54 protein-coding genes, 1 tRNA gene, 1 other RNA gene and 1 pseudogene (2 of these 57 running past the window's edge) are annotated in these 55,598 nt (G+C 64.5%); 17 read left to right on the forward strand and 40 right to left on the reverse strand.

What is annotated here, in order from left to right:
* Nucleotides 1-55, forward strand: the 3' end of a protein-coding gene (locus AC4CS3_RS07290) for a carbohydrate ABC transporter permease (RefSeq protein WP_490782841.1). The gene continues 839 nt to the left of window position 1, outside the view; the window shows 55 of its 894 coding nt (coding positions 840-894); its start codon lies off the left edge, out of view; it ends in the stop codon at nt 53-55.
* A 103-nt stretch (nt 56-158) separates the two neighbouring features.
* Here AC4CS3_RS07290 and AC4CS3_RS07295 read toward each other — a convergent pair whose 3' ends face one another.
* Entirely contained in the window at nt 159-1,016 is an 858-nt protein-coding gene (locus AC4CS3_RS07295; protein WP_490782842.1) for a DUF1206 domain-containing protein, read from the reverse strand.
* Between the two features lie 81 nt (nt 1,017-1,097).
* On the opposite strand from AC4CS3_RS07295, the gene AC4CS3_RS07300 reads away from it, so the two are divergent.
* Complete coding sequence (locus AC4CS3_RS07300; protein ID WP_236814542.1) at nt 1,098-1,391, forward strand: DUF503 domain-containing protein; 294 nt, start codon at nt 1,098-1,100, stop codon at nt 1,389-1,391.
* 232 nt (nt 1,392-1,623) lie between these two features.
* Here the strand turns inward: AC4CS3_RS07300 and purL are convergent, their stop codons facing one another.
* Genes purL through purS form a run of 3 tightly spaced genes read right to left on the reverse strand, consistent with a single transcriptional unit; the run spans nt 1,624 to nt 4,947 of the window.
* Nucleotides 1,624-3,942, reverse strand: coding sequence for a phosphoribosylformylglycinamidine synthase subunit PurL (gene purL, locus AC4CS3_RS07305; protein WP_490782843.1), 2,319 nt, complete (start codon nt 3,940-3,942; stop codon nt 1,624-1,626).
* A complete protein-coding gene (purQ, locus tag AC4CS3_RS07310; protein ID WP_490782844.1) occupies nt 3,939-4,694 on the reverse strand; it encodes a phosphoribosylformylglycinamidine synthase subunit PurQ in 756 nt (251 codons plus the stop codon). Before purQ ends, purL begins: the two co-directional genes overlap by 4 nt.
* 1 nt (nt 4,695) lies before the next feature.
* Nucleotides 4,696-4,947, reverse strand: coding sequence for a phosphoribosylformylglycinamidine synthase subunit PurS (purS, locus tag AC4CS3_RS07315; protein ID WP_028265707.1), 252 nt, complete (start codon nt 4,945-4,947; stop codon nt 4,696-4,698).
* 343 nt (nt 4,948-5,290) lie between these two features.
* Here purS and AC4CS3_RS07320 point away from each other — a divergent pair, with 343 nt between their 5' ends.
* The 3 genes from AC4CS3_RS07320 (at nt 5,291) to AC4CS3_RS07330 (ending at nt 9,358) form a co-directional block, all read left to right on the forward strand.
* Nucleotides 5,291-5,476, forward strand: a complete 186-nt coding sequence (locus AC4CS3_RS07320; RefSeq protein WP_437772242.1) for a hypothetical protein — start codon at nt 5,291-5,293, stop codon at nt 5,474-5,476.
* A gap of 136 nt (nt 5,477-5,612) precedes the next feature.
* Nucleotides 5,613-5,903 carry a DUF1540 domain-containing protein gene (locus tag AC4CS3_RS07325; protein ID WP_345449533.1) on the forward strand — a complete coding sequence of 97 codons (291 nt, stop codon included), beginning with the start codon at nt 5,613-5,615 and terminating at the stop codon, nt 5,901-5,903.
* 371 nt (nt 5,904-6,274) lie between these two features.
* A complete protein-coding gene (locus AC4CS3_RS07330) occupies nt 6,275-9,358 on the forward strand; it encodes a S8 family serine peptidase (protein WP_490782845.1) in 3,084 nt (1,027 codons plus the stop codon).
* 270 nt (nt 9,359-9,628) lie between these two features.
* Here the strand turns inward: AC4CS3_RS07330 and AC4CS3_RS07335 are convergent, their stop codons facing one another.
* Genes AC4CS3_RS07335 through AC4CS3_RS07350 form a run of 4 tightly spaced genes read right to left on the reverse strand, consistent with a single transcriptional unit; the run spans nt 9,629 to nt 12,024 of the window.
* On the reverse strand, nt 9,629-10,000 hold the full coding sequence (locus tag AC4CS3_RS07335; RefSeq protein WP_490782846.1) for a serine protease inhibitor: 372 nt from the start codon (nt 9,998-10,000) through the stop codon (nt 9,629-9,631).
* Nucleotides 9,997-11,040 (reverse strand): 3-methyladenine DNA glycosylase, encoded by a 1,044-nt coding sequence (locus tag AC4CS3_RS07340; protein WP_490782847.1) that lies wholly within the window; start codon nt 11,038-11,040, stop codon nt 9,997-9,999. The genes AC4CS3_RS07335 and AC4CS3_RS07340 overlap by 4 nt, the downstream gene beginning before the upstream one ends.
* Complete coding sequence (locus AC4CS3_RS07345; RefSeq protein ID WP_490782848.1) at nt 10,937-11,506, reverse strand: SSI family serine proteinase inhibitor; 570 nt, start codon at nt 11,504-11,506, stop codon at nt 10,937-10,939. The genes AC4CS3_RS07340 and AC4CS3_RS07345 overlap by 104 nt, the downstream gene beginning before the upstream one ends.
* Nucleotides 11,507-11,532: 26 nt before the next feature.
* Nucleotides 11,533-12,024 carry a MarR family winged helix-turn-helix transcriptional regulator gene (locus AC4CS3_RS07350; RefSeq protein ID WP_490782849.1) on the reverse strand — a complete coding sequence of 164 codons (492 nt, stop codon included), beginning with the start codon at nt 12,022-12,024 and terminating at the stop codon, nt 11,533-11,535.
* Nucleotides 12,025-12,148: 124 nt separating this feature from the next.
* Here AC4CS3_RS07350 and AC4CS3_RS07355 point away from each other — a divergent pair, with 124 nt between their 5' ends.
* Nucleotides 12,149-12,358 carry a hypothetical protein gene (locus AC4CS3_RS07355; protein ID WP_441412821.1) on the forward strand — a complete coding sequence of 70 codons (210 nt, stop codon included), beginning with the start codon at nt 12,149-12,151 and terminating at the stop codon, nt 12,356-12,358.
* A 162-nt stretch (nt 12,359-12,520) separates the two neighbouring features.
* Nucleotides 12,521-12,700 carry a hypothetical protein gene (locus tag AC4CS3_RS07360; RefSeq protein ID WP_437772248.1) on the forward strand — a complete coding sequence of 60 codons (180 nt, stop codon included), beginning with the start codon at nt 12,521-12,523 and terminating at the stop codon, nt 12,698-12,700.
* Nucleotides 12,701-12,859: 159 nt separating this feature from the next.
* On the opposite strand, the gene AC4CS3_RS07365 is transcribed toward AC4CS3_RS07360, so the two are convergent.
* A complete protein-coding gene (locus AC4CS3_RS07365) occupies nt 12,860-14,206 on the reverse strand; it encodes an aspartate kinase (RefSeq protein WP_441412819.1) in 1,347 nt (448 codons plus the stop codon).
* 251 nt (nt 14,207-14,457) lie between these two features.
* Here AC4CS3_RS07365 and AC4CS3_RS07370 point away from each other — a divergent pair, with 251 nt between their 5' ends.
* Nucleotides 14,458-15,414 (forward strand): ABC transporter ATP-binding protein, encoded by a 957-nt coding sequence (locus tag AC4CS3_RS07370; protein ID WP_490782850.1) that lies wholly within the window; start codon nt 14,458-14,460, stop codon nt 15,412-15,414.
* Nucleotides 15,411-16,592 carry an ABC transporter permease gene (locus AC4CS3_RS07375; protein WP_490782851.1) on the forward strand — a complete coding sequence of 394 codons (1,182 nt, stop codon included), beginning with the start codon at nt 15,411-15,413 and terminating at the stop codon, nt 16,590-16,592. The genes AC4CS3_RS07370 and AC4CS3_RS07375 overlap by 4 nt, the downstream gene beginning before the upstream one ends.
* A 60-nt stretch (nt 16,593-16,652) precedes the next feature.
* On the opposite strand, the gene recR is transcribed toward AC4CS3_RS07375, so the two are convergent.
* The 4 genes from recR to AC4CS3_RS07395 all read right to left on the reverse strand — a co-directional run bounded on the left by recR (nt 16,653) and on the right by AC4CS3_RS07395 (nt 21,194).
* Nucleotides 16,653-17,252: a recombination mediator RecR gene (gene recR, locus AC4CS3_RS07380; RefSeq protein ID WP_028265726.1), complete on the reverse strand. Its 600-nt coding sequence runs from the start codon at nt 17,250-17,252 to the stop codon at nt 16,653-16,655.
* Between the two features lie 162 nt (nt 17,253-17,414).
* Complete coding sequence (locus tag AC4CS3_RS07385; protein ID WP_490782852.1) at nt 17,415-20,555, reverse strand: DNA polymerase III subunit gamma and tau; 3,141 nt, start codon at nt 20,553-20,555, stop codon at nt 17,415-17,417.
* 33 nt (nt 20,556-20,588) lie between these two features.
* Nucleotides 20,589-20,685, reverse strand: an RNA gene (gene ffs, locus AC4CS3_RS07390) — signal recognition particle sRNA small type.
* A 185-nt stretch (nt 20,686-20,870) separates the two neighbouring features.
* Entirely contained in the window at nt 20,871-21,194 is a 324-nt protein-coding gene (locus AC4CS3_RS07395; RefSeq protein ID WP_490782853.1) for a hypothetical protein, read from the reverse strand.
* Between the two features lie 310 nt (nt 21,195-21,504).
* On the opposite strand from AC4CS3_RS07395, the gene AC4CS3_RS07400 reads away from it, so the two are divergent.
* Nucleotides 21,505-21,589 (forward strand) — tRNA-Ser (locus AC4CS3_RS07400).
* 116 nt (nt 21,590-21,705) lie between these two features.
* Here the strand turns inward: AC4CS3_RS07400 and AC4CS3_RS07405 are convergent.
* Complete coding sequence (locus tag AC4CS3_RS07405) at nt 21,706-22,605, reverse strand: LysR substrate-binding domain-containing protein (protein WP_490782854.1); 900 nt, start codon at nt 22,603-22,605, stop codon at nt 21,706-21,708.
* Between the two features lie 125 nt (nt 22,606-22,730).
* Here AC4CS3_RS07405 and AC4CS3_RS07410 point away from each other — a divergent pair, with 125 nt between their 5' ends.
* Nucleotides 22,731-26,222, forward strand: a complete 3,492-nt coding sequence (locus AC4CS3_RS07410) for a proline dehydrogenase family protein (protein WP_490782855.1) — start codon at nt 22,731-22,733, stop codon at nt 26,220-26,222.
* A gap of 60 nt (nt 26,223-26,282) precedes the next feature.
* Here AC4CS3_RS07410 and AC4CS3_RS07415 read toward each other — a convergent pair whose 3' ends face one another.
* Together AC4CS3_RS07415 and AC4CS3_RS07420 are read right to left on the reverse strand one after the other, a co-directional pair.
* The gene (locus AC4CS3_RS07415) at nt 26,283-27,194 is read right to left on the reverse strand and encodes an oxygenase MpaB family protein (RefSeq protein ID WP_490782856.1); all 912 of its coding nucleotides are present in this window, start codon (nt 27,192-27,194) and stop codon (nt 26,283-26,285) included.
* A gap of 108 nt (nt 27,195-27,302) precedes the next feature.
* Nucleotides 27,303-28,769, reverse strand: coding sequence for an MFS transporter (locus AC4CS3_RS07420; protein WP_490782857.1), 1,467 nt, complete (start codon nt 28,767-28,769; stop codon nt 27,303-27,305).
* A 97-nt stretch (nt 28,770-28,866) separates the two neighbouring features.
* Here AC4CS3_RS07420 and AC4CS3_RS07425 point away from each other — a divergent pair, with 97 nt between their 5' ends.
* Nucleotides 28,867-29,247, forward strand: a complete 381-nt coding sequence (locus AC4CS3_RS07425) for a MarR family winged helix-turn-helix transcriptional regulator (protein WP_234752616.1) — start codon at nt 28,867-28,869, stop codon at nt 29,245-29,247.
* A 311-nt stretch (nt 29,248-29,558) separates the two neighbouring features.
* A pseudogene (locus AC4CS3_RS07430) lies at nt 29,559-30,059 on the forward strand (M23 family metallopeptidase); the annotation flags it as partial.
* A gap of 122 nt (nt 30,060-30,181) precedes the next feature.
* On the opposite strand, the gene AC4CS3_RS07435 reads toward AC4CS3_RS07430, so the two are convergent.
* Nucleotides 30,182-30,490: a hypothetical protein gene (locus AC4CS3_RS07435; RefSeq protein ID WP_490783057.1), complete on the reverse strand. Its 309-nt coding sequence runs from the start codon at nt 30,488-30,490 to the stop codon at nt 30,182-30,184.
* 36 nt (nt 30,491-30,526) lie between these two features.
* A complete protein-coding gene (locus AC4CS3_RS07440; protein WP_490783058.1) occupies nt 30,527-30,835 on the reverse strand; it encodes a hypothetical protein in 309 nt (102 codons plus the stop codon).
* Nucleotides 30,836-30,960: 125 nt separating this feature from the next.
* Here AC4CS3_RS07440 and AC4CS3_RS07445 point away from each other — a divergent pair, with 125 nt between their 5' ends.
* Nucleotides 30,961-31,446, forward strand: coding sequence for a glutathione peroxidase (locus AC4CS3_RS07445; protein WP_490782858.1), 486 nt, complete (start codon nt 30,961-30,963; stop codon nt 31,444-31,446).
* On the opposite strand, the gene AC4CS3_RS07450 is transcribed toward AC4CS3_RS07445, so the two are convergent.
* The 3 genes from AC4CS3_RS07450 to AC4CS3_RS07460 are packed head-to-tail and all read right to left on the reverse strand — an operon-like array spanning nt 31,443 to nt 35,302.
* The gene (locus AC4CS3_RS07450) at nt 31,443-33,119 is read right to left on the reverse strand and encodes an amidohydrolase (protein WP_490782859.1); all 1,677 of its coding nucleotides are present in this window, start codon (nt 33,117-33,119) and stop codon (nt 31,443-31,445) included. The two genes, AC4CS3_RS07445 and AC4CS3_RS07450, sit on opposite strands and share 4 nt — an antisense overlap.
* Nucleotides 33,120-33,168: 49 nt before the next feature.
* Nucleotides 33,169-33,807: a TetR/AcrR family transcriptional regulator gene (locus AC4CS3_RS07455; RefSeq protein WP_490782860.1), complete on the reverse strand. Its 639-nt coding sequence runs from the start codon at nt 33,805-33,807 to the stop codon at nt 33,169-33,171.
* 22 nt (nt 33,808-33,829) lie between these two features.
* Complete coding sequence (locus AC4CS3_RS07460) at nt 33,830-35,302, reverse strand: APC family permease (protein ID WP_490782861.1); 1,473 nt, start codon at nt 35,300-35,302, stop codon at nt 33,830-33,832.
* 191 nt (nt 35,303-35,493) lie between these two features.
* Between AC4CS3_RS07460 and AC4CS3_RS07465 the strand changes: the two genes are divergently transcribed.
* Nucleotides 35,494-36,435, forward strand: a complete 942-nt coding sequence (locus AC4CS3_RS07465; RefSeq protein WP_490782862.1) for a phosphodiesterase — start codon at nt 35,494-35,496, stop codon at nt 36,433-36,435.
* Between the two features lie 4 nt (nt 36,436-36,439).
* On the opposite strand, the gene AC4CS3_RS07470 is transcribed toward AC4CS3_RS07465, so the two are convergent.
* Together AC4CS3_RS07470 and AC4CS3_RS07475 are read right to left on the reverse strand one after the other, a co-directional pair.
* The gene (locus tag AC4CS3_RS07470) at nt 36,440-38,023 is read right to left on the reverse strand and encodes a stealth family protein (RefSeq protein WP_490782863.1); all 1,584 of its coding nucleotides are present in this window, start codon (nt 38,021-38,023) and stop codon (nt 36,440-36,442) included.
* Between the two features lie 52 nt (nt 38,024-38,075).
* On the reverse strand, nt 38,076-38,984 hold the full coding sequence (locus AC4CS3_RS07475) for a Cof-type HAD-IIB family hydrolase (protein ID WP_490782864.1): 909 nt from the start codon (nt 38,982-38,984) through the stop codon (nt 38,076-38,078).
* A gap of 170 nt (nt 38,985-39,154) precedes the next feature.
* Here AC4CS3_RS07475 and AC4CS3_RS07480 point away from each other — a divergent pair, with 170 nt between their 5' ends.
* Together AC4CS3_RS07480 and AC4CS3_RS07485 are read left to right on the forward strand one after the other, a co-directional pair.
* On the forward strand, nt 39,155-39,454 hold the full coding sequence (locus AC4CS3_RS07480; RefSeq protein ID WP_059388531.1) for a type II toxin-antitoxin system VapB family antitoxin: 300 nt from the start codon (nt 39,155-39,157) through the stop codon (nt 39,452-39,454).
* Nucleotides 39,447-40,181, forward strand: a complete 735-nt coding sequence (locus tag AC4CS3_RS07485) for a LytR C-terminal domain-containing protein (RefSeq protein ID WP_490782865.1) — start codon at nt 39,447-39,449, stop codon at nt 40,179-40,181. The genes AC4CS3_RS07480 and AC4CS3_RS07485 overlap by 8 nt, the downstream gene beginning before the upstream one ends.
* 51 nt (nt 40,182-40,232) lie before the next feature.
* Here the strand turns inward: AC4CS3_RS07485 and AC4CS3_RS07490 are convergent, their stop codons facing one another.
* From AC4CS3_RS07490 to AC4CS3_RS07570, 17 genes are all read right to left on the reverse strand, one after another.
* Nucleotides 40,233-40,874, reverse strand: coding sequence for a TetR/AcrR family transcriptional regulator (locus tag AC4CS3_RS07490; protein WP_490782866.1), 642 nt, complete (start codon nt 40,872-40,874; stop codon nt 40,233-40,235).
* A 114-nt stretch (nt 40,875-40,988) separates the two neighbouring features.
* A complete protein-coding gene (locus AC4CS3_RS07495) occupies nt 40,989-41,687 on the reverse strand; it encodes a DsbA family oxidoreductase (RefSeq protein WP_490783048.1) in 699 nt (232 codons plus the stop codon).
* 189 nt (nt 41,688-41,876) lie between these two features.
* Nucleotides 41,877-42,407 carry a GNAT family N-acetyltransferase gene (locus tag AC4CS3_RS07500; protein WP_490782867.1) on the reverse strand — a complete coding sequence of 177 codons (531 nt, stop codon included), beginning with the start codon at nt 42,405-42,407 and terminating at the stop codon, nt 41,877-41,879.
* Between the two features lie 122 nt (nt 42,408-42,529).
* Nucleotides 42,530-43,864, reverse strand: a complete 1,335-nt coding sequence (locus tag AC4CS3_RS07505; protein WP_490782868.1) for an MFS transporter — start codon at nt 43,862-43,864, stop codon at nt 42,530-42,532.
* Nucleotides 43,865-43,987: 123 nt separating this feature from the next.
* Complete coding sequence (locus AC4CS3_RS07510) at nt 43,988-44,461, reverse strand: heme-degrading domain-containing protein (protein WP_490782869.1); 474 nt, start codon at nt 44,459-44,461, stop codon at nt 43,988-43,990.
* Between the two features lie 8 nt (nt 44,462-44,469).
* Nucleotides 44,470-44,823, reverse strand: a complete 354-nt coding sequence (locus AC4CS3_RS07515) for a Dabb family protein (protein WP_490782870.1) — start codon at nt 44,821-44,823, stop codon at nt 44,470-44,472.
* A gap of 1 nt (nt 44,824) precedes the next feature.
* Nucleotides 44,825-45,691 (reverse strand): TolB family protein, encoded by an 867-nt coding sequence (locus AC4CS3_RS07520; protein WP_490782871.1) that lies wholly within the window; start codon nt 45,689-45,691, stop codon nt 44,825-44,827.
* Nucleotides 45,688-46,557 carry a 3-keto-disaccharide hydrolase gene (locus tag AC4CS3_RS07525; protein WP_490782872.1) on the reverse strand — a complete coding sequence of 290 codons (870 nt, stop codon included), beginning with the start codon at nt 46,555-46,557 and terminating at the stop codon, nt 45,688-45,690. The genes AC4CS3_RS07520 and AC4CS3_RS07525 overlap by 4 nt, the downstream gene beginning before the upstream one ends.
* A gap of 12 nt (nt 46,558-46,569) precedes the next feature.
* The gene (locus tag AC4CS3_RS07530; RefSeq protein WP_490782873.1) at nt 46,570-47,568 is read right to left on the reverse strand and encodes a sugar phosphate isomerase/epimerase family protein; all 999 of its coding nucleotides are present in this window, start codon (nt 47,566-47,568) and stop codon (nt 46,570-46,572) included.
* Between the two features lie 48 nt (nt 47,569-47,616).
* The gene (locus AC4CS3_RS07535) at nt 47,617-48,801 is read right to left on the reverse strand and encodes a Gfo/Idh/MocA family protein (protein ID WP_490782874.1); all 1,185 of its coding nucleotides are present in this window, start codon (nt 48,799-48,801) and stop codon (nt 47,617-47,619) included.
* Between the two features lie 9 nt (nt 48,802-48,810).
* Nucleotides 48,811-49,947, reverse strand: coding sequence for a Gfo/Idh/MocA family protein (locus AC4CS3_RS07540; protein WP_490782875.1), 1,137 nt, complete (start codon nt 49,945-49,947; stop codon nt 48,811-48,813).
* Nucleotides 49,944-50,705 carry a sugar phosphate isomerase/epimerase family protein gene (locus AC4CS3_RS07545; RefSeq protein WP_490782876.1) on the reverse strand — a complete coding sequence of 254 codons (762 nt, stop codon included), beginning with the start codon at nt 50,703-50,705 and terminating at the stop codon, nt 49,944-49,946. The genes AC4CS3_RS07540 and AC4CS3_RS07545 overlap by 4 nt, the downstream gene beginning before the upstream one ends.
* 48 nt (nt 50,706-50,753) lie before the next feature.
* Nucleotides 50,754-51,647, reverse strand: coding sequence for a carbohydrate ABC transporter permease (locus AC4CS3_RS07550; protein WP_345451599.1), 894 nt, complete (start codon nt 51,645-51,647; stop codon nt 50,754-50,756).
* Entirely contained in the window at nt 51,647-52,609 is a 963-nt protein-coding gene (locus AC4CS3_RS07555; RefSeq protein ID WP_490782877.1) for a carbohydrate ABC transporter permease, read from the reverse strand. The genes AC4CS3_RS07550 and AC4CS3_RS07555 overlap by 1 nt, the downstream gene beginning before the upstream one ends.
* Nucleotides 52,610-52,619: 10 nt before the next feature.
* Nucleotides 52,620-53,936: an ABC transporter substrate-binding protein gene (locus AC4CS3_RS07560; protein ID WP_490782878.1), complete on the reverse strand. Its 1,317-nt coding sequence runs from the start codon at nt 53,934-53,936 to the stop codon at nt 52,620-52,622.
* 133 nt (nt 53,937-54,069) lie between these two features.
* Nucleotides 54,070-54,879, reverse strand: a complete 810-nt coding sequence (locus tag AC4CS3_RS07565) for a hypothetical protein (RefSeq protein ID WP_490782879.1) — start codon at nt 54,877-54,879, stop codon at nt 54,070-54,072.
* Nucleotides 54,876-55,598: the 3' portion of a Gfo/Idh/MocA family protein gene (locus AC4CS3_RS07570; protein WP_490782880.1), read on the reverse strand. It continues 384 nt past the right edge of the window; the window shows 723 of its 1,107 coding nt (coding positions 385-1,107); its start codon lies off the right edge, out of view — the gene reads right to left on this strand; the stop codon is at nt 54,876-54,878. The genes AC4CS3_RS07565 and AC4CS3_RS07570 overlap by 4 nt, the downstream gene beginning before the upstream one ends.

Raw genomic sequence — 55,598 nt, forward strand, 5'->3', positions numbered from 1 at the left:
CGTCATCTTCCAGCGCCAGCTTCAGGGTTCGGTGTCGCAAGGCACTTCCAAGTAGCAGGGCCAAGCTAAAAAAGCGCCCGACGGCGGTTCCCACCATTGGTGAGGGCCGCCGTCGGGCGTTTCTGCCGACTGCTCCGTGCCAACCGGCGCGGCCCGCGTCAGAGCCGCTGGTAACGGGAACGGAACAAGGAAAAGATACCGTAGGCCATGAGTCCGAGGCTGACGAACCCCAGCACCCATCCGCCAAAGGGTTGTTTCAGGAAGGCTTTGAGTGCCGAGTCGAGGCCGCCTTGTTGGGAGGGGTCGTGCGCCGCTGTGGCGATCAGGATGAGCAAGCCGACGGCGCCGAGCGCCACCCCCTTCGCGCAATAGCCCACCACGCCCAGTATCGTAAACGCATCTCCCAAGGCCCCGGACGGTTTCCCCCTCAGGTTCTTTTCGTACTTGCGTGTGATCCCCATGAAGACGTATGTGCCGGCGGATGCCAGCAGTGCCACCCCGATGATCACCAGGAGGACGGTGCCGGGAGTGCTGGACATGAGGTCTGCGCTGGTCGAACGGGATTTCTCGCTGCTGCTGCTCGGACGGCTGAGCGCAAAACTGCCGAAGGTCACCGCGGCCACGGCGAAGACGATTGCCTGCCCTGCTGCCTTGAGCCGATTCATCCAGCGCTTGGAGCTGTCGCGCCCGCTCCACCCCATCACGGCGTCGCTCGCCATGTACAGAGCGAGGGCGCCGCAGGCCACTAGTCCCGCCCACAAAAGAACGACGCCGCCGGGCGTAGCGGCCATCTGGCCGACCGCACCGCTTTGGTCGGCTTGGCCGGATGAGCCCAGCGCGATCCCCAAGGCGATGGTCCCGATCAGAAGGTGTATCAGCCCTAACGCGACAAAGCCGGCCCGCGCCACGACTCTGACGGTCCGTGAATCCTTGGCGTCGTCTACGGCGTCTTCCACCGAATCGGCGCCCCGGGATACTGCGTTGCCGGCTTTGTTCGTATGATCGTCCGCGCCCATGGAGCTCCTTTGGTCTGTCCTCATCTTGCCACCGTGGGCTCCCAAGCGGGAGGGCGCCCGGCTACTGGATACGATGGGCGCATGTGGATCGCGTGGATCGAGTTCGACATCCTCCTGGGCGAGGTGCACAGCCTGAAGGAGAAACGCTCCCTCGTGCGCCCGCTGATCGCCGAGTTGAAACGGCGATTCGAAGTCTCTGCCGCTGAGACCGGGCACTTGGACCAGCATCGGCGTGTGCTCATCGGCGCAGGCGCAGTGGCAGCAGACCGGGCGCATCTCGTGGAGGTGCTCGACGCCGTCGAACGCTTCGTTGCCGCGCGCCCCGAACTGGAGCTGCTGAGCGCCCGACGCCGGGACCTCCACAGCGAAGACTGACCCCAACCCGGGACGCTCGCTCACCTATGTGGGGTTTTGGCCGGACGCTCGCTCAGATGCGTGAGCGAGGGTTGCCGGGAAGGCGGGTATATGTGAGCGAGGGTTGCCGGGAAGGCGGGTATATGTGAGCGAGCGTTTCCACCATACTGGCGATGTCTGGAGCAGGCCTTAAAAACGTTTGCTCCCCACCGCGAGCCGGTGAGGAGCAAACGAAAGGTGAAACCGGGTGAGCCTAGCCGAAGTACTTCGGCAGGGTGGCCTCGTGGGCTTCGCTGAGGGCGTCCAAGGAGAGCTCGTCCACGCCGTTGATCTCCAGCTTGCCGCCGGCAGCGTCGACGACGCCGATCCGGAGGTGGGCGAAGCCGCGGGCAGTGCACATGTCCTTGAAGCGGATTTCCTCGGAGCGCGGAACGGACACGATGGCCCGGCCCTGGGACTCGGAGAACAATGCGGTGAACAGGTCCACGGCGTCGCGCTCCACGAGTTCGTCCAGCGCAATGCGGGCGCCCACGCCGTAGCGAAGTGCGGACTCCACCAGCGCAGCGGCTAGGCCGCCCTCGGAGAGGTCGTGCGCGGCGTCGATCATGCCGTCGCGCGAAGCGTTGATGAGGATTTCGCCGAGCTGGCGCTCGATGGACAAGTCAACGTTCGGCGGCAAGCCACCGAGGTGTCCGCGCAGGTTGGACCATTCCGAACCGTCCAGCTCTGCAGCCGTGGTGCCCAGCAGGTAGATGGCCTGGCCATCTTCCTTCCAGCCGGAAGGCGTGCGGCGCGCGACGTCGTCGAGCTTGCCCAGCACTGCAACCACGGGGGAGGGGTGGATCGGCACGGTACCGGTCTGGTTGTACAGCGAGACGTTGCCGCCTGTGACCGGGACGCCCAGCTCCATGCACGCATCGGACAGGCCGCGAATAGACTCGGCCAGCTGCCACATGACATCCGGGTCCTCGGGGGAACCGAAGTTCAGGCAGTCGCTGACGGCCATCGGGACGGCGCCGGAGGTTGCGACGTTGCGGTACGACTCGGCCAGTGCCAGCTGTGCGCCGTGGTACGGGTCGAGGTAGGTGTAGCGGCCGTTGGCGTCGGTGGCCAGGGCCACGCCAAGCCCGGTTTCCTCGTCCACGCGGACCACTCCGGCGTCGTCCGGGAACGCCATGGCGGTGTTGCCGCCGACGTAGCGGTCGTACTGCTTGGTGATCCAGGCCTTGCTGCACATGTTCGGCGAAGCAATGAGCTCGGTGATGGCAGCGGCCAGCTCCCCGGAGGTGGAGGGGCGGCCGGCGTCCTGCACGGAGCCCGTGAAGGTATCGGCCTGCACGGAATCCTGCCATGAGGGGCGGGCAAACGGGCGGTCGTAGACCGGACCGTCGTGGGCAACGGTGCGCGGGTCGACGTCGACAATGACTTCGCCTTCCCACGTGATGATGAGGCGCCCGGTGTCGGTCACTTCGCCCAGCCAGGAGTACTCCACGGCCCATTTGTCCATGACCGCTTCGAAAGCGGCGATGTTCCCAGGGGTGACAACCGCCATCATGCGTTCCTGCGACTCGGACATCAGGATTTCGCCCGGGGTCAGGGTGGGATCGCGGAGCAGCACGGAAGTCAGCTCAACCTGCATGCCGCCGTCGCCGTTGGAAGCGAGCTCGGACGTGGCGCAGGAGATGCCCGCGGCGCCGAGGTCCTGGATACCCTCAACCAGCGAACCCTTGAACAGCTCCAGGCAGCACTCGATGAGCACCTTTTCGGCGAACGGGTCGCCTACCTGGACGGCGGGGCGCTTGGACGGCTTGGTGTCGTCGAAGGACTCCGAGGCCAGCACGGAGGCGCCGCCAATGCCGTCGCCGCCGGTGCGCGCACCGAAAAGGACTACCTTGTTGCCCTTGCCGGAGGCGTTGGCCAAACGGATGTCTTCGTGGCGCATGACGCCCACTGCGAGCGCGTTGACCAGCGGGTTGCCCTGGTACACGGAGTCGAACACCATTTCGCCGCCGATGTTCGGCAGGCCAAGCGAGTTGCCGTAGCCACCAATGCCCGCAACGGCACCGTGCATGACGCGGGCCGTGTCCGGGTGGTCGATGGCGCCGAAACGCAGCGGGTCCATCACGGCTACCGGGCGGGCGCCCATCGAGATGATGTCGCGGACAATGCCGCCGATACCGGTCGCGGCACCCTGGTAAGGCTCCACGAACGACGGCGAGTTGTGGGACTCGATCTTGAACGTCACGGCCCAGCCGTCGCCCAAGTTGGTGACGCCGGCGTTTTCGCCGATGCCCACGAGCATGTCCTTCTTCATCTCCTCGGTCACCTTTTCGCCGAACTGGCGCAGGTGGTTCTTCGAGGACTTGTAGGAGCAGTGCTCGCTCCACATGACGGAGTACATGGCGAGCTCGGCGCCGGTAGGCCGGCGGCCCAGGACCTTCACGACCTCGTCGAACTCGTTCTGCTTCAAGCCGAGTTCGGCCCAGGGGAGCTCGGTGTCCGGCGTTTTAGCCGCGTTCTCCACCGTGTCGATGTTGAACTTCTTGCCGACGGTTTCAGCAGAGGTAGTCACTGTGCGCCTCCCACGATCTTGTTCAGGACGGAGGTGAAGAAGCCCAAGCCATCCGTGCCGGCGTTGGACTCAGGACCGAATCCGGGCTCCACCGCGTGCTCCGGGTGCGGCATGAGGCCCACCACGTTGCCGGCGGCGTTGCTGATGCCGGCAATGTCGCGGCGTGAACCGTTCGGGTTCCAGCCCACATAGCGGAACACGACGCGGCCCTCGGCCTCAAGGGCGTCCAGGGTCTTGTCGTCAGCGATGTACTGGCCATCCTGGTTCTTCAGCGGAACCGTGATTTCCTCGCCTGCCTCGTAGTCCGAGGTCCACACGGTCTTGTTGTTCTCCACGCGCAGCACCTGGTCGCGGCACAAGAACTTCAAGTGGTCGTTCTTGATCATGGAGCCCGGGAGCAGGTGCGACTCGGTCAGGATCTGGAAGCCGTTGCAAATACCCAGGACGGGCAGCTTGGCATCGCTGTTGGCAGCATCGATGATGCGGGACATCAGCGGAGCGAAGCGGGAAATCGCGCCGGCGCGCAGGTAGTCGCCATAGGAGAAGCCGCCCGGGATGACGACGGCGTCCACGTCGGCCAGGTGGGTGTCCGCATGCCAGAGCGCGACGGCGGTGCCGCCTGCGAGGCGGACCGCACGGGCGGCGTCGCGGTCGTCAAGCGTGCCGGGGAAGGTGACGACGCCGATCCTGGCCCCAACCAAATGGGGTTCGACGGCCACAGGGGCTCCGCCGATCAAAGGAAGTTCAGTCATGTCAGGCCTCGACGACCTCGACGTTGACGACGTCTTCGATCACCGGGTTGGACAGCAGGGTCTCGGCGGCCTCGCGGGCCTGGGCGAGGATGGCGTCGGTCACCTCGCCGTCGACGGTCAGTTCGAAGCGCTTGCCCTGGCGGACTGCGCTAAAGCTGGTGAAGCCGAGGCGGGGCAGTGCGCCCACGATGGCCTTCCCCTGAGGGTCCAGAATCTCGGGCTTGGGCATGACGTCGACGACGATCCGGGGCATCCGGTAACTCCTGTGCGTGAGCGTTGGTTAAACCTTTGGTTAAAGGCTGCCGCGGAGTGGTGCCGTCTCACGCCGGAACTGCCTCCAAACAGCGTTCAGGAACAGTGTTTAGCGGCAGGGTCTTACGGAATAAGGGGGGCGCTCCGCGAGCTTGCATGCCCATTCTACCGGCCAAATCGCTACATACCCTATTTGCGGGAGATCGGTGAAGAGGCCCCGTGGGCCGCGCCAATTCGCGGCGGCGCCCCGCCGTCGTCGGGGGTTTTCAATGCCCGACGACGGCTCCGGGCACTGGACGACGGCGGCTCTGGCCGGGGGTGGTTTGCGTCACTAGGATTGCGGCATGGCCGAAAACGCTAAGTCGATGGTTTTGCCCGTGGTCCTTGCCGCTGTTTTCGCCGGCCTGGGCAGGGTGGTTTTCCAAAGGATCATGGCGGACCGGGCTGCCCGGGAAAACCGCATTTCCGTCCCGCCCGATGCTTCGACAAGGGCAAAAATCAGCGACGCGCTGAGAGGGATCCATTCTTAGCGTGGCCCGGGCCGCTGACACCGTCTGGAGTGCAATAGGGTACGCGCAAATGCGCTAATCCTCCGGGTTAAAGGCGCGTATTCGGGAGTAGCTTGGAATTGCTGTCTAGGAAATTCCCCGTCCAACAGGAGGAGCAATGACCGAACACGTCGCCGAAGTGTCCGCATGCAGCGTTGGCAGCTGCGGATTCAACCATCATGGCTGCACCGCCTACGGGATTACGATCGGCGGAACCGCGGATCACGCTTCCTGCGCCACCTTCATTGACACCGCGCTCATGGGAGGACTCCCCAAAGTCCTGGCGCATGTCGGTGCCTGCCAGCGCTCGGAATGCACCCACAACAACAACCTCATGTGCGAGGCCCACGATGTCCGGATCGGCCCCGGTGCCGAAGCGGCTGATTGCTTGACGTACCAGCACGCCTGAGGCTCCTTTCAGGCCGCCTTCGCGATCAATATCTGAATATCCGCACAGCGGGCACGTCCCCTTCCGACGGGGGCGTGCCCGCTGCTGCGTGCGGATGTATTCTGATGCCGAATGACATGACCAAAAACGTGAAATGTGTCCTATGTCATATTCAGCTATCACTCTGTACTCTATGAGTCGGCTGGGCTTTAGCTGATTACAAGAACTGTCAATCGGCGTACGTCCTTAGTTGATTGATCTTGACATGACCGCCACGATCGCCCGGAAAGGTGCAATCACTCGTGAATTCACAAGGAAAGAGCTTCATTAGAAGCGGGGGGCTTCGAAAAGCTGCGGCGTTGGCCGTCGGACTACCGGTTCTGCTCTCCTCGGTGGCTTTGACACCCGCTCATGCTTCGCCCGCTTTCGGCTCAACGGTCTTCGGATCAACGGTTGCGGGGGTTGCCCGGAATGTCGACCCCAAGTCTTATCAGGATGGCCGCTACGTAGTGGTGCTGGCAGAGAAGCCAGCGGCCACTTACGACGGCGGAACGCCCGGCTACGTGCCCACCAAGCCGCAAACCGGCAAGAAGCTGGACGTCGGCAAGGCCGAAGTGAAGCAGTACCAGGCCCACTTGCAGCAGAAGCAGCAGGACGTGGCCAAGCAGCAGAGCGTGAGCATCAATCGCGACTACACCACAGCCATTAACGGCTTCAGCGCCACCCTTTCCGCGAACCAGGCCGTCAATCTGGCGAAGAACCCCGATGTTCTCCTCGTGGCCCCGGACACCCAGTCAGCTCCTGACTACTCCACCACCGATTTCCTCAACCTCAGCGGACCGAACGGCGTGTGGAATACCCAGTTCGGCGGCCAGGACCAGGCCGGCAAGGGCACTGTGGTGGGCGTCATCGACACCGGCTACACGCCCACAAGCAAGTTCTTCGCCGGCGATCCCGTCCAGCCGCTGGTCGGGGACCCACAGGTGGGCGTCCCGTACCGCACGAGTGACGGCAAGATCGCCATGCTGAAGGCCAACGGAGATACCTTCGTAGGGGAGTGCCAGAAGGGTACGGACACCGGGGCGGCCTTTGACGGCACTGCCTGCAATTCCAAGGTCCTCAGCGCCCACTACTTCGCAGATGCCTTCCTGCAGACAGTTCCGCCAGCCCAACGGGCACCCCAGGAACAGATCTCGCCCATCGACGTCGCGAGCCATGGCACGCACACGGCAAGCACCGCCGCGGGCAACTCCGGTGTGGAGACGTTCGTGGATGGCCGAAGCTTCGGCAAGACTAGCGGCGTGGCACCGGCCGCCAAGCTCTCGATTTACAAGATCTGCTGGGAAGACACCGACCCCAATTCGGGCGGCTGCTACAGTTCCGCGGCCATCTCCGCCATTGACCAAGCCATAGCCGACGGCGTGGACGTCCTGAATTACTCCATCTCCGGCGCTACGGACACCACCACCGACCCGGTCTCGCTCGCGTTTCTCTCGGCTGCGTCGGCCGGCATCTTCGTGGCCGCGTCCGCAGGTAACTCGGGCCCGCAGGCCAGCACCGTCAACCACGGCGCACCCTGGATGACCACGGTTGCGGCTAGTTCGTTCTCCCAAGAGCTCCAGGGAACCGTCGAATTCTCCGACGGCACCAAGTTCCGCGGAGCCAGCATCATGAACCACCAGGTGAGCGGGGCCGGCGTCGTGCTTTCCGCAAACGCTGCCTCGGGTAGCGGTAACGCAGCGCTCTGCGCGCCGGGCTCACTTGACCCGGCGAAAATCGCCGGCAAGGTAGTGGTGTGTGACCGCGGGGTGGTTGACCGCGTCGCCAAGAGCGCCGAGGTGCTCCGCGGCGGCGGTGTGGGCATGATCCTCGTGAACCTCACCAACTCCTCCTTGGACACGGACAAGCACGCAGTGCCCACCGTCCACGTCAATCCTCCGGCGTCGCAGGCCATCAAGGACAAGGTCGCGGCCAATCCTGGAATTACCGTTTCCCTGGTTGACCACGACACCACTGGGCTTCCGCTCGAGGCCCAGCCGCAGATCGCCGGATTCTCCTCCCGGGGCCCGCTCCTCGCCACCGATTCGGATCTGCTCAAGCCGGACATTTCGGCTCCGGGCGTTGCGGTGCTGGCAGGGGTTTCGCCTATCGGCAGCAAGGGCGATGAGTACGGATTCATGTCCGGTACCTCCATGGCGTCCCCGCACATTGCAGGTTTCGGAGCGCTGATCCTGGCGAAGAATCCCGATTGGTCACCTGCAACGGTCAAGTCGGCCATGATGACGACGGCGAGTGACGTCAAGCTGGCCGATGGAACCAAGAACCAGGATGTCTTCGCCACGGGTGCAGGAGAAATGAACCCTGCCAGCGTGCTCGAACCGGGCCTGGTCTACGATGCCGGAACCGAGGACTACCTGAAGTTCATCCAGGGTACCGGCGTCGATCTCGGCAAGCCGGGACTTGGCTCGACACTGCCACGCGACATGAACCTTCCGTCGTTCGCCCTGGGTAACCTCGCGGGCAAGATCGAGGTCACCCGCACCGTCACGGCCCTGACTCCGGGACAATACCGGGCCACAGTCAATGTCCCTGGCGTTGACGTCAAGGTCACACCGTCTGTGCTGAACTTCAACGAAGTCGGCCAGAAGAAGACCTTCAAGGTGACCTTCGAAAACAAGACCTCGGCATTGGGTACGTTCGCGATGGGATCGCTGAAGTGGGAAGGTGCCAACAAGTCGGTGGTCTCTCCAATTGCGGTCCGTCCGCAGTCGGTAGTGGCCTCCAAGAGCGTCGCCTTCACGTCCCAGCAAGCAAGCGGTTCGGCGGACATCAACATCGTCTCGGGTTCCGACTCACCCACGGCTGTGACCATTGACGGCCTCTCCAAGGCTGATTCCTCGGCCGCGGAACTTGTTCCCGGTCCTGTGGCTGTGGCGAACAATGCCTCGAACTTCGTAAAGACTGCAACGGTTCCCCCCGGAACAACCTTCGCGAAGTTCTCGGTCATCTCCTCAGATCCCACTGCGGATTTCGATCTGTACGTGCTGTCGCCGTCAGGTCAGTTGTTCACGGCAGCCACACCGAGTGCCAGTGAGTCCCTCTCGCTCGACAACCCGGAGCCTGGGACGTACACCATCATCGCGAACCTGTTTGGCAGCCCCAACAACCGGCCCACCAAGGCCAGTGTTGATGCGGCGATCCTGGGCGCAAACCAAGGCAACGCCACGGTCACGCCCAACCCAATCAAGATGAAGAACGGCAAATCCGGGAAGTTCACCTTCGCGTGGAGCAAGCTGACCCCGGGCTCCTACATCGGTCGACTCACGTTTGCCGGCACCAGCTCGCCGACGTTCGTGTCCGTCCTGGTCTCGGCAAACGGCAGCGTTTCCGTGGTGCCGAAGGATGACCAGGAAGGCGAGCACGGCAAGGCCAAACTGCAGAATGACGGGGAGGACCAGTCAAACAACGCCCTTTAGTGCGGCAATGATCGTCTGACAGAAATGCAAGGCAGCGGCCGGCGGGATATCCCGCCGGCCGTTTTCTTGTTTCCCCCCGGACGCCCGCTCACTTATATGGCCCTTTTGGCGGACGCTCGCTCACCTTTGAGCCTTAACTGTGGAACCCTCTTGCAGATGATGTGAGCGGGCGTCGGGTCGGGACGGTTGTTTGTGAGCGGGCGTCGGGCCGGGAGGGGTTGTTTGTGAGCGGGCGTCGGGTCGGGGACGGTTGTTTGTGAGCGGGCGTCGTTAGATGTTTCCTGTGGATCCTGCCACGCCGCCGAGGAGGGCGGCCATGGTGCGCCAACGGGCGATCTCACAGCCGTCCGTCCGGCTGAAGCGGCTGCTCACTTCGCGCCCGCGGAACCTGCCCGTAACCGTTGCCACCTGCGGACCGCCGTATTGCTGGGTGCAAATACGGTCCGGCCGGGGAACCGGAAAGAAGATCTCTTCGCCGAATTGCTCGACGGCGGCAAGCGCCGCGCGGGGGTCCGGAAGGGTCGAGCCTTCGGAGACTTCGCCGCCGGAGCCGAGCAGGACGAACTCATAGTCCGCGGCGCCTGGTGCCTCCGTCAGCGTAATGGTGAGTTCGACGTCGTACTTTCCATTGCTTGAAGTCATCGCTGTCCTTTGTGAGACGGTGTTGGTACGAGGAGTTCCAGGAGCGGTTGCACTTCGTCGAGGACCCGGGCACGGAGCGCTTGGGCGTCTGCGGCGAATGCCCTCTGATACTCAACGTACTCGGCCTTGCCTTGTGGTGTCTCGATCCTGATGGCCGGATATCCCCACTCTTCAAGGTCATAGGGGGAGGCCTGCATGTCCATGGCGCGGATCCGCCAGGACAGTTCGAAGCAGTCCATCACCAGCTCGCTCGGCAGGGCCGGTGTCAGTTTGTACGCCCATTTGTAGAGGTCCATGTTGGCATGCAGGCAGCCGGGCTGCTCCATGGTGCGTTGGTTGTCCCGCGTGGGGGTGAGCTCATTGAGCGGGATGGCGTCCGGAGTGTAGAAACGGAAGGCGTCGAAGTGCGAGCAGCGGATCCGGTTGTCTTCCACCACGGTGTCTGTGCCTTCGGCGCCGAGGCGCAGCTTGAGGTACTCGTGGCGAAGATCGAACTTGTCCTGGCGGTAGACCATGGCCCACTCGTGCAGTCCGAAGCAACCAAACTGGGCGGGCCGCGCGACGGTTCCGGAGAGGATGATGCCGGCGAAGCGGACGGCCTCGGTGCGGTCGGCCGCGAACTTGCGGCGATCGAAGGTGACCGCAACGGTACGGGCGGGCAGACCCGCGGCCGCCAGCGCGCCGTCGTCGAGCGCTCGGTAATACTTCCACCCGGCCCGCTCCGCCGCTTTCGGGCCGGAGAGCACGACGCCATCGCCCGGGTGCCAGCGCAGCAGCTGGCCGGGCTTCTGGGTGTAGTAGGTGAAGAGGAAGTCTTCGACGGGATGCTTCTGGCCTGCGGAGCGGCGGGCCAAGTATGGCTTGGCGTAGCGTTCGACGCGGGCGTGGTGGGCGGCCTCCAGCGCGAGCCATTTCTCTTGCGGGAGGTGCGTGTATTTAAGCTCCGGCACCGCTTGAACCAATGATGTCGGCGACGGCGGCCCAGGCGGAAATTTCGCAGCCGTCCGTGAGCTTGTAGGAGGACTCGACGCCCACGCCATCAACGGCCCCGGTGACTATTGCCGTCTGGGGTCCGCCGTAACGCTGGTCGCAGACCTGGTCGCTGGAGCGCGGCGTTCGCGTGAGGAGGGCGGGGTTCTTTTTCAGGGCGGCGCACGCAGCGGCTGCGGTGGGGTGGTGGCTCTCCGCGGAGGGGACACCGCCGGTGCAGACGAGCGTGTAGCTTTCCGGGGCTGCCGTGGGGGAGGGCTTGACGATGATCGAAAGCTCGGCTTCTCCGCGGCCGGGTGAGCTGGGCGCGGTGGGGGAGAACGAAGGGGTCGGTTTGCCGCTGGGAGACGCCGTTTCGTCAGGCAAAAGTCCGGTAGGGCTGCTCGACGGCGAGGACGACGCGCTGCTGCCAGGCGCCGGGCTGCTGGGCGAACCGCCTCCGGAGCCGGGTGTGCAGGCGGCAAGACCAGCGACGGCGAGGATGGCCAGCACTGACCGGACTATTCGCAGACGCATGGGGGTTCTCCTTGATTTATGCCAGTTTATCGCCCACCGGCAGCAGGGTGTTGCGTGGCCGCGATGAGGCCGGTCATCGCCCGGTGCAGTCCCGCTACTTCGGCGCGCGTGAGTTGGAGCCGCTCCATGATGGTTCCAGGCACAGCCGTCGCCTGTTGCCTGAGGGCGGCGCCGGCTTCGGTCAAGGTGATGGCGAGGGCCCGTTCGTTTCCGTGGATGCGGTTCCGGGTCACGAATCCTGCTTCTTCGAGCCGGCGCAGGATCGGTGAAAGAGTGGCTGGCTCGTGCAGGAGTGCCTCACTGATTTCCTTGAGCGTGCGCGGGCTGCGTTCCCATAGGGCGAGCATCACGAGGTACTGCGGATGGGTCAGCCCCATCTTTTCAAGCACCGGTTTGTAGACGCCCACCACGCTCCGCGACGCCACGGTCAGGGCGAAGCACAATTGACGCTCCAGCAACAGATCGTCTTCCGGCGGGGCGGTGGTTTCAGGGGCAATGGGTGTGCTTGCGGCGGCCAAGGTTTGCTCCGTTCCGTGTCGGCGACCGATCCGTACCGGCCGATAGTTAGTGCACTAATTGTTAGTGTACTCTTAAACCACAACATCCTTTTGAGAGAGGGTAGACCAGGTGGCCAAAGAGACCATGACCCAGAGATTCATGCGTGCAACCGGCAAGCTGCGGATCATTTTCGGTCCGGCGCACAGCAGTTCCCTGGATCATGAAATGACCGAGGAGAACAAGCGCCTCCTCGCGCGGCGCCAGGCTGAAGCGCAGCAGTGGGAGACCGTCCGCCGTCCGGATGGCAGCACCTACGTGGTCCCCAAGAACCCGGACGACAAATCCCTTCGATAGTCCCCACCGGCTCCCAGCTCTCACCGATCGACGCCGACCCGGGCCTTTTGCGGGTTCCGGGCGTAAAATTGGCCTCACTGGAACCACTCAGCTCCAACCGTACGGCTGGACCTCGCAGCGGGGAAGGAGGTGGGAATTGTGGGACATGCACTCGATAGTTTCATGAGGGTAACCGATCGGCTTCGCTTCTGGTTCGGCCCGGCAACCCGGGGCGACATTGATACGCCCGTAGTCCACAAGCATGACGACTTCGAGACGGCGTCGGAAGAAGACCTGGGGCATTTCGTCGTCGAAACAGACGACCAGGGCCACCACTACGGAGTCCGCAAGGAAAGCGCCTAGGCCGCTTTGCAGTTACGCAGCCGCTTGCGGCTCCAAAGCCGCAAGAAGCAAAAGAACCGGAGCCAAAGCTCCGGTTCTTTCACGTTAAAGCACTTCAGATCCCGACGGCGGTGCCTGGCTGTGCGCTCCCGACGGCGGATGCTAGGCGGCGGAGGCCGTCTAGCGGCCGGTGCCGCCATAGACGGTTGCCTCGGCGTCGCCGTCGAGATCGAACGCCTTATGGATGGCGCGAACGGCATCATCAAGCAGATCGGCGTGCGTGACGACAGAGATACGGATCTCCGAGGTGGAAATCATGTTGATGTTGATCCCGGCGTCGGAGAGTGCCTTGAAGAAGGTGGCGGAGACGCCCGGGTGCGAACGCATCCCGGCACCGATCAGCGAAAGCTTGCCGACGTTCTCGTTGTATTCGATGCTTTCGAAGCCGATTTCAGGCTGCGCCGCACGGAGGGCAGTGAGGGCATCGGCGCCTTCCACGATGGGCAGGGTGAATGAGATGTCCGTGCGGCCGGTACCGTGCGTGGACACGTTCTGGACGATCATGTCGATGTTCGAGTGCGCCTTGGCGATGACCTGGAAAATTGCGGCGGCCTTGCCCGGGATGTCCGGGACGCCGACCACAGTGACCTTGGCTTCTGAACGGTCGTGTGCAACACCGGAGATGATTGGCTGCTCCAAGGCAACTCCCTCTTGAATCGTGATCTTGTCGTCGGCGCTGGGTAGGACCCAGGTGCCTTCGTTCTGGCTGAATGAGGACCGGACGTGCAGGGGCACACCGAATCGGCGGGCGTATTCCACGCAACGCAAGTGCAGGATCTTGGCGCCGGAAGCTGCCAGTTCCAGCATTTCCTCGCTCGAGATACGGTCGATCTTCGTTGCGGTGGAAACCACGCGGGGGTCGGCCGTGTAGATGCCGTCGACGTCCGTGTAGATTTCGCAGACGTCCGCTTCGAGCGCGGCGGCGAGGGCCACGGCAGTGGTATCGGATCCGCCGCGGCCAAGGGTAGTGATCTCCCTTGTGCTCCGGGTCATGCCCTGGAAGCCGGCCACGATGGCGACGTGCCCTTTGTCCAATGCGGTACGGATGCGGTGGGGGTCGACGTCGATGATGCGGGCCTTGCCGTGTATCCCGTCCGTGATCATGCCGGCCTGGGAGCCGGTGAACGACTGCGCTGAGGCGCCGAATTTGTTGATGGCCATGGCGAGCAGGGCCATGGAGATGCGCTCGCCTGCGGAGAGGAGCATGTCCATCTCACGAGCGGGAGCAGAATCGGTGACTTGGGCGGCGAGATCCAGGAGTTCGTCCGTGGTGTCTCCCATGGCGGAAACCACCACAACAACCTCGTTGCCGGCCTTTTGTGCGTCAACCACGCGGCGGGCAACACGCTTGATGCCTTCCGCATCGGACACCGAGGAGCCGCCGAACTTCTGCACGATCAGCTGCTTGGTCTTGGCAGTCTGCGCGGTCAGGTCTTCGGTTTTCACATCGGTAGTGGGCAAACTCATGCGCGCACCCTCACTGCTCAATTGGGGATCATACGTTGCGTGGCCAGATAGCGGCACGGCTACGTGGCTTATGTGGCCAGTTTATCGCCGGGCGCGGCGGGCGGGGGAATTGTGACCAAATCTCGGCCCTTGGGTGCGTGCCGGGCAGTTTCGGCTTGGCGTACGATCAAGAAATACGCAGCCTGGGGGAATGTGGGCTCACGGGAATTGAAGCGTACTTGTTCTGTTTGGGGGAAACAGGTGAGTAGAGCATGTCCATAGCTGAAAGTTCAAGCGTCCCGGTGAGCGGCGCCCTCGGAGTATCCGCGGAAGGCGTCTCACGCCGCTTCGGTACGGTCCACGCCGTCGAGCACATCGATTTCCATGCCCCGCCAGGGAAGGTCACGGCGCTCATCGGTCCCAACGGCGCAGGCAAAACGACCCTCCTTCTCATGCTTGCCTCGCTTCTGCGGCCCGACTCCGGGACCATCCGGATCAACGGCCTGAATCCCCTGCACGACAGCGCCGCCGCGCGGCTTCGGATCGGCTGGATGCCGGACACCCTGGGGGTGTGGGAGTCCTTGACCGCACGCGAAATCCTGGTCCAGATGGCGCGCTTCTACCGTCTGCCCAAGTCCGGTATCGCCCAGCGTGTTGCCGGGTTGCTCGAACTTGTCCGGCTGGACACCCTTGCCGGCCAGCCGGCCCGGGTCCTCTCCAGAGGCCAGCAACAACGGCTCAGCCTGGCCAGGGCTCTCATCCACGACCCCTCCGTGCTTCTGCTCGACGAGCCGGCGTCCGGCCTCGACCCGGGATCCCGCGTGGAGCTCCGAAACCTGCTGCGCCGCCTGGCCGGGGAAGGGAAAGCCGTGGTGGTTTCCTCCCACGTGCTCAGTGAACTCGATGAAATCGCGGACGGAGCGGTGTTCGTCAGCCAGGGCCGCACCGTGAAACAGCAGACCCTCGAGGAGGCCGCCCTGCAGGGCCGGCGCTACGCCATCACAGCCCTCGACAACGCGGCCCTCATAGCAAAGCTCAGCGAACTGGGGCTGGAGTACCGCGTGGAGGCGGGCCGCCGCCCGTCGGTCACCTTGCTGCTGACGCACGACGACGGCGCTGCCGCCCTCTTGGCCGAACTCGTCCGGTCCGGCATCGGCGTGGTTTCCTTCGCCCCGGCAGCCGGTGCCCTCGAAGAGACGTACATGAACCTGGATACGGAGAGGCAATGAGCAACGTGAATGACACCGTGCGGGGCCCTGCGGGACCGCGGGGAGCTACGGGCGGCGGGAACGCCGTCGTCGGCTATCTTGGCGGGATCCGCGACGTCGTGGTCCTTGAGATGAAACAGCGGTTGCGTTCCCGCGGCTGGTACATCATGTTGGGCATCTGGTTCTTTGTGATCGCGGTGGTGACGTGGCTGACCTGGCTCGCATGGAACGCCAGCATGGAAACGCGGCGTTCCACAATGCCGCCGTCGGCACTGGCGCAGCAGGATGGGGCCGGGTCCATGATCTTCGAGGTCGTCCTGGCTTTCGTGCTCCTGTTTGCCCTGCTCGTGGCGCCCGCGCTGTCCGCCAATGCCATCAACGGAGACCGGGCCGGAGGCACACTTGCCATCCTGCAGATCACTTTGCTGACTCCGGGCCAGATTCTCTGGGGCAAGTTCTGCGCGGGATGGCTCGCGGCACTCGCCTTCCTCGCAACGAGTGCCCCGTTCCTTGTCTTCGGGATGTTCCAAGGCGGGCTGACCCCGGGGCACGTCGTGGTTTCCTTGCTGATGCTGGCGGTGGAACTGGCCGTTGTCTGCGGGATCGGAGTGGGGATTTCCGCGCTTGCGGGGCGGCCCTTGTTCTCGATCGTGGTGACCTATTTGGTAGTCGCCGCACTGGTGGTCGGATCGTTGATTTCCTTCGGACTGGGAACGCAACTGGCGCAGGGCACGGTATTGGCCAACTCTCCCGTTGGCCGTGGCGTCTTGTATGCGCCCGTGCAGCCGAATCAGCAGGGACAACCGCTTGAACCGGCGCAACCGGCCTACACCTGCGAGGGTCCCTTGGTTGAGCACCCGGCCGCCCGGACCGAACGCGTGGCGTGGATGCTCGCGTTGAACCCCTACGTGGTGGTGGCCGACGCCATTCCGTATCCGGACCGGAGCGGATCGGTGTTCTACTCGGTCGGCATGATCGAAGGCATCAGCCAGGGTGCCAGGTCCGCGCTCGCCGGGCCGGACCACTCCTACCTATGCGCAAACGGCGTGCCGCAGCCGCAGTACCTCAAGCAGACGACGCCCTTGTGGCCACTGGGACTCGGCCTGCAACTGGTCCTGACGGGGCTGCTCATGTGGCTCGGCTGGCGTTCGCTGCGGACGCCCGCAGGCCGGTTGGCCAGCGGGACGCGGATCGCGTAAGCCGGGCGGGTCGCCTAAGGGTCCGTAGCGGCGTCGGGGGCGTTCCGGGAAGCGGGGTGCCTACATGAGGGCGTTGCGGCGACCCTCGAAGGCCCTTCCCAGGGTAACTTCGTCCGCGTACTCCAGGTCTCCGCCCACCGGGAGGCCGGACGCAAGCCGGGTGACGGTAATGCCGATCGACTTCAACATGCGGGCCAGGTAGGTGGCCGTCGCTTCGCCCTCAAGGTTGGGGTCGGTCGCGATGATGATTTCCTGGATGGCGCCGTCGTTGAGCCGGGTCAGAAGCTCGCGGATACGGAGTTGCTCGGGCCCGATTCCGGCGATCGGATTGATGGCGCCGCCGAGGACGTGGTACCGGCCACGGAAGGACCGTGTGCGTTCCACCGCCAGGACATCCTTGGATTCTTCGACCACGCAGATCACGGAGGGGTCGCGGCGCGGATCGCGGCAGATGTTGCACAGCTCCTGCTCGGTGACATTGCCGCAGACCGTGCAGAACTTCACGCGTTCCTTGACTGTGGTGATGGCCGCGACCAGCCGCTTCATGTCCTCGGGATCGGCCTCAAGGATGTGGAAGGCCAGGCGCTGCGCTGACTTCGGCCCGACGCCGGGGAGCCGGCCGAGCTCGTCGATCAGCTCTTGTACTGCGCCTTCGTACACAATGTCCTCGTTCGTTTGGTGTGGACGCCGTCGCTGTTCGGCGGGCGTCGCGGTTTGGTGGCACCTTTCTCGGGCGCCGGCGGGCTCTTAGACAGGGTTCCTTGAGGTTCCCCGCCGAACACCTTGCGGGCCCACGCAGGGTGTTGGGACGGCGTCTCGTTGTTAGCGGCGCATGCTGTCCAGCGACCGTTCTTCCAGTAGCTTTCCGCCCAGAATACGCTCGACGGCTGCGCGTCCAAAGACTCCCGACTCCTCGATGGTTTCATCGTCGGCACTCGGAATGTCCTCCACCACGCTGCCAGGCGCGACGGTAGCCCGTGCCGGTGCTTTCTCACGGCCGGCCATGGCTTCCGGGCTGTTCGAAAGCCGTTGGTAGAGGCTCTGCTTCCCGGTTCCCGAAGGCACCGGCACTGTTGCGGGGGTTGATCCTTGGGCAGGCGCAGGCGCAGGCGCAGGCGCGGGGGCAGGCGGAGTGGGAGCGGCTTGTGCGAGTGCTACGACCGAAGGCGCGGGGTCGGGCGCCGGCGCGGTGGCCGGTGCCGGCACTGAAGCCTGCGGCTGGTTTGGAATCTGCGCGGCCGCAGGTTCATAGACGGGACTGGGTGTCGCCGGGGCGGATGAATTGGCCTGACCGTCAGAACCGGCAGAGATGCCCGAAGCTGCCGAGCCAACGTTGGACTCGGTGCCGACCACCCACGATCCCGGCGCGTGCTCGACAGCCCTGGACCATGGATCTTCCGGGACCTTGGACTTCTTCTCCGAAGATGCTTGGGTGGAGCGCTTGCTCGTGGGGGCAGAGGTGGCGGGGACTGAGCTGTTCTGGTCCGAATCAGCGCGGGGCGAAGCGGCTGGCGATGGTGCGGCTACCGGGGCTGCCGTGCTGGCGGACGATCGGGCGGCGGGGCCGGCCGTGGGCACGGCGGCGAAGCCCGGAGGAGCTGCCGGCTCCCAATCCATGGGCGGTTCTTCGTCAAGCGGGGGAGCGTCTTCGTCGCGCGGGGGACCCCAATCATCGTCCGAGTACGAGTAGTCCGCGGCCGGGTCTGTCGGTGCCGTTGGGGACGACGCAGCTGCTGCGGCGGACGATGTCGGGGCAGCTGCCGACGCGGAAGCCTGCACAGGGGAAACGGTTTGGGTCGGAGCGGCCTCGGGGGCTGGTGCCGCGACGGCCTTTTCTGCTTCCGGGGCGGCAGGGCTTTGTGCCGCAGGGGCAAGTCCCCATGCGCTGTCCACGGCGGATGACACAACGGGAGAGGCGCCACCCCCTACAGGGGGCGTCGGGTCAGCCGGTGCTTTTGGGTTTGGTTCAGAGCTACCTGAGCTGTTGCCGCCGACTACCGAAGTGATCTGGCAGTCGATGCCGATCGTCTTGTGGATTGCCTGGCGAAGGTTCTCGGCATGGTCTGCTCGGCTGAAAGCGCTCGCAAGGCCGTCAGTGCTGAATGCCAGAGTCAGAAGTTGGCCGTCGAACTGCGCAACCTGTGCGTTCGCTCCGACCAGAGCCCAGCTGCTGCGCTTGATCTTGGTCAGCGTCTGGAGGATCTCGGGCCAAGCCCGCCGGATCACCTCGACATCGGCGCCCCCGGTGGCGGGCCGGGAGGGCTGCGCGGGCGCTGGCGCTTGTGCGGGGGCTGACGCCTGGGCCCGGGCAGGCTCGGGCGTTTGGCGTGGCGCGGCCGTTTGAGCTGGTGCGGCCGAGGACTGGGTCCGGTCCTGATCTGCCGCTGGTTGAGCGGATGGCGCCTGGGCAACGGGGCGCGCCGCGGGAGCTTGAGCAGGAAGCTGACCAGGAGCTTGGGCAGCTTGTTCGGGAGCCGGACGGCTGGCCTGTTGCCTGGATTCATCCACGGGCCAGTCAGTAGTGGAGACCCGTGGCGGTGTCAGTTGTTCCCTGGACGGTTCGCCGGAGGCAGGCGAACGGCCGGGCGCGGGAGCCTCAGCGACCTCGGCTGGCAAGGGCGCCGGTGGCACGGGCGCTGGTGAGCCGGGCGCTGGTGAGGCGGGAGCGGGACTGGCGGCCGCCGTCGGGCGCTCCGCTGCTTGATCCGCCGGGCGGGCGGTCGGCGCGGCGACAATCGAAGGAGCCGCGGCAGCTACCGGCGGCGTTTGGGCTTCCGCGGGAGGAAGTGCCCCGCCGTAGTTGAGGCGGCGTTCGACGCGGTCGATCCGGGCGGCGATGCCACGTTCGGCCTGCTCGGAACTTGGCAGCAGGATGCGGGCGCAGAGCAGTTCGAGATGCAGCCGGGGCGAGGTGGCGCCGGTCATCTCAGTGAGTGCGGTGTTAGTGACATCGGCGGCACGGGAGAGCTCGGCGGCACCGAGGTTGTTGGCCTGGCTCCGCATGCGGGCGATCTGGTCCGCCGGCATGCCGCGAAGGATGGCTTGGGCGCTTTCCGGCATGGCTTGGACAATGATGAGGTCGCGGAACCGCTCCAGCAGGTCCTCGACGAAGCGTCGGGGATCGTGTCCTGTTTGGATGACACGGTCCACGGCTCGGAAGACGGTGGCGGAATCGGACGCGGCGATTGCCTCGACGACGTCGTCGAGCAGTGAAGCGTGGGTGTATCCAAGCAGCGCGACTGCGAGTTCATAGTCCAGGCCGTTGGGTCCGGCGCCGGCCATGAGCTGGTCAAGTACGGAGAGGGAATCGCGCACCGACCCGCCGCCGGCCCGGATGACGAGGGAGAGCACACCGGGAGCGACGGGCACGTTCTCCTGTTGGCAGAGAAGCTCGAGGTACTGCATCAGGGGCTCGGGCGGCACCAGCCGGAAGGGGTAGTGGTGCGTGCGTGAGCGGATGGTGCCGATGACCTTGTCCGGCTCCGTGGTGGCGAAGATGAATTTGATGTGTTCCGGCGGCTCTTCGACGATCTTCAGCAGCGCATTGAAGCCGGCAGAGGTGACCATGTGGGCTTCATCAATGATGAAGATCTTGTAGCGGTCCCGGACCGGGGCGAAGGTGGCGCGTTCGCGAAGATCTCTGGCGTCGTCCACGCCACCGTGGCTGGCGGCGTCGATCTCGATGACGTCGAGCGAGCCGGAGCCGCCTCGGGCCAGCTCAACGCAGCTGTTGCATTTGCCGCAAGGAGTGTCTGTGGGCCCTTCGGCGCAATTGAGGCAGCGGGCGAGGATGCGGGCGGAGGTGGTTTTTCCGCAGCCGCGCGGGCCGGAGAAGAGGTAGGCGTGGTTGACCCGGTTTTTGCGCAGGGCCGTCATGAGCGGCTCGGTGACGTGTTCCTGCCCGATAACGTCCGCGAAAGAATCGGGGCGATATCTGCGGTAAAGAGCAGTAGTAACAGTCACAGGGGAAACCTACCTATAGGGACTGACATTTAAATAAGAGACCCCTCATGCACCCGCCAGAGCCCATCTACCCTTGCTACCTTCCGGTCCTGGGGGAGTTCAACAGGATGACGCCACATGAGGGGCCGTCGACAAGCTTACCCGAAGTTATCGAGCCCTCCGAATTTGCGGACATGTGCGTTGTGAGAGCCAAAAAATGGACATGTCCCCCCGGTGCTCGGTGGTTCCAAGGGACATGCCCCTTGTGTGAGCCAAGGACTGGACATATTGGGATTATGTCCAGTGCTCGCGAGCAGGGGAGGGCATGTCCAGTGGTTAGCGCCAACCGTTCACTGGCCACGTCATGAATGCAGGCTCCTCATAAGGGTGGGCTGAGCGCAGGGCCTGTACTACTGCGTCGAGCATGTCCGCTTCAACTACGCACTCGACCCGGATTTCCGGTACGGACTCGCCTTGCCCCACGGCTCCGACGAACGGCTGTGCCCCTGGCAGTGGAGTGAAACGTCCTGTGCCGGGAGTAGTGAAGGAGCAATGTGAATAGTCGCCGATTCTGCCCGCCCCGGCATCGCCGATCGCGGCCAGCAAGGTCTCGCTGTGAGACACCGGGACGTAGACGACGAGGGCGTGTAGCTGGCTCATGGCACCATCCTCCCAGTGGCCGCCCAAAAACAGGTCAAAGGATGGTTTCTAATCTCCATTGCCAAACCGCTGAACGCAGCGGACTATGGGTATGTACACCGATTGGGGCAATCTCAAGATTGTGAGCTGCAGGGCCTGGTTTCAGGGGCTGGACCCAGCAGCTCAACGGAGTGCCGGAGGAATGGACGCATTGGGGGCGTCCATTTTTACGTTTAAGCGCAGGGCGGGGCGGCTCGGCACCATGAAAGTCCCGATTGGGCGATGCTGAAATTCTCGGGTACAGTGGAGTCTGCTTTTGATTCAGAAGCATGGAGAATTCGCCTAGCGGCCTATGGCGCACGCCTGGAACGCGTGTTGGGTTAACGCCCTCGGGGGTTCAAATCCCCCATTCTCCGCGTTTGGCCCCGGTCTTTTGGACCGGGGCCTTTTTGCGTTCCGGCTCTATTCGAATTGTCCCTGCGAGCGGAATGATTGTGCAGAATCCGAGGGAACCAGCCAATCAACCCCGGCCCTACATCCGTTCCGCAGCCACCCGTTCCAGCACTTCCCGGCACGCCAGGATTGCTGGGTGGATCCGGCCAGCGGTGCGTGTTGAGGTGAAGACTGTCCGCTTCGGGAGTCCCGGCAGGTCAAGCAGTTGGACCGGCGTGGTCCGTCCCGTCCAGACGAGGTCCGGCATGAGGGCCACGGCATTGCCGGACTCGATGAGCCGGATTTGAGCTTGGAGGTCGGCCGTTTCGTAGCGGACATCGGGCTCGAAGCCGGCGGAGCGGCATGCTTGTTCCGCCCAGTGCCGGGACGCCGCGCCATGAGGTTCCATGACCCATGGCAGCGCAGCCGTATCCGCGAGTGAGGAGATCGATTCCCCGCCAAGGCCAATCGGGGGAGTGGCCAGCCTGATGGCGTCGCTGGTCAGGGTGGCCCGGTCCAAGCCGGGGTGGTGCGGTGCCGCGTGTCCGGGGTATTGCTCGGCCACCACGATGTCGAAGTCGCGGGCCCAGGTTTCATAGAGGGCAGTCTCCGGTTCGCGTTGGATCATCTCTACGCGCACTTCGGGATACTCGCCCTTCATGATGGTGAGGAAGTCCGGCATGAGGGCCAGTGCAGCGGTTTGGAACACGGCCAGCCGCACTGTTCCCGTCACTGTGGAGAGAGACGCCGCGAGATCCGTCTCTGCGCGCTCGAGGGTGGCCAGCACCGCTGCCGCGTGCTCCACGAGGATCTCGGCCTGCGGCGTCAATTGCACTCGCCGGCCGGATTTTCTCAGCAGTTTCACGCCGGCTTCCTTCTCCAGCAAAGTCAATTGCTGGGACACCGAGGACGGGCTGTACTTCATCGCGTCCGCCACTTCTGCGAGGGTTCCGCGGATCTTCAATTCGTGCAGCAGGCGCAGCCTACGGACATCCAGCATTCGGCTCTCCAGAAGGGTCGAGAAATCTAATGAATATTCTTCAGAAAAGATCGCTTTTCCTAATCTGATTGTAGATCCATACTGATGGAAACAAAGCCCTCTCCGCACCAAAAGGAACGAAGCGCATGAGCACACCAACCCGGGATTCGAGCATCGACGCCAGGGCGCAGTCCGCCCCGGAATCCGGACACCTCCAGGAGTTGGCCCACGAAGCCATCCAACTGGTTCGACACTGGCTCACCGAAGCCTCGAAGGTGCCCGTTGACGTTTCCGCACAGCGCCTCGCGGGCGTACTCAAGGACCCGAACGGCCTGGACTTCACCGTGGGATTCGTCGACGGCGTCATCCGCCCCGAGGACCTGTCCGTCGCCGGCCGCAACTTGGCGAAGCTTGCCCCGAAGGTCCCGGCCTTCCTGCCCTGGTACATGCGTGCCGCTGTGCGTACCGGCGGTGTCATGGCTCCGGTTCTTCCGCAGGTAGTCATCCCGATCGCCCGCAAGGTCTTGCGCGACATGGTGGGCCACCTGATCGTGGACGCCACGGACGCCAAGCTCGGACCGGCCATCGCCAAGATCAAGCAGAACGGCGTCCACCTGAACGTGAACCTGCTGGGCGAGGCCGTCCTGGGCGAACGCGAAGCCAGCCGCAGGCTCGAGGGAACCCTCAAGCTCCTGGCGCGTGACGACGTCGACTACGTCTCCATCAAGGAGTCCTCCACGGTGGCCCCGCACTCGCTGTGGGCCTTCGATGAAGCAGTGGACCACGTGGTGGAGAAACTTACGCCGCTTTACAAGCTGGCTGCATCGTTCCCCAAGCCCAAGTTCATCAACCTGGACATGGAGGAATACAAGGACCTCAGCCTGACCATGGCCGTGTTCACCCGGATCCTGGACAAGCCCGAATTCAAGAACCTCGAGGCCGGCATCGTGCTTCAGGCCTACCTCCCGGACGCGCTCTCGGCCATGCAGGAACTGCAGGAATGGGCTGCGGCACGCCGGGCAAACGGCGGCGCCCCCATCAAGGTGCGCGTCGTCAAGGGCGCCAACCTGCCCATGGAACAGGTCCAGGCGTCCATCCAGGGCTGGCCGCTCGCAACGTGGGGCACCAAGCAGGATTCGGACACCAACTACAAGCGAGTCCTGAATTACGCCCTCACCCCTGAGCACATCGATGCTGTGCGGATCGGCGTCGCAGGCCACAACCTCTTCGACGTGGCCTTCGCGTGGCTGCTGGCGAAGGAGCGCGGGGTCACGAAGGGCATTGAGTTCGAGATGCTCCTCGGCATGGCCACGGGCCAGGCCACAGCCGTCCGCAAGGACGTCGGCAGCCTCCTGTTGTACACGCCGGTGGTGCACCCGGGCGAGTTCGACGTCGCCATCGCGTACCTGATCCGCCGCCTCGAAGAAGGCGCCAGCCAGGACAACTTCATGTCCGCGGTCTTCGAACTTGGGGGGAACTCCCCAGAAAGCAGATCGCTGTTCGAACGGGAGAAGCAGCGCTTCCTCGCCTCGCTCGCGGAGCTGGACGACGCCGTTCCGGCCCCCAACCGCACGCAGGACCGCAATGAGCCCGCCGTGTCGGCGCCCAAAGATGGTTTCGCCAACACGCCGGACACCGATCCTGCCCTGCCCGCCAACCGGGCCTGGGGCCGCGCCATCCTGGAGCGCATTCCTGGCTCCACCGGCGGCACCGCGATCGTTGAAGCCAGCAAGGTCAGGGACGCCCAGGAACTGGACCGCATTATTGCCACCGCCGTCGAACACGGCAAAGCTTGGGGAGCCATGCCGGCCCCAGAGCGCGCAGCCATCCTGCACCGGGCAGGCGACATCCTGGAATCCCGCCGCGCCGAACTTCTTGAGGTCATGGCCTCCGAGACCGGCAAGACGATCGAACAGGGCGACCCCGAAGTCAGCGAAGCAATCGACTTCGCGCACTACTACGCCGAGCGCGCCAAGGACCTGGAAACGGTCGATGGCGCCACGTTCGTTCCAGCGAACCTCACCGTCGTGACCCCGCCGTGGAACTTCCCGGTGGCGATTCCCGCAGGCTCCACGCTGGCGGCACTCGCGGCGGGATCCGCCGTCGTGATCAAACCGGCAAAGCAGGCCCGCCGCTCCGGTTCCGTCATGGTGGACGCGCTTTGGGAAGCTGGTGTGCCGCGCGAAGTGCTGGCGCTCGTGCAGCTCGGAGAACGCGAGTTGGGCACCCAACTGGTCTCGCACCCCAGCGTTGACCGCGTGATCCTCACCGGTGGCTACGAGACCGCCGAGCTCTTCCGCTCCTTCCGGCAGGACCTCCCGCTGCTCGCGGAGACCTCGGGCAAGAACGCCATCATCGTCACTCCGCACGCGGACCTCGATCTTGCCGCCAAGGACGTCGTGCACTCGGCTTTCGGGCACGCCGGACAGAAGTGCTCCGCCGCTTCGCTCGTGATCCTGGTAGGTTCCGTTGCCACCTCTGAGCGCTTCCACAACCAACTCGTGGATGCAGCCCGCTCGCTCAAGGTGGGCTACCCGGAAGAGGCAACCACCCAGATGGGCCCGATCATCGAGCCGGCCAACGGCAAGCTCCTCAACACCCTGACAACCCTCAGCGACGGCGAGACCTGGGCCGTGAAGCCGGAGAAACTCGACGAGAGCGGCCGACTGTGGTCCCCGGGCATCCGGTTCGGCGTCAAGCGCGGATCCTACTTCCACCTGACCGAATTCTTCGGCCCGGTCCTCGGCGTGATGACCGCGTCCACCTTGGAAGAAGCCATCGCCATCCAGAATGAGATCGAATACGGCCTCACCGCCGGACTGCACTCGCTCGATTCCGATGAAATGGGCGTCTGGCTGGACACCATCCAGGCCGGTAACCTCTACGTGAACCGCGGCATCACGGGCGCCATCGTCCAGCGGCAGCCGTTCGGCGGCTGGAAGAAGTCGTCCGTGGGCGCAGGCACCAAGGCCGGCGGACCCAACTACCTGGTCGGACTTGGCAGCTGGCTCCCTGCCGAGCCCGCCGCGAAGCGCGGTGCAACGCTCAAGGGTGCGGCGGCTTCGATCCTGGCCGCGGCCAAGGCCGCAGGCCCGCTTGTTGAGGCCAGCGACGCGGAGGCCCTGCAGAAGGCGCTCTTCAGCGACGCCGCGGCATGGGCCACGGAATTCGGCACCCGCAAGGACGTCTCCGGCCTGAGTGCCGAGCGCAACGTCTTCCGGTACCGGGCCTTCCCCGTGACCATCCGCTTGTCTGAGGGTGGGAAGCTCGTGGACTTGCTTCGCGTCGTAGCAGCCGGGGCAGTGGCGGGTTCGGCACTCACGGTGTCTTCCGCCGTCGAGCTTCCCGAAGCCGTTATCGCAGCGTTCGCGGGACTCGGGGTGAGCACGCGCATCCAGAACGACGCCGAATGGCTGGCTTCCGCGGCAGGCATCAACGGTGGCCGCATCCGCCTGATCGGCGGGGACAGCAGCGCGCTGAGCGCCGCCACCGGCGGTCGTCCCGACGTCGCGATCTACCACGGCACGGTGACCCCGGCCGGACGCATCGAGATGCTGCCGTTCCTGCACGAGCAGGCCATCAGCATCACGGCGCACCGCTTCGGCACGCCGAACCACCTGTCGGACGCGCTGATCTAGCAATTCCTCAGAGAAGCCCGGCGGGACGGCCAGCAGCCGCTCCGCCGGGCTTCTTTGCATCTAAGCCGTGTACCCCAAGCGCCGCAACCGCTGACGGGCGGCCTGCTCGCTGGGGCCGCTGCGTCCCAAAGTGAGGCGAACGACGGCGAGGACCACCCGCGCGGCAAGAATCGACGGCAGCGGGATGGGGCCAAAACGGGCCTTTTCCAGCCCCAACAGTTCCCGGTACCGGGGCTCCAGGCTGGCCACGGCCGCGGCGAACAAAATCCGGTATCCGGGTTGCAGCGACGCTTTCAACGGGGGATATCGGATGAAGTCGATGGTTTCCCTGAGCCGCTCGTCGGCGCGGAGATGTCCGGAGGCGTACCAGCGGTCCATTTCCGCCGTCACTTCCGCGAGGCTCAGGGGAGGGTCCTCGACTCCCATCAGGCGGCCGGCCTGGGCCCACTCGCGGATGTAGGCGTCGGCGCCGCCGGGGACCGCACCTCCCCAGATCCGGTGCGCGGCCACGAAGGAATCCGCGTAGGCAACGTGGACCCAGCGGAGAAGCTCGGGGTCGTTGGCTGAATACTCGCGGGTCTGTCCGTGCGCGTCAACGTAGCTGCCCTTGACGGAATCATGGACCCGTCGCACGAAATGGGTTGCCGTGTGGGCTGCGTCCATGGAGCCGTAGCTCACGGTGAATATCCAGCGGATGGTATTTGCCAGCCGGCCGAGGGGATCCCGTTTGAAGCCTGAATGGTCGTACACGCCCGCCAGGGCACCAGGGTGCAGGGACTGCATGAGCAGCACCCGGATTCCCGCGATGATCGTGGACATGGAACCGTGGATAGCCCAGACGGCCGAGCCGGGAAGGTGGTATCCGGGGTCGTTTCCCTCCGCAAGCCGCAGCACCCAGTCAGGCGTGGACTGCGGGTGACCCGTAAAAGTCATCCGCAGCTCCGCTTGCCACTTCTTCAGGAAGTTGACCATGGTCCATTGTTGCGCAGCATTCTGTTGGCGCAAGGGGCCGACTTGTTAATGCAAAAGGTGCCGGCCAGCTGTGGAAACAGCGGGCCGGCACCTTTTACGCGAGTCCGCTTAGGCCGCGGGTTGCTCGGCAAGTGCCCGACGGCGGCGTGCCGGGGACGCTGCCACCAGCAGCGCCGCGATTGCCACGGCAGCGCTCAAGACCAGGCCGGGCCGGTACTGATCGAGCATGGCCGAGGCGCTGAGCGTGCTGCCGGTGCCTGCGCCGGTGTCATGCCCGCTCACCAGGGCCGTCGTCACGGCAAGGACAAGGGCTGCACCAACCTGCGTGCTGGTCTGGATGAGTCCGGCGGCCAGCCCCTGCTCCGAATCCCGGATTCCAGCGGTGGCTTGGACGTTGATGGACGGGAAGGCTAGGGCGAACCCGATGCCCAGCAGGATCACCGAGGGCAGGATGTCCAGGACGTAGTTGGGTGAGGTTCCGACGCGGAGGAACAGGACGTAGCCCAGTCCCATGGCGGTCAGGCCGGTGAGGATGAGCTTCGGGGCGCCGAATTTCTCGATGAACCTATCCGCGAAGGGTGCGCTCGTTGCCACCAGGAGCCCGGTGGGAAGCAAGGCAAGTGCCATACCCAGGGGAGACCAGCCGAGCACCGACTGCAAGTACATGGTGAGGATGAACTGGAAGCTCAGATAGGAACCAAACAGTCCAACCGCACTCAGGTTGGCGCGCGCCACCCAGCCTTCACGAAGGATGCCGAAGCGGATGAGCGGGTGCTTGACGCGGTTTTCGATGACGGCGAAGGTTGCCAGCACGGCAGCAGAGATGGCGAATCCGGCGATTGTTGCCACAGATCCCCAGCCCTTCTCCGGAGCTGAAACCAGGGTGTACACGAGGCCAAGCATGCCGAGTGCGAGGGTGACTGCGCCCCAGACATCATGGCCGCTCTCTTCCGTGGACGGCTTGTCCCGGGGAATGAACAACATGCCGAGAAGCACGACGGCGACGGCGATCGGGACCGATACGAGGAAGGTCCAGCGCCAGCTCAGGCTGGTCATGAGCCCGCCAACCACCAGCCCGAGTGAGAAGCCGCTCGCGCCGAACGTGGTGAAGATGGACAGCGCCTTGTTGCGCTCACGGCCTTCAGCGAAGTTGGTGGTGATGATGGAGAACCCGGTAGGGGCGGTGAACGCTGCGGCCAGGCCCTTGACGAAGCGCGTCGCGATCAAGAGGGTGGGATCGTTCACGAGGCCGCCGAGGAGTGAAGCCGCAGCGAACACGGTCAAGGCGATCAGGAAGATCCGACGCCGGCCCAGCAGGTCGGCGAGTCGCCCGCCCAGGAGCAACAGGCTCCCGTAGCCCAGGACGTAAGCGGAAACGATCCACTGTAGGGAGTCGGTTCCGAGGTGGAGTTCGTGACCGATGGAGGGAAGGGCCACGCCCACCATGGAAACGTCCAGGCCGTCGAGAGCCAGGACCGTGCACACGACCATTAGCAGCAGCCACTGGGCCCGGGTCCAGCGGACGGCTGTATGGAGCTGCTCGGCAGATCTAGCGAGGGTGCTTGGGGAAGTCATGGAAATCAATCTATATGACACGTCATTCAATGACAAGGAATATGACTAGGAATCTTATGACGTGGACTTCATCTGGGGTTTCGACTAGAATCGGGCCATGGCAACAACGCAGGATCGCCAGCTGGTTGAGCAATGGCGCAGCATCCAGAACTCGTACTTCCGCACCGCGGCCGCCATCGACCGCGCCCTCGAAGCCAAGTTCGACATCGGCCTGAACGAATTCGAAATCCTTGATCTCGTTGCCGAAAGCGTTGACTCTGCCTGCCGCATGAAGGCACTCGGGGAGCGGACTCCCATGACCCAGAGCGCCGTCTCCAAGGTTGTTGACCGCTTGGAGAAAGCCGGACTCGTCTCGCGCGTAACGTGCACGGATGACCGCCGCTCGCTGTACCTCGAGCTCACCGACGCCGGCCGCGCGCTGCATTCGGATGCCGCCGTCGAGCACCGCGCGCTGCTGAAAGAGAACCTCGGCGAGTAGCCCGCTACGGTCCGGCGAGTGTTTCGCGGACCGGCCAAGTATGAAGTCGAGTGTTCCCATTCAATTTCATAGCGGCCACAATGGGACAAGCGCGCCCGTACTGGGGATGAGCGCCTGTCTCAGGAGCCGCTGTGGGAAAGCATCATGAGTCTGACCGGATTGTCGATCTGGTGCTCACAAGAAAATTTGGCCGGGTCCTTTCGGCCTGCTTCCTCGCTGTCGTGGTGATCCTCGCTTTTGGTTTCCAGGGCCCGGGTTTGGGCGGACCGGCAAGGGACGGATCCTTGGCCACGGGCCAAGTCGAACCCGGCATGCTGCCCACGGATGGTGCCGCGTCCAGCGCGCAGGAGGCCGTGCCTCAAAGCGCGACATCGGCCCCAGTCCAGGCAGGTGACAAAGCCACGGTGTCTTTTGAACGTTCCCCGGTCCAAACCCTCGACAAGAACGGCGTCGGCACTCTCAACGTCTCGTCGAGTTCCCTCGACCGGCCCCCTGCCGGCAAACTCTACGCGCCGCTGGAAACGCTGCTTCCGAGCTCTCCCTTCGGGTTGAGGATCGATCCTTTCACCGGATTACCGGGGGAGTTCCACTGGGGCCAGGACTTCGCCGCGGCTTGCGGCACGCTCGTCTACGCAGCCGACTCCGGCGTTGTCCGTGCCGTGGGTTGGCACCCGTGGGGTGGCGGCAACCGCGTGGAAATTGATCACGGCAACGGCCTTGTCACCACGTACAACCACCTGCAGGGAATTGCAGTGACCAAGGGGCAATCGGTCCGGGTAGGCGAGGTCATTGCCAGAGTGGGAACCACGGGTTCCTCGACCGGTTGCCACTTGCACTTCGAGACGATCCTCAAGGGCGTTTACACCAACCCTATGAACTGGACGTTCCTGCCAACCAAGCAGGTGGATCCCCTCGGCGATATCGCGATGGTCAGCTACCAGCCAGGTTCCGCCACCGCGACCTCGGCGGGGTCTGTCTGGTCCATCCCCGGGGCCGTGCCGACTGACCCGGGAGCCGTTCCCTCGAGAGAGGCGGTGACCGGCGGGGTGCAGGAAGCGAAGGTTGCGCCCCCGAGCCCGTCTGCTACAGGCACGCAAACGCCGACGGCGTCACCCACTAGTAGTCCGACGGCGAGCCCGACTGGCACCCGAACGGGGACGCCGAGCCCGACCGCGACGCCGACTGCCACCCCGAGTGCGCCGCGGACTGGCACCCCGACCGCGACGCCTTCGCCAACTGCCACCCCCACTCCAAGCAAGACGCCGAGCCCTACCGTGACTCAGGCTCCTACCGTGACCCACGCGCCCACGGCGACAGTCCCGCCCACCGTGACCGCACCTCCCTTGGTGACCGCACCTCCCTTGGTGACCGCACCTCCCTTGGTGACCGCACCGCCCTCGGTGACGGTACCGCCCTCGGTGACGGTACCGCCCTCGGTGACGGTGGCGCCGACGCCGAGCCTCCCCGCGCCGGTACCGACCGTGACGCACACCCAGTCACCCCCGCCGGCGCCCACGACGCCGGCACCCACCAAGCCCACGCCGTCAGTGCCCGCCAGCCCCAAGCCGTCGGCTACTGCAACTACCAAAACGACCCCTACGGCCCCTTAGCCGTAGAAGTCATCGCTTTCCTGGAGCCCGTCCAGCCGCCCTGCCACGCGTAGACTCGAATGCGGCAGTTTGCCAAGGTTCCACGTCGTAAGGAAGCGATTCAATGTCCCCGTTCTACAGCATCCCCTTGACGTTCAACGACGGCTCCCAGGCCGACTTTGGGCGTTTCGAGGGCAAAGCCGTACTGGTAGTCAACGTGGCTTCGAAGTGTGGTTTCACGCGCCAGTACTCGGGACTTGAGGAGCTCTACGGCAAATACCGCGCCCGTGGGTTCGAGATTCTGGGTGTGCCGTGCAACCAGTTTGCCGGCCAGGAACGGGGTTCCGACGCCGAGATCGCGGACTTCTGCCAGCGCAATTTCGGAGTCTCGTTCCCGCTCGCGAGCAAGTCCAAGGTCCGCGGCAAGGAGCAGCACCCCCTGTACGCCGAACTCACCCGGACGGCCGACGGCTCCAAGCCGCAGAAGGTGAAGTGGAACTTCGAAAAGTTCCTCGTGAGCCGCGAAGGCGAGGTGCTCGCCCGCTTCCCGTCCGCCGTCGAGCCCGATTCCCAAGAGCTCATCGAGGCACTCGAAGAGGCTCTCGCTTAAGCAGGCTGGAACGATTCCTCACCAAGGTCGGAGATGCCCCTTGCGAGGGCCTGACGGTTGTCAACAACGATTTCTCCGTCAACAACCGTCAGGATCACCGGAGTCTGCGCGAATTCGTCCGGCGCGGTGGTCAGGGGATTGTGCAGGACCACCGTCAGATCGGCGCGGGCTCCGCTCTCTACGATTCCGCCTTCCTCACCGACGGACCTCCAGTATTGGCTCGTGTAACCTTCGAGCGTGGCACGCGCGGACAGCGCCTGCTGGGGCTGGACAGGCTCGACGTCGGGCCGGCCGGCCGGTCGGCGGGTCTGGGCTGAGGCGATGATCGCCCGCGGGTCGAAAGGAGCGATAGGCCAGTCCGATCCGAGGGCGACGATTGCTCCGGCGTCGCGGAGATCGCGGGTCCGCCACGCCTGGTTGGCCCGTTCGCTGCCAAGCCTGCGGGACCAGTTGTCGGTGTGGTCGGCGCGGCTGTAGAGGGCGCAATGCGTCGGCTGCAGGCTCGTTGCGGCACCCGCGCTGATGATTTCCGTCAAGACCGAATCCGGGATGGACTCGATGTGCTCGATCCGGTGGACCGTGCCGTTCTTGGGAAGGGCGCCGATGGTCCGCGCGACGAAGGACACCGCTTTGTCGCCGATGGCATGCGTGGTGGTGGGGATGCCGTGTTCGTGGAAGAACTTCATGGCCGCGGCAAGGGCCTCCGGATCGTGCCAGAGCGGGTGGATTGATTCTCCGTGGGTGTCGGGTTCAAAGAGCCACGCCGTGCCGTTGTCGATCGTTCCATCCACCATGAGCTTGATGCCGTGAACGTGCCAGCGACTGCCGTGCCGGCCCTGCATCGCCAGCATGGCCTCCAGGTCATCCTCGGTGGCGCCCGGCATGACCCACGGCGAGATCCGCAGCCGGATGGCGAGCTCGCCTTTGCGCTCCAGAGCCGCCAGCACTTCAAGTGTGTCCGGGGCGCCGAAGTCAAGCATCTGGCCTCCTACCAGCCCGGATTCGGCCATGGAACGCAGGAGCTTCCCGAGCTCGTCGACGCGCTGCTCGAAGGAGGGCTGGGGAAGGACGCGGCGAACGAGCTCCTGGGCGGCCATTTCGTAGAGCATGCCGTTGGGCCTGCCGTGCTGGTCGAGGCCGACGTAGCCGGTGCTGGGCAGTTCTTCCGTTCCGGTGACGCCGGCGAGCTTGAGGGCGGCGTCGGAGACAAGCGAGGCATGGCCGTCAAACAGGGTGATGGAAACGAGCTCGTCGTCAAGGATGCGGTCGAAGAGGGAGTTGTCGAAGACCGCATCCCCGAAGATGGCAGGGTCGAGGCCCCAAGCGAACAACCAATCGGAGCCGACGGCGTGCGGCGTGGAAGCGGCGTGCCGCGCAAGGGCCGCGCGGACGTCGTCGAGCTCGGTGATCCCGCCCAGGTCAAGGCCACGGGCGATTTCCGCTCCATGGATGGGGTGGATGTGGGCGTCGATCAGGCCGGGGCAGACAGTTGCGTCGGCGACGTCGATCACCTGTTTGGCTCGTGCGGTCCATTCATCGGCAGCCTCGGCGCGGCCGACGTGCGCAATGCGGCCCTCTGAGATGGCGACGAAACCGGCGGTCTCTGTGAGCGCCTCACCGTGGAGGATGCTGGACGAGAAGATGACGAGATCGATGGGCTCGGGCGTGGTCAAGATGTAACTCCTTGTTGTGTTCGGGTTTCCGACGCCGGCCCGGTGAGGATCAGTCGTCGTCGATGGCTGCCTTCAATCCTGCCGAGAGGACATCGGCCAGGAATGCGAAGCGGTCTACAGGGTGCTCTGCCACGGCTTTCTTTGCCGCGAACAGATGGGGATAAGTGCCTTCCTCCTCTTGGTTGATGCTCCATGCGGATTCCATCGTCATTGCGTCGAGGCTCGCGCCGATCGCTGCGCTGTCGAGGGTTTCCAACGCGGGAATGATGAGGTGCCGTGGCGCCCCCGCGATCTCGAACGCTTCGACAAACTGGTCGTATCGCTCCAAGGCTGCCGGGTGTGACACCGGCTGCGTGAGCAGGAGGGGAAGGAGTGCCGGCACCATGCTGTACGCCTTGCGGAGGGAGTCGAAGATCTCGCGGATGACGTCGTCGAGGCTGCCGGACGGCAACTCGGGCATCGGAGCTCTGTCTACGAGCGCGCCACGGGCCAGTTCGATGATCTCTTGGCGACCCGTGACGTGCTTGTAGAAAGATGACTGCCGGACGCCCAGGCGTTCCGCGAGCCGCGGGATGGAGAGGCTCTCTTCCTCTTCGAACATCTCAAGCGCCGCGCGGCCGATCGCCTTCCGCGAGAGCCTCGGTGTCCGGGGCCGTCCTAGCTGGCTGGTTTTGCTGGGAGTCTGCATTCGTCAAGACTAGGCTCCGGGATCACTCGGCGTGGCCGATCCGCTGGTAGGCGGCCGGGTTGACCTTGCGTAGCACGAGGGCCAGCACGGTTCCGGCCGCAAACAAGAGCGGTGCAAATACGAGCAGTGTGGTGTTGACGGGGTCCCCGGCCGGGAGGCCTGTGAGCAATTGGGCGTTGTTGGCCATCAGGTAGGTCACCGCACACATGATGATCGTGGCTGCTACGGCGGAAGGCATGACGTACCAGCGAAGGCCGTGGTCCTTGAGTCGGGTGAAGAAGACCACGACGCCGACGCCCGTGAGCGCCTGCAGGAGGAGGACGCCGATCACTCCCGGGGTGTTCGTCCAGATCAGGAACTGGGTGAACGGGTCCAGCTGGAGCAGTGCCGCGCCGATCACGAGGGCGAGCGCGAGGAGGGTCTGGTCGAAGCCGGCCACCGAGGGGGTGCGGTATCGCGCGCTGATCCGGCCTGAGCGCTTCGGGAAGATGCCCTCGCGGCTCAGGGACAAGGTATAGCGGTTGATGGTGTTGTGGAAGGAGAGCTGGGCGGCGAAGATGCTGGTGACGATCAGCACGCTCATCACGTTCACGCACCAGCCGCCCGCGAAGTTGCCCGCTGCGATGTAGGCGGTGTCCCCGGCGTCGAGGTGGCCGGCGGCGAACGCCTGGACGGCGTCAGCTCCGAAGGCCTGGACGATGATCCAGACGGCGAAGGCGTAGAACGCGCCGATGAAGGCGACGGAGATGTAGGTGGCACGAGGGACGCTGCGGTCCGGGTCCCTGGCTTCTTCCCGGTACAGGGCTCCGGATTCAAATCCCATGAAGGCGGAGAAACCCAGGCCAAGGACCGCGGCGAACTGCGGGGAGAAGATGGCCTGCGGGCTGAATGATTCAAAACTGATGCCATGTGCGCCGCCTTGGGCCAGGACGAACGCGGCGACGATGGCAACGATCGCGGTTTCGAGGGTGAGCAGGACGGCGAGGACCCTGGCGCCGACGTCGATCCCGCGCCAGCCCAGGTACCAGACGGCCCCGATTGAGACGATCGCGTAGAGCCACCAGGGAAGTTCCACGCCGGTGAAGGATTTGACGGCGAGGTTGGCTTGGATACCGAGCAGTCCGTAGAGGCCGATTTGCAGGCCGTTGTAGCTCATCCAAGCGGTGAGGCCGGAGCCGAGGCCGACCACGCGGCCGAGGGTTTTCGAGATGTAGCCGTAGAAGCCGCTGTAGGAGCGGACGTGGCGGGTGAGCGCCATGAAACCGATGGCGAACAGGCCCAGGCCGATAGCCGCGGCGATGTAGATGGAGGGAGCGCCGACGCCGCCCACGGCGAGAGCGAGCGGGGCGATGCCGACGACGATGGTCAGCGGAGCGGCCGCTGACACCAACATGAACACAATGTCGCGAGTGCCGATTGCGTTCTTCTTCAATCCGCCGTCAACGCTGACGGTCGCGGACGGCATGAGGGCCGCCTCTTCTTTAGTGAAAGCCATTCGCTTATTGTGAGGGGCGGCACATGTTTCAGTCAAGAGAGCCTGAAAATAAGCGAGGATCGCGGGGGCAACGCGAGTAATTTTCCAACATTCCGACCGTAAGTTACCCTGCGTTAGCCTTTTGTCTGGTTGGATTGGGTTTATTGGGGCAGACACTGGAGGCGCCGTCTCCTACCGACCCGAAGGTAGTAATGGAGCTCATCGAGGCCGAGTACCCGCGGCCAGGACACGTACTTCTGCACCTTAGCGACTCCCATCTGTTGGGAGGGTCGGAACCCCTTTACGGCGCGGTTGATAGTGAAGCCCACCTCAGGCAACTCTTTTCGGAAGTGCATGCGTCAAAGGTCCGCCCCGACGCCGTAATCTTCACCGGGGACCTCGCCGATCAGGGTGAACCCGGTGCCTACGCCAAACTCCGGTCGATCGTCGAACCTGCCTGTCGAGAGATGGGAGCGCGGGTGATCTGGGCGATGGGAAACCACGACGATCGGGCGAATTTCCGTGCGGGCCTCTTCGACCAGAGCGACAATAACGCGCCGGTGGATCACAGCTACTTCGTCAACGGGCTGCGGATCATTACGCTGGATACCTCCGTGCCCGGCTTCCATCACGGTGAGCTAAGCCAGGGCCAGCTCGACTGGTTGGGATCGGAGCTCGCGACGCCGGCTCCGGACGGCACGATCCTTGCCCTCCACCACCCTCCGGTCCCGAGCGTCCTCGATCTCTCGATCCTCGTGGAGCTGCGCGGCCAAGCCGCGCTGGCCGACGTCGTGCGCAATTCGGATGTCCGCTCCATCCTGGGCGGCCACCTGCATTACTCCACTACGGCCATGTTCGCCGGTGTCCCGGTATCGGTGGCTTCCGCGAGCTGCTACACGCAGGACCTCAACGTTCCTCAGGGCGGCACCCGCGGCCGTGACGGTGCCCAGGCGTTCAACCTTGTGCACGTTTACGAGCAGACGATCGTGCATTCGGTGGTGCCGTTGGGCAAATCGCCGACTGTCGGTGAGTACGTCAGCCCGGAAGCCACGAGGCGTCGGCTCGCCGAAGCAGGCATCCGGATTCCTCAGCGAGCTACGCACGAACGCGGTTCCAGGGTCGACGCGAAGAGCCCGGAGATGACCCGACGCTAGGGGCCTACTTCTCCCAGGGCGCCTTGACCGGGAAGTACTTCTCCATGAAGTCCGTCACGAGTCCGGCCCTTTCGTCGGCAGCCACCTCGGGGAAGCTGCCATCGTTGAGGCAGAAGAAGTCCACATTGCGTTTGGCGAGCAAGGTGGGCAGGTAGTGCAGCCCGGACCACAGGGTTGTGTCCACATACCTGACCTTGGCTGCCGTCTGCGTCACTGCCCGGCCCGTGAGCAACGAGTAGTAGTGGTAGAACGAGTTGGTCACGGAGATGTTGTCCGCCGCACGGAACCTGCTGGCCGCTGTCTTGGTGAATTCGGCCGGAAACTCGCGCTCCATCTCTGCGATCACGCTGCGCCGAAGGGGTGCGGCGGTGTGCTCCAGGTGGCGCGTAGTGATGCGCCCGAACCGCTCCCAGAGAAGCTTCCTGTTGACGCGGGCCGCGTTCTCGAAGCCGCTGCGTTCGGCGTCGTTCTCTCCCAGTCCGATCCGGGTGGAGGCTTCGATGAACTTGGTGATTCCGCCGGGAGTGAAGAACATGTCCGGTGCAACGGGCCTGCCGAAGAACATGTCGTCGTTGGAATACAGGAAATGCTCGGAGAGGCCCTCAATGTGGTGCAGCTGGGATTCCACGGCCTGGGAATTGTGGGTTGGCAGCACTGTGGGGTCCTTGAAGAACTCCTCGCTGCGCATGATCCTGACGCTCGGGTGCTCGGCCAGCCACTCCGGGGCGGGGGAGTCCGTGGCGATGTAGATCCGGCGAATCCAAGGCGCATACATGTACACCGAGCGCAGGGCGTACTTGAGCTCGTTGATCTGCCGGAAGCGGGCCTCGTGGGCGTCGCCCTCGCCCACGATTGCGTCTTTCATCTGCTCGCGGCGGGCCGCGATGTATGCGGGATCGTTGCCGTCCACCCATGAAAAGACGATGTCGACGTCGAAGTCGATGTCGCTCGCGTGGTCCGCGAACATGTTCTCGATGGTCGGCCAGCTCAGCCCGTGGCGTTCCACCGTGCCCCGGACAGCGTCCTGGCGCAGCATGGTTCGCCGGGTCAGGGAGTTCTCCACCGGCAACACGAGCTGATCGCCGTCGAACTCCCACAATTCCAGTTGCACGCCCAAGGAAGGACCGTAAGTCAGCCCGCCCCCGGGTTCCACGCGTGGACGGAAGAGCCGGAAGATCCTGGCCTTCCGGTTGCTTGAGAGCTCGCCGTCGGCTACGAGCAACGTGGATTTCTTCCGCGCGTCAACGGTCATGGAGTAGAACGGCTCGTTCCGGAAAGCCGAGACCAAAGCCTGGCGCAGTTTCTTCCGGAGCTTCCAATCGACGGCGATCACGGGCCGGTGGTCGTTGCCGCGGACCAAGATGAAGTCCAGACCTGCCGCGTCCAGCGCGGCGCGGATCACGAGGAGGTCTTCGACCATCACCTGCTGCGGCGTGCGGTTCTGGTTCAGCAAGCTGTAGCGGCCGCGGTGGCGGACGACGTCGGGGCGGTGCTTGAGGCGCGCCTCGACTGCGGGCGATGTCGGTTCGGGAACCACCGCATCGTCGTCGGACGGGGGGCTACCGAAGTAGATTGCTTGCTGGTCCATGTCTGTGATGGCTTTTCTCCGAAAGGTTGTGGTTCGCGCGAGCTTGGTGGACCTAGCCCGCCAAGGCTTCACGCCAACTGCGCAGGAATGCGCCTCCGGCGTCGTCGTGAATGATGTCGTCGCCCAGGCCGAGGTCTGTGGCTGTAAGAACATCGTAGGGCTTGTTGGGCACGCCGTCGGCGGGCCGGACGTCGACGTGCTTGACGCTGTGGTCATTGTGGTGGAGCCAATCCGCCATGGCGTAGTCCGTGCGCGAATCGCCCACTGTCCGCCAGGCCTGCGGGGTGATTCCCTGGGCTGCGAGTAGCTCCACTGCGCGGCTCGCGCCGAGGTCCTTGCCGAGCCGGATGGACTCGATGTCCGTGGAGATGATGGTGGGATCCAGACGGTAGTCAGCGGCGTCGTCGGACTCTGGCGCGTGGTGATCCAGGAGCGCGGCGGAGAGTCCGTGCCTGCCCATGAGCTCCAAAGCATCCGCGTCGAAGAGCTTCTGTTCGGCCAGGTAGTCGTCACTTGAGACGTCCAGATGCTGTTCCACCGACACCATGGCGCGCTTTGTCTCGTCGAAGAACATGTGCGTCGCGTAGTCCTCCGCCACCATGCGGCGGACGTCGTCGCCGTAGGCCTTCGGAACAGCAAGGGCGTGGTCCACATGGATGGGTCCCGGGCCGGCCGAGGTGTAGCTGAACCACACCGCGCCCTTCTCGCAAATCGCATGGACCACAGTTCCCGCAGGCATTCCGGCGGCAATCATGGGTGCCATGACCTGCTCGCGGATGAAAGCGTCTGAACGGCCGGTGTTGAAAATGACGGGGATGCCTGCGGATGCCAAGCCCACGAGGTCGGCGATGATTTCCGGCTTCACGTCGCGCGTCACGGGACTCGCGACAGGGCCGTCGACGTCGAGGAGGAGTGCGAGGGCGGGAGCAGCCGGGTGCGTGCCTGGCATTGAAGCAGTCATGAACCCATTCTGTCAGTCCGGCGTGATGGCGGCAGCGGTGTGACGGCCGACGGCGGCAGCCGGCACTGTTTCAGCTCGCACCGTCCGTCAACGGTTACCTTTTGGCCACAACCTTGGTGACCGACTTCTCATAAGTTCCCTTGGACGCCTTACTTCTTTAGGCTTGCAAAGTGATATTCAAAGCTGTGGGCGAGGGACGCCCGTACCCCGACCATGGTTTTTCCACGCCCAAGGACTGGGCCTCGCTGCCGCCCCGTCCTGTCCGGCTCGATGAACTCGTCACCACCAAACGCACGCTTGACCTTGAAGCACTGTTGGCGGAGGATTCAACGTTCTTCGGCGACCTTTTCCCACATGTAGTGCAGTACCAAGGGCTGCTGTATCTCGAAGACGGGCTCCACCGTGCAGTCCGTACCGCGCTCCACCAGCGAACGGCCATCCACGCCCGGGTCCTGGTGATAGATGGTTAACGAAACAATCCCGGAGGAGCAGGTGGCAGTGCCCGAAAATGCGGATCCGAGGAAGCGCCGGAAACGTCCCGGTCGTCAGAAAGACGTGACGATCCTGCACGGGCACCGGGTTGTCACCGGTCCGGAACTCCGGGCAACTTTTGCCGAGACTCCTGGACCCGAGAGCCATCCTGGGTGGTTCAGCCGCCGCCTCTTGCATGGGATCGTTCTCGCGCTGCTCGTCGGATTGGTGGTTGCCGGACTCGTGGGCGCGTGGGCAGTCATCAGCGGCGTGATCCGTTTCCCCTCCGCCGTTGCAAGCCAGGCGCCGGCGGCCGTGTGTCCTGCGACTGTTTTCGACTACACGCCCAACAACAAGATCAGCGTGAATATCTACAACGCCGCCGGCAGGGCCGGTCTGGCCAAGAACGTGGCAGACCAGTTGAAGGCGCGGGGATACAACGTTGGCACGGTCGATAACTCCACCACCAGCTACACCGGCCCGGCCATGGTTGTTTCGGGATCGGGCGGTCAAGCGGCGGCTTTCAACATCCAGAGGAACATCGCGGGCACCGACTACTTCCAGGACCAACGCACGGATGCCTCCGTGGACCTCATCCTCGCGCCCGGCTTCTCGGCACTGGTGCCGGCGGAGCTCGTGGACAACACCCCGGGCAAGCTCAGTTGTCCCCGTCTGGAGCAGCGGATCGCCGACAACGCGAAGCTGCCGGTAATGCCGACGCCGTAGCGTGGGCCTTCCATGGACTGAGCCAGCGGCTGCGCCGGCCCCGCGGCAAGGTCACGCCAAGCGCGCGGGCCGGCCGTCGTCGTCGAACCTTGCTCCTGCGCCCAACTGGATGAACCGCACGGTCTGGACCAACCGCTCCTCAAGCTCGTCCAGCTCCGTTCCGATCGCGGCATTGCCGCGTGCCGCGCTGGAGGAAAGAGTTCCGTGGATGAGCCTCGCCAGCTGGCCGACGTCCGTGGGCGGGAGGTAGCCGGCCGCGATTCCGTCGCGCAGGATGTCCTGGAGCAGCAGGTTGAGTTCGCCGACGTGATCTGCCAATTTCGCAAAGGAAGCGGGAGAGAGGACAGCCCCCATCGCAGGGCCCGGCGGGAGGTGCCGGCGGCTCAGATCTTCCACCTGGGCGCGCACGTAAAGGGCCAAGCGGTCCACCGGGTTCTTCAGTGCGGCGAGGGATTCGCGCAGATCGCCCAGGAATCGCTCGGTCTCGTCGAGCGCGTACGCAATGAGGAGCTGTTCCATGTCGGCGTAGTAGTTGTATACCGCCGTCCGGCCGACGCCGGCGTGCCGCGCGACGTCGGTCATGGTCAAGCCGGGCAGGCCGTGGGTGAAGAGCAGTTCCCCGAAAGCTGTCAGGACCCGGCGTCGGGTTTCAGCGCGTTGCGCCGCATTGCTGGCGGCCGTAATCCTAGGCATACAGACACTTTACAGGGATCTGTCAGCAAAGTTGGGTGCGTGCGGCGCGAGCTGGCAGCAGATGACCTTGCAACGCGCCGTTGGGGTCATCTGCTGCCAGCTCGCGCAAATCTTCTAGATCGCGCAGCCGTCCGGGCCGCAGGCGTCGGCGTCGGGGCTGCCGACGGCGACTAGAGGATTCGCTTCCTGCCATGCCTGTGTGAGGGCCTGGGTGAAGACCTCGGAGGGCTGAGCGCCGGAGAGTCCGTACTTGCGGTCGATGACAAAGAACGGCACGCCGGTGACACCAAGCATCCGGGCTTCGGCGATATCGCCACGTACGTCCTCTGCGTACTTGTCGGTGCTGAACAGCTCCCCGACCTCGGCTTGCGGCAGGCCCAACTCGCTGCTGAGCTTGGCCAGGTATTCCTGGCTTCCGATGTCCTCGCCGTGTTCAAAATGGCCGCTCAGGAGCTGCTCTTTGGCTTCGTCCTGCTTGCCGTGGGCGGCAGCCAAGTGGATGAGGCGGTGTGCCGTGAAGCTGTTGGCCACCACGACGTCGTCGAAACGGTAGTTGAGGCCCTCGCCCTTTGCCTGCAACGCCACGTGCTCGAACATCTGGCTGACCTGCGCGGGGTCCATGCCCTTGCGCTTGCTCAGGTAATCGAGCTCTGTGCCGTCGTAGTGTTCCGGGATGCTCGGATCCAACTGGTAGCTGCGCCACTGGATTTCGACCGAGTCGCGGTGCGGGAATTCAGCAAGGGCTGTTTCGAACCGACGCTTTCCGATGTAGCACCACGGGCAAGCGACGTCTGACCAGATCTCAATCTTCATGGTGGCGACAACCGGAAGCGGGGGCCGGGCATTCCCGGAATGGGCTGTTGGACTGGTCACAGCCCGGCGTTCACGATACGCAAAATGGTGTGCGACGCAGAAACGGGCAGGCGCTACGGGTATCCGAGCCGCGTGAGACTGTTTGCGCGTCGCAGGCCCATTTCCGCGTCGCTGGCCGCTCCAGGATAACTAGACCGCCCGCTCCATCACGAAATCGTGCTCCACGGCATCGCCCAAGCGGAACGACTTGGTCCCGACTTTACTGAATCCACTCTTCTCATAGAAGCGGATGGCCTTGGCGTTCTGGCTGTTGACGCCAAGCCACACCCCGGCAGCACCCGAGCCGGCAGCGCGGTCCAAGGTGGCCTTCATAAGCTCCGCGGCAGCACCCAAGCCGTGGTGTTCCGGATGCACATAGCACTTGCTCAGTTCCGTGCAGGGGTTGAGCGTCAGGGCCGAAGCCACGTCGGTATCGCTCGTGGGGCGGGCCACGAGCATGCTGTAGCCGCGGAGTTCGCCGGCGGCATCGATGGCCAGGATGGTGATGTCCGGATCGGCGAGGTACTCCGTGAACTTCTCCGCGCTGAGGGTCTTGCGCAGGTGCGCAGCGATGTCCTCGGGCGAGGATTCCGGCGGACAGGCGAGCGGAAAAGTGACGGCGGCAAGCTCCGCCAGCCGTCCGGCGTCGTCCGCTGTTGCTTCACGGATTGTCTGGCTCATGCGGTCCTCTCGGGAATGCGGCGCGGAAATGCCCCTCAAGACTGATCTTAAGGGGCATTGAAGGAGAGATCACGACGGAGGTGGCCCGCCGAACCGTTCCGCTTCCGTGAGCGCCGGGGTGCTTATGCCTGGGCTTCCTGGAGCAGGCGAAGGTCCTCTTCCGGCTGTGGATCCCGGCCCAAAGCGAGGCCGATGATCGTCACGACTGCCGTGGCCAGCAAGTACCCGGCGATCAGGAGCCAGTTGCCGGAAGCCGTGTAAAGGGCGGTGAAGATCAACGGGGCCACAGCTCCACCGACCACTCCCGCTACGGTGTAGGCGAGGGAACTGCCGGCGTAGCGGAGCCTGGCGGGGAACTGCTCGGTGATGAAGGCTGCCTGCGGGCCGTACATGAACGCGTGCAGTCCCAGGCCGATCACCACGCCCACGGTCAAGACCAGGACGGAGCGTGACTGGATCATCAGGAAGAACAGGGGGATATACACCGCGGTGGCCGCAGCGGTGATGCCGTAGACCAATCGGCGGTTGAACCGGTCCGTGACCGCTCCAGCGGCCGGAATCAGGATGAGCTGGAAGGCCGAGCCCACCAAGACGGCGCCCAGCACGTTGCCGGTGGTCATCCCCAGTTCCCTGGTGGCGTAGACGGCGACGAAGACGGTGAACAGGGAATACAAGACGTCGGGGCAGATCCGGCACAACGCGGCGGCGAGGAGGGGACGGAACTGGGTGGTGAGGACTTCCTTGATGGGAGCCTTGGGCCGTTCGCCGGTGGCTTCGATGGCCTTGAATACCGGGGTTTCCTCGAGCTTGAGCCGGATGACCAGGCCGAAGGCAACCAGGATGGCCGAACTGAGGAAGGCCACGCGCCAACCCCAAGCGATGAAGGCATCGTTGCTCATGACGGCGGCGAGGACGGCCAGGGCGCCGTTGGCGAGCAGGTTGCCCGCGGGCGGGCCGATCTGGGCTGCGGAAGACCAGAATCCGCGCTTGTTGGGATTGGCGTATTCGCTGGACAGCAGCACGGCGCCGCCCCATTCGCCGCCAACACCGATGCCCTGTATCAGGCGGAGGAGGACCAGGATGATCGTGGCTCCAATGCCGATGGTGTGGTAATCCGGCAAGGCGCCGATGAGGACCGTGGCCGCGCCGATGAGTACGAGGGTGATGACCAGGACGTTCTTGCGTCCGATCTTGTCCCCGAGCCGGCCAAAGACGACGCCGCCAATAGGCCTGGCGAGGTAACCCACCGCGAAGGCCGAGAAGGAGAGTAGGAGGCCGGTGTATTCATCGTTGCCCGGGAAGAAGATCTTGGGGAAGACGAGCGCTGAGGCAACGGAGTAGATAGCGAAGTCGTAGTACTCCAGGGAGGTGCCTGTGACGCTGGCGATGAAGGCTTTGATGGCGCCGGCCGAGGGTTTGCTGCGCCGTGTTGAACTTGGCGAAGTGGTCGCGGACATGGTTCCTCCATGGAACGTTGGGCGGGCTTTGTGATCCCGATCTCAATCGGGGCCTACACCCAATGATGCATCACACGGAGGAATTGTTCAACAATTTTTTGGCGAGAGTTCTTGCTGAGGCCCTTAGGCGGTGAGATGTTGCCGGATCCCTTCGACAATGAGGTCATGATCCTCCTGCGATGAAAGGCCTGACGCCGTGACGGCGGCGACCACGCCAACGCCACGGACCCGCACGGGAAACGAGCCCCCGGTCACGGCATAGTCGGCGCCGAGCCACCCTGTGGCGACCGGATCGATGCCGGCGGAGGACAGCCGGGCTTCGACAAGTGCGCTGCTTGCTTCCATCCGCAAGACGAGTGCGGATTTCCGTGCGATCCACGATTCCTGGTCCGGTGTGATTCCGGGCAGCGCAGCGCGGAAAAGGATGAGCCCGGGGCGCCGGATATCGATGCCGATCGCGTGACCGGCATCCTGGGCCATGCTGGTCAACCGTGAGCCGAGCCTCCAGGCGTCGCCATGGTCGAAGGAGGTGAAAATCAGCTCCTCTTCCTGGCGTTTAAGCGTCTCCAATGCTTCAAGAGCGGTGATATCAGCCATTGAGCCCCCTACCGTCCTTCCTGGCCGTAGGGTTCGAAATCGAACTCCTGGAAGTTGGACACTTCCTTCGCCCACCGGTTCTCCACGAATCCGACGTGGGCAGGATGGTCATTGTAGGAATTGAAGGCCTCCGGGCCGTCGAACTTCATTTCGAACTGAAAATTGAGCGGGCTCTTCTTCGAAATCTGGCGGGACACCCGGAAGTCCTGAACCACTGGTATTGCGGTCAACGTGGCGACTGCTGCGTCCAGGAATTCCCGCTCCCCGGAGGAGCCGGGCTCGTGGATGAGGGAGAAAGTAACGGTGTGGCGGATCATGGCATTCCAATCGAAGTGGGTGGGAGTGGCTTCCGCAAAAGCCACTTTAGTTTTCCGGGTAGGCGACAAAAGCGAATCGGCTGGAGTCGGGTGACCAACTGTTGACGTTGAGGGTTCCCTGGCCGCCGAAGAGGGGCCATGTGTGGAGCGGAGTCGCCCAGTCGCTGGTGGAAACAACGACGACGTCGACCGGCAAGTCCGCGGGGTGGCCTACCGTGCCGCAGGGGAAGCGGATGTAGCTGGCCAGGCGCCCGTCGGGCGAGAGGTGCGGGAACCAGTCAACGGTGTCGCTGTCGAGCAAGCGTTCGAAGTCCGTACCGTCAACCCGTGCGCGGGCAAGTTGGGCATGCCCGGCCTGCGTGGTGAATGACTCGGTATTGAAGTAGAGCCATTTCCCGTCCGGAGAGTACTCGGGCCCGTCGCAGTGGCCAGGTCCGGTGTCCACGAGCGCCGCTGGGCCGCCGGCCGCCGGCATCGTCATGAGTTGACCCGGCTTGCTGAAATCGCCGCCATCGATGCCGACGTAGGCGAGTTCAAGTCCGTCCGGACTGACGCCGTGCAGGAAATGGAAGGACTCGTTGTCGGCGCTGAGGCAGTCCGCCTCGCCGCCGCGAAGATCTGCGCGGTAGATGTGGCCGTCATTCGCCGAAAGGTAGATGGTGGCGCCGTCGGGTGCGAGGACGTGGTCGTTATTGAGGTCCGGGACTCCGGTGATGGCTATCCTCTCGAGTCCTCCGGAAAGATCCAGCCGCCACAGGACACCGTCCCCGTTGAGGATGAGGGCCCGGCCATCGAGCGTCCAGTTCGGCGCCTCCAGCAGCATCTCGTCCGTGGTGAAGGCCAGTTCGGAAGTGCCGGTGGCAGAGGCGATCCAGACTTCGCAGCGCTGGCCGTTTTGAAGGGTACGGATCACTGCGAGTCCTCGCTGGCGCCGGTCGGAAGTTCCTTGATGCGGATGTTCCTCCACCGGCATTGTGCTCCGACGCCCCAGCGTGCCTCGCCGAACATGGCGTCGTTGTCGTGGACTTCGAGCGCAATGTGTCCACGGTCGCCGAGCACCTTGTGGACCGCGTCGGCGTCGTAGTCGGGGGATTGCAAGGTGGCGGTGTCGAGTTCTGCGATCTTGAGTCCATTGATCCACGTGGTGATGACCGGCATGGCGCCCACGCAGCGGATCCGCAACTCGTTCCAGTCGTCCCAGCGCCACACGTTGAGGAAATCGTCAACGTCGGCCGCGTAGCTGAGCCGGGAACGCTTCTCCTCGGTGACGGGTTCCACCGACGTGGCCGGGTTGTCGGCCACAAGTCCGGTGGGGCGGCCGGCGTCGTCACGGGTGACGTCGATCGCGAACGGAACCGCCGAGAAACTTGCCAGTCCATTGCCGAAGAAGCCACCGATCCCGCCGGACGGGCGGTGGTCCACAAGGACTTGGAATCCTTCCCAGCTGTCGCGTTGACGCCTGATCATCACGCCGGTGTCGGCAGGCCAATCGGGGCGCATCTCAAGGAGCAATTCGAAGTCCCCGAACGCCTGGTCACTGACAAGGTAGCCGCCGTAGCCGCTCCCAGGAGCGTCCTGCTCGCCGATCAGGACGCCGTCTTCAACCTTCCAGCGGGCAGGATGCTTCTCCGGCTCCACAGGGCGCTGAAGTCCGAGGCTGTCGAAATGCTCAAGGACGCTCGGCCCACCGGGATACACCGAACCGTAGATCCGGGGTACGGCGTGCCATCCGGCGAGGCTGACGCCGTCGAACAGCGGGACGAACCCGTCGTTACTCACGTCGGACATTCCTTAGTCCTGGCTGAAGGCGGCGTCGAAGCTGGTTTGCGAGGGCGGGAAGTCGTATTTTTTGAGGTTGGCGAGGGCTTCGGGGGCGCCGTGGAGGCGGTCCATGCCGGCGTCTTCCCATTCGATGCTGATGGGTCCGGTGTAGCCGATGGCGGTGAGGGCCCGGAAACTCGATTCCCAGGGGACGTCGCCGCGTCCGGCGGAGACGAAGTCCCAGCCGCGGCGGGGGTCGCCCCAGGGCAGGTGGGAGCCCAGGACGGTGTTGCGGCCGGTGGGGCGCAGCTTGGTGTCCTTGCAGTCCACGTGGTAGATCCGGTCCTTGAAGTCCCAGATGAAGGAGACGGGGTCGATGCCTTGCCACATGAAGTGGGAGGGATCCCAGTTCAGCCCGAACGCTTCCCGGTGCCCGATCGCTTCCAGGGTGCGCACGGTGGTCCAGTAGTCGTAGGCGATCTCGCTCGGGTGGACTTCGTGGGCGAACCGGACCCCGCATTCGTCGAAGACGTCCAGGATGGGGTTCCAGCGGTCGGCGAAGTCCTGGTAGCCGGCCTCGATGACCTTCTCCGGGACGGGCGGGAACATGGCGACGTACTGCCAGATGGAGGAGCCGGTGAACCCGACGACGGTGTCCACCCCGAGCGCTTGGGCGAGCCGTGCGGTGTGTTTCATTTCCTCGGCGGCGCGTTGGCGGACGCCTTCGGGATCCCCGTCGCCCCAGACCTTCGCCCCCACGATGGCTTGGTGGCGGAAGTCGATGGGGTCATCGCACACGGCCTGGCCCTTGAGGTGGTTGGAGATGGCCCAGACCTTGAGGTTGTACTTGTCCAGGACGGCGACCTTGGATTCGACATAGCCGGGTTCGTCCCAGCGCCAGGCGTCCAGGTGGTCCCCGGAGACGGCGATTTCCAGGCCGTCGTAGCCCCAGCCGGAGGCAAGGCGCGCGACTTCCTCGAAGGGCAGGTCGGCCCACTGGCCGGTGAACAGGGTGTACGGGCGGGGCATTGGTTCTCCTTGGGAAAAGTTTTGGGGCGTGCAACAGGTGCAGGGCTGTCAGTGGCCGGCGACCTGGATGATCGCGGACTTGGCATCGGCGGATTCTTCGATGGCGGCCAGGACCTGTTGGACGGCGAGTCCTTCCTCGAACGACGGCGACGGCGGGGTCCCGGCGTCGATGGCTGCCAGGAAGTCACGGATTTCGTGGGTGAAGGTGTGTTCCCAGCCGATGACGTGGCCCTGGGGCCACCAGGCGTCCATGTAGGGGTGTTCGGGTTCGTTGACCAGGATCCGGCGGAAGCCCTGCTCCCGGACGGGCACCGTAGCGTCCATGAAACCCAGTTCGTTGATGGATTCCAGGTCGAACAGGAGCGAGCCCTTGTCGCCGTAAATTTCCATCGTGAGCGAGTTCTTCTTGCCCGTGGCCATGCGGGAGACTTCCACCGAGGCGACCGCCCCGGAGGCGAGGGTAAGCGTGGCCCAGGCGGCGTCGTCGACCGTTACTTGTTCCGGACCGTCCGCCCCGGGGCGGCTGTCCACGAAGGTGTGCAGCCGGCCGGAGACCTCGGTGACTGTGTCCCCGAGCAGGAAGAGGACCTGGTCGATGGCGTGGGAGGCGATGTCGCCCAACGCGCCGGATCCGGCGGTTTCCTTGTTCAACCGCCAGGTCATGGGGGAGTCCGGGTCCACGAGCCAATCCTGCAGGTAGGCGGCGCGGACGTGCCTGACCGTGCCCAGGCGGCCCTCGGCGATCAGTTCCTTCGCCAAGGCGAGGGCAGGGACGCGCCGGTAGTTGAAGCCGATCATGGACTGGATGCCGCGCGCGCGGGCGGCGCGCGCGGCTTCCGTCATGGTTTCGGCCTCGGCCAGGGTGTTCGCGAGGGGTTTTTCCACGAGAACGTGCTTGCCCGCTTCCAGCGCCGCGATGGCGATTTCGGCGTGCATCCAGCCCGGGGCGCAGATATCCACGATGTGGATGTCATCGCGTTCCAAGACCGAACGCCAGTCCGTGGCGGACTCGCTCCACCCGTACCTGGCCGCGGCCTCGGCAACCTGTTCCGCGTCCCGGCCCACGAGCACTTTCTGCTCGAAGGCCGGAACGTCGAAGTAGCTGGCCACGTTCCGCCACGCGTTCGAATGGGCTTTGCCCATGAACGCGTAACCGATCGCGGCAACACCCAGGGTTTTCTTGCCCGGTTCGCCGTCGTGAAGGGTGGTGGGGGTAGGGGCGGAGCTAGTCATGAGTGATTCCTAGAGGGTGGCGGCCATCGGGTCCCAGTCCTCGGGGAGGGCCTGGGAGGTCACGGCAGAGCTGTCGACGCCTACAAAGGTGCCGGTTTCGGCGGACTCGGAAATGGACACCAGGGTATCGACCACATGATAGGCGAGGGCTCCCTGGGCGCGGTGCGGAACACCGGCGCGCAGGGACCGGGCCATGTCCAGCACGCCCATGCCGCGGCCGTTGGCCGGTCCCGTGGCGGGAATGATTTCCGCTTCCTCGGCTCCGGCGCGCCAGAGCTTGAGGTCGCCGTCGAAGTAGTTCGGATCCGGCAACTCCAGGGTGCCCTCGGTGCCGGTGATCTCCACGAAGCCCATCCGCAGGCGGGGGGATTCGAAGCTGAAGACGCTGTGCGAGGAGGCGCCGCCCTCGAACTGGAGCATCGCGGAGACATGGGTGGGGACCTCGACGGGGAATTCCTCCCCTGCCTTGGGCCCGGAACCGACCACGCGGACGTCTTTGGCCTTGGACCCGACGGCGGCGACCTTGCGGACCGAACCGAAGGCCTGCACGAGCGCGGTGATGTAGTACGGGCCCATGTCGAAGAGCGGACCCGCGCCGTGGGCGAAGAGGAACGCCGGGTTCGGGTGCCAGGACTCCGGGCCGGGGGTCTGGAACATGGTCAGGGCGGTCAGCGGGGTGCCGATGTCACCGCGTTCGATGATCCGGCGGGCTGTCTGCAGCCCCGCGCCCAGGAAGGTGTCCGGTGCGCAGCCCAGGCGGATGCCGGCGGCGTCGGCCGTCTTCAATAGCGCCAGCCCGGATTCGCGGTCCAGGGAGAACGGCTTCTCGGTCCAGACGTGCTTGCCGGCGTTCACGGCAGCCGTTGCCACCTCGACGTGCGCGGCCGGGATGGTCAGGTTGACGATGATCTCGACGTCGGGATGGTTCAGTGCCGCGTCAACGCCACCCCACTCCGGGATGCCGTATTCCTTGGCCCGCGCTTCCGCGGCTTCCTCGAACAAGTCCGCGATGACGTGGACCAACAGGTCTGGGAAGACCGTCAGGTTGTCCAGGTAGGCCTTGCTGATGTTGCCTGCGCCGATGACGGCGACGCCCACGGGCCCCCGGCGGGTGGACGGGGTGGACTGGTGCGTTGCGGCGCTCATGCGTTCACTTCCTGTGCTCCTGCTGTTGCAGCGGAGTCCCGCAGGAATGCGAGGCTTTCGGCGATGCCTTCGAAGATGTCTCCGGCGTAGTCGTCGAACTCCACGACGCCCACTTCCAGGGACTTGGCGGCGGCAACGACGTCGAGCACCGGGATGGTGCCCTGGCCCGCGGGCAACTGGGCTTTCGTGTCGGTGGTGCCGGGGCCGTCCTTGATGTGAATGAACTTCACACGGTCACCGAGGCGAGCGAGAAGTTCCACCGGGTTCTGGCCACCGACGGATACCCAGTAGGTGTCGACTTCCAGGACCAGTTCCGGGTCAAGGAGGCCTTCGAAGTACTCCAGGGCCGTCTGGCCCTCGATGGTGGACTCAAGCTCCCAGGCATGGTTGTGATAGCCGACGCGGATGCCGTATTCGGCGCCCTTCTTCGCGGCGGCGTTGAGCTTGGCCGCGGTGGCCTGGATGTCCTCGGCGTTCTGCCAGTGCTCGGCAGGCAAGTACGGGTCGATGACCGTGGCGATGCCCAGTTCCTTGGCGGCTGCGAAGATCTCGTCCTGGTCCTGGCTCAGCAGCGGCGCGTGACCGGACGGGGCGCTCAGCCCGTTCTCCTTCAACGCAGCGCCGAGTTCCTTCGCCGTGGCCACGAAATTGTAGGGTTCAACCTGCGTGTAACCGATCTCGGCAACCTTCTTGATAGTGCCCGGCAGGTCCGCCTGCATGGCATTGCGCAGGGTGTACAGCTGGATGGAGTAAGACATGGTTTTCCTTTGCGTTGTCAGTTGCGTGAAAAGTTCGGGTACCGGCTGTTAGCGGCCGGCGAGGGATCCGCCGATGCCGCCGACGCTGAAGTACTTGTTCAGGGTGGCGAAGACGATGATCGGCGGGAGCATCATGATGACCGCGAGGGCCATGACACCGGACCAGTCGGTCTGGTTTTGCTGGAAGAACGACTGGACGCCCATGGGGAGGGTGAAGATTTCGTTGGAGCGCAGGAACACGATCGCTACGAGGTAGTCGTTCCAGGCCAGGAGGAAGGCGAAGATGGCCGTGGACAGGATGCCGGGCAGGGAGTTGCGCAGCACCACCTTCGTGAACGATCCGAAGACCGAGCAGCCGTCGATCCAGGATGCTTCCTCGAGGCTGACCGGGATGGAGTCGAAGTAGGCCGCCATCATCCAGGTGGCGACTGTCATTGTCGAGCCGACGTAGATGATGATCAGTCCCATGAGGTTGTCCACGAGTCCCAGGTTTGCGAACAGGATGAACAGCGGCACCACGGACGTGATGATCGGCAGAGACTGCATGACGAACAGCAGCAGGGAGTAGCCGGAGACGGCCCTGGATCGGCCGCGGGAGAGGACATAGCCGGCAGGTGCGGCCACGGCGACGGCGACGATCACGGTGCTGACGGTGGTGATGAGGCTGTTCTTGAGCCAGGTGGCGGCCAGGGTCTCGGAAAAGACGTTGCTGAGGTTCTCAAACGTGAGGCCGGTGGCGGTGCTGTTGGGGCCCGGGGTCAGGGCCAGGACCACGGTGACCATGATGGGGACCAGGACGATGGCAGTGATGGCCAGGATCAGGACGAACCGCCACCAGCGTCCGCGCATGCCTGCTTCGGAGAGGACGCGGCGGGATTTCTCGGGTCCCGCGACACCGAGCGCGGGTCCGGATTCGGGGTGGGCGTGGAGTACTGCGCTCATTATTCGACGCTCGACTTTCGGATCTGGCGGTACAGGAAGACCGACACGACGACGAGGGTGAGGGTCATGAGGAAGGCGATGGCAACGCCGGGACCGGTCTGGAAGTCCTGGAAGACAGTGCGGTAGGCCAGGACCACGAGGGAGGTAGTGGCGTCAACGGGGCCGCCGCCGGTAAGGAGGTAGATGGTGGGGAAGTCGTTGACGCAGAAGATCGTCATCAGGATCCAGCTGATGTAGGTGGAGCGGGCGATCAGCGGCAGGGTGATCTGGGTAAACTGCTGCCATTTGCTGGCACCGTCCATGCTGGCGGCTTCATAGACGGTTGTGTCTACCGAGGCCAGTGCTGCCGAAATCATCATCATCATGAAAGGGAAGCTGACCCAGACCTTGAACACCATGACCATGACCGCGGCCAAGTGGGGGTCCGCCAGGAACAGCGGCGTGCCCAGTCCGAGGTTCCGGAAGATTGAGGGGATCAGGCTGTCCGGAGTCGCGACGAGCCAGTTCCAGGCCGTCGAGGAGACCACGATCGGAACCACCCAGGGAAGCAGGAGCAGGACCTTGAAGGTCCCGCCCGCCGGGATTTTGGTGCGCAGCAGCAGTGCGAGGCCCAAGCCAACCAGCCAGGAGCCGAAGACGCCGACGATAGTGAACCACAGGGTGAACTGGGCGGCCTTCCAGAAAGCCGGGGAGGTCAGGACATGGCCGAAGTTCTCGACTCCGACGAAGTTGCCGGTGTCGATCAGGGAGCCGTCGTGGGTGGCCTGGACGCCGGCATAGACCAGCGGGTAGCCGTGGATCAGGACGAGCAGGATGACCGAGGGCAGCAGGAGCCAGAAGAACGTCCGCTTGGTCTGCCCCGAAAGTTTGCTCTTGCGGTTCAGGGACCCGCCGCCGGACCCGCCGGGAGCGAGCCCCCGGCGGGCCCGGGCGAGGCCGGACTGTGTTGTGGTGGTTGACATGGCGACGGCTTTACTTCTTCATGACGGACTCGAGGCCGGTCTTGAAGGCCGTGAGCGCCGTCTTGGCGTCGGTCTTGCCGGTCAGGATGGTCTGGGTGAACTGGTTGAGTGCCTGGCCGCCGTCGAGGACAGCGAGGTTGGCATTGAGCGAGGTTCCCTGCGCGGCGAAGGTCTTGGCGATGGGCTGCCATTCCTTGACGATCTTGACGTTGTTGGCGTCGCTCGTGAATTCGGGCATCTCCGTGATGGATTTGAAAACCGGCAGAGCGTTCATGAGCTTCTGGCGCCACAGCTCCTTGAGCTGTCCCATGTAGTAGGTCAGGAAGGCCTCGGAGGATTCCTGGGACGGGGTGTTCTTGTACATCATGATGTTGTTCGGGAAAACGAGTCCGTGCTTGTCGCCGTGCGGGCCTGCAATCGGGCTGGCCACCATGATGTCGCCGGAGGTGTCGCCGACGCGGGCCGGCACGCCCAGGACGTACGGGCCGAAGGCGGCTTTCTTGTCCTTCCACTGCGCGTTGAGGTTGTCCGTGGTGTAGCTGACTGCAGCAGGGTCGATGATGCCGTTGGAGACCAGTTCCAGAAGGTACTCCGTGGCTTCGACATTGCGGTCGTTCATGACGTCCAGCTGGCCGTCCTTGGTGAAGACGCCACCGCCGTTGTTGACCATCATCATGATCATCGAGTGGTTGCCGATGTTGTTGCCGGCGCCGGACCCGGTGGCGAAGCCGAAGGCGCCGATCTTCTTCAGTGCCTTGCCTGCGTCAAGCAGCGAGGCCCAGTCGGTGGGCAGCGCGACGCCGGCCTGGTCGAAGAGGGACTTGCGGTACCAGAAGACGCGCATGTCCAGCTGCCACGGAACGGCGACGTAGCCCTTGTCGGACTTGAACGGGTCCAGCACGCCGGGCAGGAAGTCGTCGAACTGGCCGTTTTTCTTGAGCGCGTCGATGACCTTGTCCGCGTACGCGATCTGACCCTGCTGGTCGAACTGGAAGGCCTGGAAACCGCCACCGGTGGACACCGCGGGACCGGTCTTGGACGCAATGGCCGAGGAGAAGGTCTGGTAGAAGTTGTTCCACTGAATGATCTGGTAACCGGTTTTGCTGTTGCTGCCAGTCGGGACGTAGGACTCGGTGATCTTCTTCGCGGCATCGTTATATGCCGGGGTGGCCCACGGCATGTCCCAGAACTTGATGGCGCCGCCAGCGGAGCTCGAGCTGGAGCCGCCTCCACAGGCTGCGAGCAGGGGGACAGCCGCTACTGCCGCCGTGAGGCCGAGGAAACCCCTGCGGGAGAAATTACGGCTGGCTTCGGATTTAACATTCATGATGATTCCTTTCGGGACCGCTGCGTGGTCTTCGCGTTTGGTGCGGTCCGGCTCGTCTTCGAGAAGGTGAATGATTGCTTTGGTGCTCGGGCTTGCTCGATTGTTGCTGGTTGCGTAGTTGAGGAGCTCGGGTTCAGGTCAGGTGCGCGATGGATTCCGTCAGCCGCGCAAAGCCGGACAGATCGGAGGGGAGAGTGCCGGCGTCGAGGTGTTCCTTGAGCCGGCGCCAGGTGGTGCGGTGGGCGGATTCGTAAAGCGTGGGCAGGAGGATTTCTCCTTGGGGTCCGGTGGCCCGGACTTCCGCCGGCCAGGCAGCAAGCGGTTCCGGGACCGCGATGCTGACACCGCCGTCGTCGGTGTAGAGGCGGAAGTCGACGCCGGCGGGCCGGGAGTTGCTCAGTACGCCCTGGATCGAAACCGGAGCACCGTTGGCGAGGCGCCCGGAAACCGCGTAGCCGTGCGTGCCGCGGCGGAGGACGCGAAGCGCGTCCAGCTGACCGGTGACGCGTACGACAGCGGCGAGATGCTCGGTCAGCAGCCGTTCCGGATCCGTGCCTGCCGCGGCCGTCGCGACCGTATCCAGCATGGCGGCACGGCCTGCTACCGAGCGGACGGCGTCTTCTGCTCCGGCGAGACCGGGATTGGAGGCCCAGCGCTGGTCCAGGACAACCGCGACGCCGGCTGCCCCAACGGCGTTGAGCAGGGCGGCGGTGCTTTCCGGAACCGGGTTGACGACGACGATGCCCGACGCGCCGCCGTCGATCGCCTTGATGGCCTCGGTGGTCCAGCCAGGAGCGCCGTCGATGGCGGAGACGTGTGCGGCGTCTGCCGGCGTCGCGTCGTTGCCGGGGCCGAAGCTCGCCGGAAGCGAAGCGACCGCGAGTGCCACGGCGCCGCTTTCCTCGGCCTGCGGGGTGGCGGTGACCGTGTACTGGGGGCTCATGAGCGGGCTCCTGCGTGGCTGTTTGCGTGCTGTGTATGCTCGGCTGCCGCCTCATCCACTGTGGCGTCGGCGATCGCTATCGCGAAGGTGAGGTCATTGATGAGGCTTTCGGCGGACGGCGGTTGCTTGGTTCCGAGGGCCAGTTGGGCGAGTTCGCGCCATTCGCCCTCATAGCCGTTGTGCCCGAACGGTCCGTACGTTGTGCTGGTGGTGCCGCGGGTGATCGTTGCGACTGCAGAACCGGCCTGCACGTAGGAAGGAGTGAAGTCCACGCGAAGGGCTGCGTCGTCCGAGATTGCCTCGAAGGCCCATTCCGGCTTCCACGTCTTGTTCATGGCTGCCCTGAGTTCGATGATCCGGTCACCGGCTCGCAGGGAGATCACATACCCGAAGGGGCGTACGTGGCGCGCCTGCAGCACTTCCAGGTCTTCGAAATCCGGGGTAAAGCGGCGGACGAGGGGAAGGTCGTGGATGGCGAGCCCCATGATGCCGCCTCGGAGGGCGTTCTTGATGACCTCGACGTCGCTGTAGTCAGGGGTGCCGCCTGCGGGCCGGGTGATGATTTCGGTGGCGAAGTCTTCGAAGCGGGCGTTGGGCGGAAGGACGATGGAGGAACGGATGGTGTGGACGTTCTCGGGGAGATCGCCCCAATTGGCTTCGGCTGCGAGCCAGCCTGGATCGAAAGTGTGCATGGCGCCCACGATGATCGGCACGCCGGT

The organism is Arthrobacter sp. SE2, assembly GCF_058244265.1.

Bases quoted from the DNA above. Each gene is read 5' to 3' on its own strand.
- AC4CS3_RS07295 (WP_490782842.1), bottom strand. From the start codon at position 1,016: ATGGGCGCGGACGATCATACGAACAAAGCCGGCAACGCAGTATCCCGG.
- AC4CS3_RS07300 (WP_236814542.1), top strand. From the start codon at position 1,098: ATGTGGATCGCGTGGATCGAGTTCGACATCCTCCTGGGCGAGGTGCAC.
- purQ (WP_490782844.1), bottom strand. From the start codon at position 4,694: ATGACTGAACTTCCTTTGATCGGCGGAGCCCCTGTGGCCGTCGAACCC.
- purS (WP_028265707.1), bottom strand. From the start codon at position 4,947: ATGCCCCGGATCGTCGTCGACGTCATGCCCAAGCCCGAGATTCTGGAC.
- AC4CS3_RS07320 (WP_437772242.1), top strand. From the start codon at position 5,291: ATGGCCGAAAACGCTAAGTCGATGGTTTTGCCCGTGGTCCTTGCCGCT.
- AC4CS3_RS07325 (WP_345449533.1), top strand. From the start codon at position 5,613: ATGACCGAACACGTCGCCGAAGTGTCCGCATGCAGCGTTGGCAGCTGC.
- AC4CS3_RS07335 (WP_490782846.1), bottom strand. From the start codon at position 10,000: ATGACTTCAAGCAATGGAAAGTACGACGTCGAACTCACCATTACGCTG.
- AC4CS3_RS07340 (WP_490782847.1), bottom strand. From the start codon at position 11,040: ATGGCGTGGGCGTCGAGTCCTCCTACAAGCTCACGGACGGCTGCGAAA.
- AC4CS3_RS07345 (WP_490782848.1), bottom strand. From the start codon at position 11,506: ATGCGTCTGCGAATAGTCCGGTCAGTGCTGGCCATCCTCGCCGTCGCT.
- AC4CS3_RS07355 (WP_441412821.1), top strand. From the start codon at position 12,149: ATGACCCAGAGATTCATGCGTGCAACCGGCAAGCTGCGGATCATTTTC.
- AC4CS3_RS07360 (WP_437772248.1), top strand. From the start codon at position 12,521: ATGAGGGTAACCGATCGGCTTCGCTTCTGGTTCGGCCCGGCAACCCGG.
- AC4CS3_RS07365 (WP_441412819.1), bottom strand. From the start codon at position 14,206: ATGAGTTTGCCCACTACCGATGTGAAAACCGAAGACCTGACCGCGCAG.
- AC4CS3_RS07370 (WP_490782850.1), top strand. From the start codon at position 14,458: ATGTCCATAGCTGAAAGTTCAAGCGTCCCGGTGAGCGGCGCCCTCGGA.
- AC4CS3_RS07375 (WP_490782851.1), top strand. From the start codon at position 15,411: ATGAGCAACGTGAATGACACCGTGCGGGGCCCTGCGGGACCGCGGGGA.
- AC4CS3_RS07395 (WP_490782853.1), bottom strand. From the start codon at position 21,194: ATGAGCCAGCTACACGCCCTCGTCGTCTACGTCCCGGTGTCTCACAGC.
- AC4CS3_RS07405 (WP_490782854.1), bottom strand. From the start codon at position 22,605: ATGCTGGATGTCCGTAGGCTGCGCCTGCTGCACGAATTGAAGATCCGC.
- AC4CS3_RS07410 (WP_490782855.1), top strand. From the start codon at position 22,731: ATGAGCACACCAACCCGGGATTCGAGCATCGACGCCAGGGCGCAGTCC.
- AC4CS3_RS07415 (WP_490782856.1), bottom strand. From the start codon at position 27,194: ATGGTCAACTTCCTGAAGAAGTGGCAAGCGGAGCTGCGGATGACTTTT.
- AC4CS3_RS07420 (WP_490782857.1), bottom strand. From the start codon at position 28,769: ATGACTTCCCCAAGCACCCTCGCTAGATCTGCCGAGCAGCTCCATACA.
- AC4CS3_RS07425 (WP_234752616.1), top strand. From the start codon at position 28,867: ATGGCAACAACGCAGGATCGCCAGCTGGTTGAGCAATGGCGCAGCATC.
- AC4CS3_RS07445 (WP_490782858.1), top strand. From the start codon at position 30,961: ATGTCCCCGTTCTACAGCATCCCCTTGACGTTCAACGACGGCTCCCAG.
- AC4CS3_RS07455 (WP_490782860.1), bottom strand. From the start codon at position 33,807: ATGCAGACTCCCAGCAAAACCAGCCAGCTAGGACGGCCCCGGACACCG.
- AC4CS3_RS07460 (WP_490782861.1), bottom strand. From the start codon at position 35,302: ATGGCTTTCACTAAAGAAGAGGCGGCCCTCATGCCGTCCGCGACCGTC.
- AC4CS3_RS07465 (WP_490782862.1), top strand. From the start codon at position 35,494: ATGGAGCTCATCGAGGCCGAGTACCCGCGGCCAGGACACGTACTTCTG.
- AC4CS3_RS07470 (WP_490782863.1), bottom strand. From the start codon at position 38,023: ATGGACCAGCAAGCAATCTACTTCGGTAGCCCCCCGTCCGACGACGAT.
- AC4CS3_RS07475 (WP_490782864.1), bottom strand. From the start codon at position 38,984: ATGACTGCTTCAATGCCAGGCACGCACCCGGCTGCTCCCGCCCTCGCA.
- AC4CS3_RS07485 (WP_490782865.1), top strand. From the start codon at position 39,447: ATGGTTAACGAAACAATCCCGGAGGAGCAGGTGGCAGTGCCCGAAAAT.
- AC4CS3_RS07490 (WP_490782866.1), bottom strand. From the start codon at position 40,874: ATGCCTAGGATTACGGCCGCCAGCAATGCGGCGCAACGCGCTGAAACC.
- AC4CS3_RS07495 (WP_490783048.1), bottom strand. From the start codon at position 41,687: ATGAAGATTGAGATCTGGTCAGACGTCGCTTGCCCGTGGTGCTACATC.
- AC4CS3_RS07500 (WP_490782867.1), bottom strand. From the start codon at position 42,407: ATGAGCCAGACAATCCGTGAAGCAACAGCGGACGACGCCGGACGGCTG.
- AC4CS3_RS07505 (WP_490782868.1), bottom strand. From the start codon at position 43,864: ATGTCCGCGACCACTTCGCCAAGTTCAACACGGCGCAGCAAACCCTCG.
- AC4CS3_RS07510 (WP_490782869.1), bottom strand. From the start codon at position 44,461: ATGGCTGATATCACCGCTCTTGAAGCATTGGAGACGCTTAAACGCCAG.
- AC4CS3_RS07530 (WP_490782873.1), bottom strand. From the start codon at position 47,568: ATGCCCCGCCCGTACACCCTGTTCACCGGCCAGTGGGCCGACCTGCCC.
- AC4CS3_RS07535 (WP_490782874.1), bottom strand. From the start codon at position 48,801: ATGACTAGCTCCGCCCCTACCCCCACCACCCTTCACGACGGCGAACCG.
- AC4CS3_RS07540 (WP_490782875.1), bottom strand. From the start codon at position 49,947: ATGAGCGCCGCAACGCACCAGTCCACCCCGTCCACCCGCCGGGGGCCC.
- AC4CS3_RS07545 (WP_490782876.1), bottom strand. From the start codon at position 50,705: ATGTCTTACTCCATCCAGCTGTACACCCTGCGCAATGCCATGCAGGCG.
- AC4CS3_RS07550 (WP_345451599.1), bottom strand. From the start codon at position 51,647: ATGAGCGCAGTACTCCACGCCCACCCCGAATCCGGACCCGCGCTCGGT.
- AC4CS3_RS07555 (WP_490782877.1), bottom strand. From the start codon at position 52,609: ATGTCAACCACCACAACACAGTCCGGCCTCGCCCGGGCCCGCCGGGGG.
- AC4CS3_RS07560 (WP_490782878.1), bottom strand. From the start codon at position 53,936: ATGAATGTTAAATCCGAAGCCAGCCGTAATTTCTCCCGCAGGGGTTTC.
- AC4CS3_RS07565 (WP_490782879.1), bottom strand. From the start codon at position 54,879: ATGAGCCCCCAGTACACGGTCACCGCCACCCCGCAGGCCGAGGAAAGC.